Consider the following 49266-nt stretch of genomic DNA (forward strand, 5'->3'; position numbering starts at 1 on the left):
TTGTAGCAGCAAGTTGTAAAGCAAAGCTTGCTGGTATTCAAACTGCTTGGTAACGGTCGCATCTTGCTGCACCAGCGAGTCGTATTTTTTGTGAAATGCAGCGCTGAGTAGATTCATCGGTTCCAAGACATTTTCGTAGCCTTTCACCCAACTCAAATCGTTAGTCCAAGAAGCACCATCCATGTGAAAATTGTGGTCTGTTTGCTTGAGTTGGGCGATCGCACTTTCCACTTTTTCCGGCGTCGCACTATCAGGATCGACTAGCTGCCAGATTTTGTGCTGGTTAATCCCCTGACAAACAGGATAATCTTCAGGATTAACACCCGCCGCCTCAATTATCTCCAAATACTCAGTGCCGTTTAAACCGACAACACCGGATTTTCCCCCACCTTGTTCGCGGTTTTCGTGCCAAGCTTTGACAAAGGCACTGGGAAATTCATTCATCATGACGCCGCCATTTTCGCCGTCGGCAATTTGAGTAACTAAAGAAGGAACTGTGACATTGCCAATTTGCTGTTTATTGCGTCCTTTTGCTTCGTAATAAGGCTGCATTTGACCGACCAACTTTGTATCGGAACCTTGAGTTTTAATCAAAGCAGTGATGCTGATTGTTTCGCCGTGAGAATTGCGGGCAACTAAACGGTTGGGAATATATTTTTGGTCTTGCGACAATCCCGAACCGTCGGGATTTTCTACAGAATGTTCCTGCACCATCAGCCAGCGGTAGCCACATTGTTTTAAAGCTTTGATGTATTCGTACAGTGTATCTGGGTGATTGGGAAAGTGCATTTCTGGGGGCGAAAAACCTTTAACGCGCTTTAGGGCATCCAAGCCAAAAATGGCTGCAAAATGATGTTGCCATGCTTGAATTTGGAGTTTAATATCGGGAATGGGAGTTGAGGGAATGACGGCGTGACTCCACATTGTCCCCAGCCATTCTACATGAGGTTGATATTGAGGCTCGCACGTAATCCGCTTGAGATTATCAAAGATATCGTCGCGTCCCATTTGGCGCAATCCCCACAATAAGTTGCCCGAATAGTCGAGCATAATGCGCGGGTTGCAGCCTTCGGCAATCAGTTGGGGAATAAATTCTCCCATGCGGGAATAGCACCAAGCAAAGACTCCGGCATTGTGGTTATCTCCTTGGTTGGGATGTTCAAACATATGCTGGAGATTGCAGATCAGTTCGCCGTTTGCACCGGCAGGAATTGTGGGTTGGTGCATATGCAGGGCGCAGGCGAATCCGGCTTGAATATTTTCCAGGCGCAGATTTGTGGTAGGTAGAAAAATTGGTTCGTTGCTATTGGCTGCGACATTAATTTCTGCTTCGGAGCCGCAAATATTGGGCAATCCTGAGTTGATTTCTTGTAAAATCGGTAAATTGGGAGATTGTGCGATCGCAGGCATAAATTTTTCTCAACAATTGTGGAGGGGCGCTGTCTGCTATTGCTAAAATAGCTAGATACTTTAACAGTAGCAGAGGAAGTCTGCAAAAGATAAATTTCACAGGATAAGTCCGGAATCGCTGAATCTCCAAATCACGGGTCAAATGTTTAACACATTTCACGTAAATAGGCGAGGTAAATTATGAAATACGAAATCAAGGTTTTGGAACCAACGGATTTGTGGTACATCCAAAATAACATCAATCCTGAAACCAATAAGTTTTACCATCCTACTAAGAATATTCCGTTGGTTCAGCAAGTAGAAATTAACTTGAACAATTCGGGAGTTATCATTCAAAAAGGTGCGCTGCATTGGTGTATGGGGAAATTAACTTCCGGTGTTTATAAAACGGATAACCGTTTGAAAGATATGTGGGTATCTTTGACAACGGAAATGGACTACAACGCTCCCGTATATCAAGGTACTGGTACTGTGAAACTGGAACCGAGACAAAAAGGGCATTTTCTGCATTATACGCCGATCGAGCTTTCGGATGCAGAGCAGTGGGAGTTTGATGACGGTATATTTCAGTTTTGTTCGGACAATGTAGTTATCGGTGCTAAAAAACTGAAATTCCGACAAGTGGCTGCTTCTAATGACGGTAGGTGGAGAATTGCTGTTACAGCTTTACGCGAGCAAAAAGCTACTGTTGTAGCAGCTACCAATTCACCTGCTAAGATTGTCGAACTAAAACAAGGTGAAATTTTGATAGCTGATTGCGATTTGGTTAAAGGATTTACCAAGGGGATTGAAGAAGATTATCGAAAATTAGGTCATTTTGGCAAAGGCGGTGGAGAGGGTTATGTTTGGTATTATCAGGGGAAAGGTAAATTATTAGTATGTGAAAATGATGCTATGGGTTTGGGTTGAGTTGTTTCATTTTTAAAGTAGAGGTTGCTGGAGCATAGATCGCGGAATTTTATTAGACAAATATACTAAAAAAAATCCGCGAAACTATAGACGCTAGCATAAAAAATCTGGCAAGATTATTTTCAGGGTGCAGTTGGAGAGAACTGAGATTTTACACCTCTACTTGGCGGATATTTTATGAATGTAACAAAACTGCTCCTACAGCAGGCGATGCTTAATGTGCTTGTTGCTTTAACAATGGTTCAACCTGGATTGGCAGCGATGCTCGCTGATTCATCATCGGGGGAACCGAATTTGCTGCCACAGCTACTAGCCTACGATCCGCCCGCGCGCGGAGCACCGGGCGATCGCAAAGACGCAGGCAGCCGCGATCCTCACAACTTTTTAGCTTTGATTCCCGCTACAAATATAGGGTTGACAGCGATCGCACATCCGACTTTTTGGCTGTACTTGCCGGCTTCATTGCCTGATGACATTCCCTTTGAGTTTGTGCTGCGGGACGAACAGCAAGAGGTAGTTTTCCGAACACTTTTTGAGCTAGAAAAAGCAGCGGGAATTGCGAGTTTTTCCTTGCCGGAAAATTCACCTCCTCTGGAAATTGGCAAGAAGTATCAGTGGTGCTTTTTCTGCGGAAAAATCTCCCGCCACGGGTGGGTTGAGCGGGTGGCAATGAAACCAGAAATTTTGGCTCAGCTAGAAACAGCATCTCTAAGGGAGCGGGTTTTTCTGCTTGCTAAACACGGTTTGTGGTACGAAACTCTCACAGAATTAGTTGCACTGCGCGGCAAACTGTTGAGCCAATTACAGGCAGCTACTTCTTTAGAGGAGCGGCTGCTAATTTATGCTGAAAATGATTTGCGGTATGAAGCGCTAGCAGAGCTATCTGGATTTGAGAAAATATCTTCTCTGGCGACTTTGGATGCTGACTGGGAGGCTTTATTGCAGCATCCGTTTGTGCGCTTGCACGGGATAGTTTCAGGACCGTAAGAGGCTTTCCGGCCTGTTCCACAAAGAGTAAGTTTTTTTGTGGGTGGGCATCCTGCCCGCCCATCAGGAACAGGCTTTCCGGCCTGTTCCACAAAAATTAAGTCAGCTAAGCGATGAAAGACCCGATATTAAGCGTCTACAATACTTTCAATACAGAGCCGATCGCCCGTTGGTCATTTGATGAAGCAGGCAACATAGCGAGCTATCGCCCGGAACTTCCTCCGGCACGCCTAATTGACAGTGTTTCCCGTGCTGTTGAACCATTAGAAACAGGGTCGCATGAAAGCCTGCTGCTAACTGGAGGTTGCCTTACTTTCCCAGTTACTCCTTTACTGGAGATAGGCAAAGAAGACTTTTCTATTTGTGCGTGGATTCGCACGGAAGATTTTGGTATTGCCAAGATTATCGATCAGCGTATTCAAGAAGCTTCTGGCCGTTTACGGGGCTGGTCTTTCTTTATTTATAAAGGCAAAATTAACCTTCAAATAGCGGATGGCAGCAGTTGGGTAAACTATTATTACAACCGCCGAGAAAAAGATATTCCATCTTTGCCCGTTGTCAGCAACAACCAATGGCATCACGTTGCAGTTGTTGTGGATCGGGATCGAGCGGATGGAGGGCACTGGTATGTCGATGGCAAGGAAGTAGGTTTGCGGTTCAACCCAACATATCAACAGGGCTCCCTCAGCCATAGTATTCCCTTAACAATTGGCAGGAGATCGGACGATTTAGGGGGCATTTTTCTGGGCAACATAGGAGATATTCGGCTCTACAAACAGGCGCTGTCGGCAGCAGATCTGCTGTTGATTTACCGATCGATTCAGTTTTCTATTCGTGATAAAAGTAGTGTTAAAATTATTAACAGAGTAGCAAGAGTACGCCGCCAGAAAGATTCCTTCTGGAACAGTGCTAAGAGTTTCCGGGAAATATACTCGCAGGCGATCACATACTATCAGCAGGCGCTAAATATTCATAGAGATACTGGCAACCGCTACGCAGAAGCAAATTCTCTCAACAGTCTAGGCAGTATTTACGATGTCCTGGGGGAACACTCGCAAGCAATTGATTATCATCAGCAGTGCCTAAATATTCAGCGAGACATTGGGAATCGCGATGGGGAAGCTGCTTCATTACACGCTTTGGGCAATATTTACGATGTCCTAGGGGAATACTTGCAAGCAATTGATTGCCACCAGCAGTGCTTAAATATTCAGCGAGAAACCGGGAACTCTCATGAAGAAGCTAGTTCCTGGCGCGATTTGGGGAGGGCATATCATTCCCTGGGCGAATACCAGCGGGCGAACGAGTGCCAGCAGCAGTCTCTAGATATAGTCCTAAAACTTAACTCTGGGTATAGAGAAGCGGAATCCTTGAACGCTTTGGGCCGTACATATGTTTCCCTAGGGCAACATCAACGGGCGATCGAATACTCTCAGAAATCCCTGAATCTTGACAAGAAAATCAATAACCGTTATGGGGAAGCTAATTCCTTAGTGACTCTGGGCAATGCTTACAGTGATTTGGGGAATTACTTGCGGGCGATCGAATTCTACAAAAAGTCCTTAGATATTCAGCAGGAAATCGGTGATCGCTCTGGGCAAGCGGCTTCCTGGCGAAATCTGGGCAATGCTTACCGCTGTTTGGGGCAGTGCCAGCGGGCGATCGAATACAGTCAGAAGAGTTTAGAAATCGCGCGCGAAATCGGCGAAAGGGCGTCAGAAGGGGCAATTCTCAACAATTTAGGACTGGCTTTCTTTGACTCGGGACAGTTTACAGAAGCTGAAACAGCCCTCCGCAATGCGATTCAAATTTGGGAATCGCTTCGAGGAAGATTGGGCAACCACGATAACTTTAAAGTATCTATTTTTGAAACCCAAGCCGCAACTTACCGCCACCTGGAAAAAGCCCTGATCGCCCAGTCAAAAACAGAACAGGCGCTGGAAATTTCTGAGCGGGGGCGGGCGCGGGCTTTTGTGGAGTTACTGACTGCTCGGTTATCTGCTAATTCAGATGCGATACCCAATATTAAGCCACCTACGATCGAGCAAATTAAACAAATCGCTCAAGCACAAAATGCAACTTTTGTCGAATATTCTATTTCTTTTTTAGAAGAACTTTTTATTTGGGTAATTCAGCCGACGGGCGAAATTGCATTTCGCCAAGTTGATCTCAACTATCAACATACTCCGCTCAAAGGCTTGGTTTCCGACTCTCGCGAGGCGATCGGCATCAGGAATCGCGACTTCAATCCCACTCTAAAAATTAGCCCAGGCGATTTAGTTAAACTCCACGACGATGCCCCTAACTGGGAACCTTGGCAAGTCATATCTGTTGATGAAACACACAGCATTCTCTCGCTGTGGCAATCCTCTTGGCCCGCAGGATTGACTATTCCCCGACCTGTAACTGATGTAACAGCAAAAGTGCAATCAAGCCTCACCAATCACCCGCGCTTGCAAAAACTCCATCAACTGCTAATCGAACCGATTGCAGATTTGTTGCCGACAGATCCACAAGCCAGGATTATCTTTATTCCTCAAGGTGAACTGTTTTTCGTTCCCTTTCCGGCATTGCAAGATGGTGCGGGGAAATTCTTAATTAAAAAACATACTATTCTGACTGCTCCTTCGATTCAAATTCTGGAATTAACCCGCCAAAAACGGCAAGAGATTTCCGATTTAGCTTGGGACATTCTAATAGTAGGAAATCCGACTATGCCCGAAGTTGCTCTGGTAAGGGGAAAACCTCCGCAGCAGTTATCTGCTTTGCCACATTCAGAAACCGAAGCTAACGCGATCGCCCAATTGTTCCAAACTCAAGCCCTGACTGGCAAATCCGCTACCAAAGCTGCCGTACTTCAGCGCTTGCCAAACGCCCGCATCGTCCATTTTGCCACCCACGGATTGCTCGATAACATTCGCGGGCTCGGCAGCGCGATCGCCCTTGCACCCGATCGCACCGATAGCGGTTTGCTGACTGCTGAGGAAATTTTGAACCTGCACCTCAACGCGGATTTAGTAGTTTTGAGCGCCTGCAATACCGGCATGGGGCGGATTACCGGCGACGGCGTTATCGGTTTGTCTCGCGCTTTAATTTCGGCTGGTACGCCCAGTGTCATTGTGTCTTTGTGGGCGGTGCCGGATGCTCCTACAGCCGATTTGATGGTGAAATTTTATCAAAATCTCGATCGAACGGGCAACAAAGCTCAAGCCCTGCGAAACGCCATGCTGGAGACAATGCAGCAGCATCCAAATCCCAGAGATTGGGCGGCTTTCACACTGATCGGCGAAACATAATTGATTAAATTTTGTAAAAAATTGCCAAAACAGCGAAAAAATTAGTTTTTTCGCTGAAAGCTCCACAGAAACTCGATCGCGCCAGGAGCGATAAGTCATGTGTCGATTTAATTTCTTTATAAAAGTCATGCTTGCGATTGAAATCCGGGCAACCACGGGGGGATTGCCCCTACTGCACAAACTTTAGTCCACTGCTAGCGGACTAAACAATAAAGGCTGTTTTCATACACCTGCTCGCTTTCCTAACTTTGCACCCTTAACAATAAAGTCAAAAATTATGACAATATCTGCCGATCAAAAAGCAAAAATTCTAGTTGTAGAGGATGACGATTCTATCCGCACTCTCATCTACCGCTTTCTCAACCAGACATATCAAGTACAATTTGCCGCCGACGGTCAAACTGCTCTCGAAATTTTTGAAGAATTTAACCCAGTCCTGGCGATTTTGGATTGGAATTTACCCGATATTAGCGGCTATAAACTTTGCCAAGAAATGCAGAAGCGGACTAATGTTTTAGTCGCGATTCTCAGCAGCCGCACCTCCCAAGAAGATCGAATTAAAATCATGAAAGCAGGTGCCGATGATTTTATGTGCAAACCGTTCTCTCTTGAAGAATTAGCAGTTAGAGTAGAAGTCTTGTTGAGGCGGTCGAGATCCGTCAACCCGCCCAACCTTGTCTTCGGCCAATTAGCGATCAATTTAGTGAGTAGGGAGGTGAGATTCAAGGAGCAAATTCTAACGCTAACAGCTTTAGAATTTGAAATATTGTGTTTTTTGGCAACTCATTCAGGTAAAGCTTGCAGCCGCCAACAGCTAATCGAAAAAGTTTGGGGGTGGAAATCCAATTATGGATCAGAAGAGCGAGTGGTGGACGTGCATATCGGGCAAATTCGCAGGAAAATGGCTAAAGTCGATGCCGCTGTTCCGAGTTTTATTCAAACTGTTCGAGGATACGGTTACACTTTCGCTCCGATCGCTCGCAGGGACAGGGTAGTTGGTAATTGAACAATCATCATAATTATGACTGGTTCCTAGGTAGAGCGCGCGAACCAGTTAATTCGCTATTGTCCCACCCCTAATCCCCTTTTTAAAGGGAGTAGGGGTTGAGTAGGGCAAGCTAAGGGGGCATCTACGAGTAAAGAAAACACGCCTTATAGAGAATCGAGAGTCTAATTAAAAGACAGCATACTTACTCGATTTTCTAAAGTGTGAACCATTAACAATAGAGCCAAAAATTATGACGATATCTACCGATCCACATTCCAAAATTCTGGTTGTAGACAATGACGCCCCCGTCCGTAATTGCATCGGCGGCTATCTGAATGAGACATATCAAGTACAATCTGCTGCAGACGCAAAAACAGCTTTAGAAATCTTTGAGGAATTCAACCCAATCCTCGTAATTTTGGATGGGAATTTGCCCGATAATATCGGCGTTAAACTTTGCGAAGAAATGCAGAAACGGAAGAATGTTTTTTTACTCGTGATTTTCAGCAGTACAGGCGAAGAAGCTCGAATTAAAATCATAAAAGCAGGTATTGATGATTTTATCTGCCAACCATTCATTCTTGAGGACTTGGCACTTAAAATAGAAATTTTGTTGAGTGAGATGAAAACCGTTAGTCCGCGCAATCTTGTCTTCGGTGAACTAGCGATAGATTTAATGAGTAGGGAGGTGAGATTGAAAGAGAAAACTTTAGCTTTGACGGCCTTAGAATTTCAACTCTTGTATTTTTTGGCAACTTATCCAGGTAAAGCTTGGAGCCGCCAACAGCTAATCGAAAAAGTTTGGGGATGGAAATGCAATGACGCACGAGACGAGCAAGTGGTTGACGTGTATATCCGTCTGATTCGCAGGAAACTGGCTAAAGTCGATTCGGCTGTTCCGAATTTTATTCAAACTACTCAGGGATACGGTTACACTTTCGCTCCGATCGATCGCAATAACAAGGTAAGTAGGTAAGCGGGATTAAACACAGCTATGTAACTGTATGTAAACAGGGCTAACTTAGCCACGCTTACGGCATTTGGATACTTTACAATCGTTTACATAATTGTGTTTTATAGCGCCTACCTACTTAGCCTCATTTTTGGAATAAAAGGATGAGATAAATGAAAATAATCCAGCAAACAGCAAGTGAATTAATAATTCAGACTCAAAGCATATTTGATTTTTGGCTCCCTAGTTGTTTATTCATGGCAGTTGGACTGATATCGCTGACTTTTGACTATCATGCAGCAACCCTGAGCTGCCAGCGATTGCAAGCAAAACAAGGAAATTGCCAGATTGTGCGATCGAATTTACTGGGGTCGAACATCAAAGAAATTGAGCTTGCTTCTTTGCAGGGAGCTAAAGTTGAAAGATGCGGCTATAAAACCAGAGTTGTACTTTTGACTTCTGTTGGCAATGTTCCTTTCACTGCTAACTCCACTAATTGGGGAACCCAAGACGCTGTGGCTTCTGACATCAATTTTTTTGTTAAAAATGCCAAAGATCGCTTGCTGCGCTTAAGCCAAGACGATCGCTGGTTGGGATGGACAGGAGGCATATTTTTGCTCGCAGGAATCGCAGCGATCGTCTTGAGAAATAATGAAACTTACAGCTTCGATGAAACTTTAAACACCTTGACTGTTAAACAGCGGGGTTTGTTGGCACGTAAAGTAACGGAATACTCTCTGGGCGAAATTTATGGCGTGGAAGTCGATCGAACAAAAGATCGGGATCGTGACATTTGGTACGAAGTTAGACTGTTAGTTTGTGGAGGCTCTCGCATCTCCCTACCCCGCACGATGAACCTATACCAGCAAGCAAAAATCGCTAAAGCGATTAACAACTATCTGCACCAGCACAAATAACCAAAAATAGCCGCTCGCGATCGGGAGTATCTCACTTTTGCCACCAAGCTAGAAATTGGATTTGGGAGCCAGGAGCTAGGAGGAAAGAGTCAGAAGGAAGGAGCCAGAAGAAGTGTTTTTACAAATATGAGATGCTCCCTCGCGATCGACCCGATTTCTCAAGGTTGCGGATTTACGCAGAAACCGGGTTTTTCACCAAAATCTCTTGTAAGTAAGTCGGTGCCAAAAAACGCCCCTATGTAAACGAGGGCAAAGTCTCCAAATGCTTTCTACTGGCTAACTTAAACCTGTTTACATAGTGTTATATTATTCGGTTTAATCTTGCCTACCTACTTAGTTTATAATTGAATAGCCTGGGGAGCGTCAAGCATTTGGGCATAAAATAATATCCTTTCCGGTTACACCGGAATGATGTTGACTGTTGACGCCGTGAACAGTCAACAGTCAACACTGAACTCGAATTTACTATTCCGATGCTAACTGATTTGATTTGATATGATATTGTCATTTCGGCCGAAAAGTAAAAACGATCGCAATTAAACCCCCTGCTACCATTGCCAAAGCTGAGGGTACCAAAGGCACCCACCAGCCCTCGATTAGCAAAAACCAGCAAACCCCGCACAAAATCCCCCCAGATGCGATCGCCCCCGACACCGCGTGCAGCCTGCGTCGGCTGACAATCGCGATCGCGCTACCAACTCCTGCCCAACCCACAATCCACAGCATTTGGGCCCATTCAGGTGCAATTTGCAGCAGCGGGCGCGCATCCAAAGCAGCGCTGATAATTTGACTCGACATTTGCGCTTGAATTAACACCCCCGGCATTTTCTCCGAAGGCGATTCTCCCGCACTGTAAGGCGTCAAAAAATAATCAGGATTGGAAATCGGTGCCGTCACGCCAATAAAGATAATTCTGTCTTTTATCAAATTGGGATTGACTTTTTCTTCTAATAGTTCGGCTAGCATGACTCGGCGAACGAAATTGCGAGGCGCTCGGTAATTGAGCATCATTTGAAAACCGCGATCGTCCAAGTTTTGATAAGCGCCTGTACTGCCGTGAATCGGTGCAAAAACTGCATTGCCCAGCCTTATCTTATCTCTGGGAAGAGTTTCCGGTTGGATGCCTTTTGCTGCTAGGTAATGAAGGGCAGCCCTCGCACTCAAAGAGTGCTCTGTAGTACAAGGATCGCTGCTGTGCGGCTGCATAAACAGCAAGTGGCGGCGGAGAATGCCGTCGGCATCTGCCACCACATCGCTGAACCCGAGGCGCTCTTTTGGCAGTGCGGGCGGCGGTTTGATGCCGCATTTGTTGGGTTTGCCGGTTTCTTTGACGCTGCACAAACCAATCAAACTCCGATCGCCCTGAAAGCGAGCCGCTAATGCTGTATAACCGGGCCCTAAAGGGCGATCGCGGAAGATATCCAGGGCGATCGTTTGCGCCCCATACTGTGCCAATTTTCCCACTGCTTTTGCGATCGTCGCATCCGGTAGCGGAAAGCCGTATTTGTTGATGTCCGTTTCCGTCGCTTCCACCACCAGCAAACGAGAGTCTGAGCTTTCAGCAGGACGCAGCCGCATCACTTGGTCAAAAGCTTGCAATTCCCATATCTGGAGCAAGCCCAGCGATCGCGCTCCCATGACAGAAACAGCAGCAGTTGCGATCGCCAACAGCCCGATCTGAAAGCGGCGCAGCCGAGATAAAGGTGGCGGATTGCTGACAGTTTCCGGATCGGGTTTGTGCAGCAACTCTTGCCAAGTTGGCGGCTTGGCAGTTGGATTTTGACAAATGATCGGCAGCCAATCCGCACCGGGAATTTCTGACCCTAATTCTGCCAATCTTTGCCTCGCGAGGCGCACTGCCACATACAAAGATTCCCCGCTGCAAAAAGCTTGGAGAAAATACTTTAAAAAATCTTGGGCAGTTCGATCGCACACCGGTTCCCGCATTACGATCGTTTGCGGGATGCCCAAATCTTCAAGCTGTCGTCCTATTCCCAATCCATTGCAGGAATTCAAAATCGCCAACTGCAAGCCGCTGCTAACCGCTAGCTTGAAACCGTGTGTCAGTTCTTCTACTGTTAAACTCTCGGTTTGATTGATATAAAATTTACCCGATCGGCCGTCGCTGCGGGTGGAACTGTGTCCGGCAAAAAATAAGATATCCCAGCTTTTTTCCCAAAGATGCTCGCCTATTTGGCGGCGACTTGGTTCTACTAAAAAAGTAACTTCTGCGGAGGGCAATCCTGCAAGTATAATTCGATCTTGCTCAATATCAATTTTTTGACTGTTCCCCAAAATTGCTAAAATTTTTACACTGCCTTTAGCGGGATTTCTGTTGGCGATCGCAGGTTTTTTAGAAGTTGGGGGACTCAAAGCAATTTCGGCTTTCGGGTAGCGCTCCAAAATATCCCAACAGTACCAAGGCAGCAGCCGCAAATCGATGTCGTCAGTTTTAATTAAAAATCGAATCGTGTCCGACGGCATTAATTGTTCGAGCAATGTTTCTTTGATTTTGCGAAACGGTTCGGAGTTGAGCCAGCTATTGATTTGCTGGCTTAACTGTTCCCGCAACAAGCGGCATTTGGACAACTGTTCTGCACGAGAGCCCATAATGCTAATTTCGATCGGCTTAATGCGGAAATCTCCCAAACTGCGGTAGGTTGACTGCCAGCGACCGTAGTGTTCCGCTATTTCTGGTTTTGGAGGCAGGAAGCCTTGGATTTCCACTGCGGGCAGATCTCCTTCCGCGCCGATTGCCAGAGAAACTCGCACCCCTTTTATCAAGTTATCATCTAGCTTCAAAACAACTAATTTCGGCATGGCTAACAACTGATAAGCCCAGGCGCATCTAAATTTTACAGTCACGGCGCGATTAAATTCTTGTGGGCTGGGCATCCTGCCCGCCTGAAAGTTTCAATTTCCATGCTGAACAACTTATGGCAAGCGAGCCGCTTTAGGCGACAAAATTCTCTACAATACAGAGTTCTTTCAGTTTTACCACAACGCTGAAACATTCTCCGCAATCGGCGGCAAATTCTAGAGTCATGTAGCCGTTACCGCTGCCGGCGCAAGCTTCCATGACAGTTTTTCCCTCGCCGTCGGTGACTTTCAGAGTCAGATTGAGCGGCAAACTGTCTGCCCCGCCGGCGGGATGCACCTGTACTTTAATATTAGTTTCAGTATCGGTTTTTGCTTCGATCGCCACCAGCAAAGCTACCGATCGGGCTGCTTCTCTCACACCCCTCCATAAATTAGGTTTTTCTTGAAAACCATCGATGGTTGCGGATGCTTTTTCCGAGATATCTGCTGTCAGATTGATTATCTTGCCCCGCACGACTGCGCTGCTGTAACGACGAAAAGCTAAATGAGGTTCTTGTGGCACTAAAATATCTTCTACAGACTGCCAGCCAGCCTCAAAAATATTGTGCAGCCACTGGCGCAGTGCTACCTTTTTTTGGCGGTGTTGCAGACAATCCAAATGTTGGAGAATTTTGTCGAAACTTTGCAATTTATCAATAGCTAAATCGCCAGCGCTTGCAGTTTTCATAAATCCCAGCAAAGTAGCTTGTTGTCGCTTTGTATCGATCTCAACTGCTACTAAACCAATGCGATCGTCCGGTATTTCTAACGGAATGTAACAAAATTTCCCAGACTTCAGAGGCCGGCATTCCAAATGACCTAGGTTAGTTAATTTCAAGTCTGCAGCATCGGTGTAAAGGCGCATAGCTGCGTTCCAACTGTCGCTGGCATTCAAGTCTGTGGGAATGTCCATCATTTCCATGTAATCTTTCACTGCACATACAGCTAAAGTGTTGAAATAAACTTGCTCTTTTTTTTCCGGGGAACTCACTCCGTCAAGATTTGAAAACTTCTGTGCCAGCCGCAGGGCGGCGGCTGTAATGGGCAGGGTAATAGATTTTTCTCTGATATTTTCGGTGCTGTTATTCATCACGGTTTTCCTGTTTGACAGATTTTTTTTAGGACAGGATTTGTCTTGCCTTTATTCCAGATATCCTTGATTTTTGGCAAAATTTCGCAAGCGGGGCAGACATTCTCTTTTATAAAAGTTGGGGGCGGTTGACGGCGGTAAGTTAAATTCAAGAGCAATGTTTTTCCAGGGAGTCTCCGGGGGAAGACGCCTCAAAATTAAGATTTGGCAAGTGACATCGGGGCGTTCTTTGATGTGAACGCTTCTCAATTCCCCCTCCGGATCTGCCCGCACCCATTTTTTTGTCTCTTCTAGGATGGCTAGCGGACTGTCAGAATAAGTCGGCGGGTTTTCGATATTATCGATCGGGTTAATTTCTGCTGAGTCTTCTGAAATCAACGGTAAATCACGTCTAACTTTTTCCTGCGTTTGTTCGATAGTGAAGTCTTTCAGCCGCATCTTGAGATATTTGTCCAGCCAAGTAATGAGGCTGCCCAGATTGCGATCGTAAGGTTTGTTTGCGGTGTTCGCTTCGCAAACATTGCGACAAAAATACACCCAAGTTTGCTGTAAAGCATCGTTGTAATGAGGCGTGTCTTCTTGCCAAAGTTTGCCGGATTTTACAATCAGCCTCACTATCTCGCTGAGTTTTTCCCGCCGCATCAAGCTTTTAGGCGGATGCGAACAGGCTTCAGCAACTAGCTGTTGTAGTTGTTGGTTTAAATTGTTGTCCTTACCGTTGGTGTCGGGCATCGGCGAGCGCCTCCTTAAGAGTCTCTGGATGAATGCTGCACACGGCATTTGCTGGTTTAAATTCCAAGAGAGAATTCCTGATTTGATTAGTCCTGGAGGCATTTCCAGGTAATTGTGTCATTGGCAAGTGAAACGAAGAATCTCAAACCCTTGTAACACTGCCCTTAAATGCGTAAGTCCTGTTGATGTTTGGCAGTTGAACAGGTGCTCTGTGCCAATCAGTTATCAGCATCGTGCGAGAAAATTTCGCGCAAATTAGGCAAAAATTTTAAAAATATTTAGTTGACAAATGCCAGCAAATGGGTTAATAAATCGATTTTAGATTGAACTCACGGATACGTTCTCTGCCTTCTCTGCGGTTTAAATAATTTAGATCTGAGCGGAAACGATATCACCGATCGCCCGAATCTGCCCTAACATCCCCTAGCTGTGGGTATTTCCCTGTATTCCCAATGGCCGACTTGCTTATCTGCCTAGAAATCATATACTTTGTCAAGTTAAGAAAATATTTTTTTGATTCATCCAGGAGCGAGAAAAAAAATGTACATAGTACAAATTGCCTCGGAGTGCGCCCCCGTCATTAAAGCAGGGGGTTTGGGCGACGTAGTTTACGGTTTGAGTCGGGAGTTGCAGAATTCCGGTCACTGCGTTGAGATTATTCTACCCAAGTACGACTGCATGAGGTACGACCACATTTGGGGACTTCACGAGGCCTACCGGGATTTGGCTGTGCCCTGGTACGGCGGCGAAATCCTCTGTGATGTCTTGTGCGGCTGGGTGCACGGGCAGTTGTGTTTTTTCATCGAACCTCGCTCTCAAGATAACTTTTTTAATCGCGGCTGTTATTACGGGTGCAATGACGACAATATGCGGTTTGCATTTTTCAGCAAAGCCGCTTTGGAATTTTTGCTCAGAAGCAACAAGCGTCCCGATGTGATTCACTGTCACGATTGGCAAACTGGTTTGGTTCCAGTCCTGCTGTTTGAAATATACAAATACAATTGGATGGAATATCAGCGAGTCTGCTATACCATTCACAATTTTAAACATCAAGGCATGGGAGGTAGCGATATTTTGCAAGCAACGGGTTTGCACAGACCGGATTATTATTTTGATTACGATCGCCTCCGAGATAACTTTAACCATTTTGCTATCAACTTTATGAAAGGTGGTATTGTTTACTCGAACTTTGTCACCACCGTTTCGCCACACCACGCTTGGGAAGCTCACCTCGGCGAGTTTGGCTACGGTTTGGGGCACACTTTGCACTTGTATCAAGAGAAGTTTCGCGGGGTGCTCAACGGGATTGATTATGATGTGTGGAATCCCGAAAGCGATAGCTACATTCCGCACCACTACACTAAGGATGATTTGGCAGGAAAAGCCAAAACTAAAAAAGCTTTGCGCGATCGGCTGTTACTGCGCGATGCTGACAAGCCTATTATTACCTTTATCGGTCGTTTGGACGACCAAAAAGGCGTTCATCTCGTCCACCATGCAATTTATTACTCTCTGAGTAAGGGAGCGCAATTCGTGCTTTTGGGTTCCGCGACGGAAGCGGGAATTAACGCTCATTTCCAGCACGAAAAATACTTTTTAAATGACAATCCAGACTGCCATTTAGAACTAGGTTTTAATGAGGAACTGTCGCACTTAATTTATGCGGGTGGGGATATAATTGTGGTTCCCAGTAATTACGAACCCTGCGGGCTGACTCAGATGATTGGGTTGAGGTACGGTACTGTTCCTGTGGTGCGGGGAGTTGGCGGTTTGGTGAATACTGTGTTCGATCGAGATTACGACACCCGCCACCTCCCAGAAGAACGCAACGGTTACGTGTTTTATCAAACCGACTACGCCGCTTTGGAGTCGGCGCTCGATCGGGCGATCGGATTGTGGTATGACTATCATGATGAATTTGAAAAACTCATGCTTCAAGGCATGAATTGTGACAATTCGTGGAAATATCCAGCTAAAGACTATGTGGAAATTTACGAGCTAATTCGACATAAATAATCAGTAGGGCTAGCAGTGTAGAAGTTACTAACTGTAGGGTGTGTACAGCTAGCCCGCGTCTTGGTGGCCGTTGAATCTGGTCGAGAATTCCGGCAGTTGATACATGGTGTTGACGCGAATCGCTTGGGAGATGGCTGTTGCTTTTTTTTGAGTGCGAGGTTGTTTAAGGAATGTTTTTAAATTTACCGATCGGCTAAATTTAATAAAACTTCTGGAGGTTGTTGTCACTGGCAATTAGTAAAAGCTACTGTCTGTCCTAAAAAGGCAGACAGTCAGAAAACTATGGGGGAGAGGGCTTGGGAGTTTTTGGAGATGTCTGTTGCCAACAAGTGTTGTGATACCTAATCTGCAAAAATCTTTGTCATAAATACAGTTCTGGACGAATCAAAACATTCATAAGCAAATTTTTTGATGTTGCACAATAGCGGCATAATTTTGATTTTTTTGTGGGATGGGCCCAAGAACCCGAAGGCGTGTATTTTCACAGGAGGCGGGACACCCTGTAATAATCATCCTCAAATTGTGCAAAGCCCATTTTTTACCTAATCTGCGGGCTACCACAAAGTCTTTTCGGGAAAAAACTGCCGGTTGAGCGAAATCGAGACCGGATTTCTGACCACGGGTGCGTCAGCCCTAAAATACTTACGCTTTTGATAATCAAATAAGAATTACTTGCATTAATATAGTAAAACAATGACTGTAGATGGCTGTAGATGTACCATCGTGTCAATTACCAGATGAAAAAATCTATCATTATAGAACAATGAGCATTTCTCGGCGTATTTTTCTTGCCAGCGGTACAGCAATGGCTGTCGTGGCACTGGGGGAACTAAGCAAAAAAGCCCCTGTCGCAGCCCAAACCGGCACTCTCAACCTTTATTCAGCACGTCACTACGACACTGATAATGAGTTGTACCAAAGCTTCACCAAAAAAACTGGGCTCAAGGTTAACCTCGTTGAAGCCGATGCTGACCAACTCATTGAACGGATTAAAAGTGAAGGTGCAAATAGCCCCGCTGATGTTTTCATCACGGTGGATGGTGGGCGTTTGTGGCGGGCAAAACAAGCAGGTATTCTGCAACCCGTGTCTTCAACAGTCCTGACATCGGCAATTCCAGCAAGTTTGCGAGATCCTCAAGGTTTCTGGTTTGGTCTATCGCGCCGGGCACGGGTGATTGTTTATAACAAAAGCAAGGTGAACCCTGCCCAATTGTCAACCTATGAAGCGCTGACAGAACCTCGGTGGAAAGGCAAAATTTTAGTGCGATCGTCCACTAATATCTATAATCAGTCTCTTGTTGGGGCCATGCTAGCGGTTCATGGACCTCAAAAAACAGAAGCTTGGGCGCGAGGATTGGTGGCTAATTTTGCACGTCCTCCAGAAGGAAATGATACGGCGCAAATCAAGGCTGTTGCTGATGGGGTAGGCGATATTGCCCTTGTTAATACCTATTATGTAGCTCGCTTAATGAAATCGAAAGATCCAAAAGAACAGGCGATCGCTGCGAAAGTAGGTGTATTTTTCCCCAACCAGCGCGATCGAGGTACTCACGTCAATATTTGTGGTGCCGGTGTAGTCAAAACCTCGCGTAACAAAGCAGGCGCGATCAAATTCTTGGAACACTTAGCCAGTCGCGAAGCGCAACAAATTTTTGCTAGGGGTAATTATGAATACCCTGTGATTTCAGGTGTGGGGATCGATCCTGTGGTTGCCAGTTTTGGTACATTCAAATCTGACCCTCTCAACCCTGATGTGTTTGGGAAAAATAACCCCGAAGCTTTAAAGATTGCCGATCGGGCAGGATGGAAATAGAGGCTTTTTGAAAAAGAAGCTACTCTTTGTTATTCGGCGGTTTCAACCGCCGAATCGAATCAACTTTAATTTTTAATTTTACCATCCGGCATTATAGCCCCTGTCAGGTTTGCCCCTGTCAGGTTTGCCCCTGTCAAATCAGCACTATTTAAGTCAGTTTCACTTAAATCGGCATTACTAAGATTGGCATTATTCAGTTTTGCCCCTCGCAAAAAAGCCCCCTTAAGATTTGCCTTACTCAAATCAGCATTTGTGAGATCAGCAGAAAATAAACCTGCTTTTTCCAGAGAAGCACCTTTTAAATTTGCACCTTTGAGATTGACACTATCGAGTAAGGCTTCATTAAGTTTGACCTTTTCTAGCACAGCACCTTCCAATTTAGCACCATTGAGATTAGCGCTGGTTAAATCAATGTCACTTAACTTGGTATCAGTCAGGTCACATCCTGGACATTGCTTAGTTTTTTGTAATGTTTCGAGGGGGCTTGCCACCTGTTTTTGACATCCCAAGGTGACAAAAAAAGTAAGTAGTAAGAAGGAGATTGTGCCAGTAGTACGGGTAAAGATTGGTGAATTTTTATTAATCATCTTGATTTGTAAAGGGATAATTTAACCTTTAACTGTTAACCGTTAACTCATTTGAACACTTGCGCGATCGGGCAATTTTCCAACTCAATAAAATTACCGGTAACATCCCCACTAAAACAATAGCCAATGCTGGGCCCGAAGCTTCGGCCAATCGCTCATCTGAGGCAAGTTGATAAGTTCGCACCGCCAAAGTATCAAAGTTAAAAGGTCTAATAATTATAGTAGCAGGTAACTCTTTCATCACATCAACGAATACTAACATCATGGCAGTTAGTAAACCTCCAGTCATCATTGGTGTATGAACTGTAACCAAAGTTTGCATCGGACTATAACCCAAACTTCTTGCCGCATCATCTAAATTAGGCTTGATTTTGCTCAAACTTGACTCCACCGCATTTAAAGAAACAGCTAGGAAGCGAACTATATAGGCAAATACCAAAGCTGCGATCGTACCGCTTAACAACAAGCCTGTAGAAATCCCGAATTGCTGGCGCATCCAACTATCAAATAGATTGTCAAATTTTCCAATGGGAACCATAATCCCTACTGCAATCACGGAACCAGGTACAGCATAGCCCATTGCCGCAACTCTCGTTCCTAACTGCACTCCTAAATTAGGATATAACCGTAAACCATAAGCCATAATCAAGGCAATAATAACGGCCAAAATTGCTGTCAGGGTGGCCAAAATTAAACTATGACGGGCAAAGATCCAAAAACGTTCATCTAAAGTGAGTTGCCAGTTAGCTAATGTCAACTGGACTAAAAGACCTGCGGGCAATAAAAAACCAAAAAATAGCGGCATCAAACAAGCAATTACGGCTAAGATTTCCCTAATTCCTTTAAGTTGATAAGTTTGTAGTTGGCGATAGCGGCTGCTAGCTTGATAATATTTAGTCCGACTGCGGGACCAGCGTTCTAGTAAAATTAGACCTAGAACAAATAATAATAACAGGGCAGCTAATTGATTGGCTGCAATTCGTTCTCCCATACCAAACCAAGTCCGATAAATACCTGTGGTGAATGTATCAATTCCAAAATACTGAACAGTCCCATAATCGTTGAGAGTTTCCATCAAAGCCAGTGCTAAACCTGCTACAATTGCAGGTCTTGCCATTGGTAATGCAACTGTAATAAAACTCCGCCAAGGACTACAGCCCAGTATTCTACTAGCTTCTAGGGTACAAGTGGATTGCTCCAAAAATGCGACTCTTGTTAATAGGTAGACGTAGGGATATAAAACTAATATTAGCATTAAGATTGCTCCAGGGAGCGAGCGCACGTTAGGAAACCAATAGTCTCCATAACTCCAGCCAAAAATATAACGCAAAGCAGTTTGAACTGGGCCGGAAAATTCTAAAAAGTCTGTATAAGTATAAGCTAGGACATAAGCTGGGGCAGCTAAGGGTAAGAGTAATGCCCATTCAAATACGCGACTCGCCCGAAAGCGACACATTGTTACTAGCCACGCACATCCTACGCCAATCGCGACAACACCAAAGCCTACGCCGATCATTAACAATAAAGAGTTGACTATATAACGGGTTAAAACTGTATCGGTTAAATGTTGCCATGTATCTTTAGCTTCAAAAAAGATACTGGATAAGACACTGATGACTGGTATGGCGATCGGCAATGCTAAAGCGATAACTGCAAGTGTCCACCCACTAGCCGATAGACCGCGTAAGGTCGATAGCCATTGGATTGTCCTGATTCCTGTTTGGTGTAGTGATTTTTGGGAATTTTTCATTGCTAGTAAAAAGTCTAGCCTGCTACTTTATCAGTAGGTGTAAACATTTGTCAAGGCTTTATGATAATTAATCTCACTAAACTGGTATATTGTAGAATTGTAAGTTGTTGATTATTTATAGCAATAATGGCTCGACCGATAATTCTGCATTTGGATGGTGTAACAAAACAGTATTCCCAAGCAGCATCACCTGCGGTGGCATCTGTCACCCTGACCTTACATCAAGGAGATATACTGGGGTTGTTGGGGCCATCGGGTTGTGGGAAAACAACGTTGCTGCGGTTAATTGCTGGTTTTGAACAGCTACAAGCAGGGACGATCGCTTTAGCAGGAAAAACTGTAGCGAGTGTTAATATGTCAGTCCCGCCGGAACAGCGAGACATTGGTATGGTGTTTCAAGACTATGCACTATTCCCCCATTTGACAGTCGCGAAAAATGTAGCTTTTGGGTTGACGCATCAAGGAAAAGAGTCAAAGCATAATATTCACAAAGGTGTCACAGAAGCATTAGCGCTGGTGGGATTAGAAGGATTGGAAAACCGTTATCCCCATGAATTATCCGGGGGTCAGCAACAGCGAGTGGCGCTGGCCCGTGCTTTAGCCCCTCGACCTGCGATTATTTTACTAGATGAACCGTTGAGTAATTTAGATGTACAAGTACGGTTGAGATTGCGTCAGGAAGTCCGCGAGATTCTCAAAGCAACGGGAACCTCTGGTGTATTTGTCACTCACGATCGCGAAGAAGCACTTTCGATTTCAGATTGGGTAGCGGTGATGCGTCAAGGCCAATTAGAACAGTTTGGCACTCCAGAGGAAGTTTATCAAGAACCAGCATCTCGATTTGTGGCTGAGTTTGTGACGCAAGCTAATTTTGTTTCTGCATCGCTGAAGCAGGATTTTTGGGAAACAGAAGTAGGTTGTTTTGCTGTTAAAGGAGATTCATCTTCACAAGTTCCCTGTGATGTTTCTACTGAAGGAGAATTGATGATCCGGCAGGAAGATTTAAGTTTATACTTAGATGAAGATTCGGCTGTTGTGATTTGCGATCGCCAATTTTTAGGTAGAGAAAATCGTTATTGTTTAAAAACACCTTCGGGCGAAAAGTTATATGCACTTACAACCCCAGGAAATGTTTTTCCCATTGGTTCTAAAGTTCGATTATCTTGTGATAATTCTCCCTTAGCTTTCTTTGTCGGTAAGTCTAAGCCATAGCTAATTGCTAATTGCTAATTGGGAAACAATCCTCCCCCTCTTCCTTCTTCCTTATACTGTCTGATAGGTTTTCTGTCTATCGCTGTTGTCAGGGAAGGGGCTAGTCACGATATCCTCTGCTTTTATACCCGCTGCAATCAGCGCTTGACTTAGACCTTCCTCGAAGTTATCTTCTTCAATTACAACTTGATTATCGACTAAACGAGCATGAAACAGAATTGTGTCAATCCAGCGCTGTTTATCCCAGCCTGTAGCCAAAATCAGAAAGTGACCAGAATCGACATCACAGACGGGGTAAAGCTGGATCGCCTGTAAGCGGGGTTGGGCGCGAGTTGCTTCTTGCAGGGTTTTTTTGAGGATGTCTGCATAGCTTAGTGAGTTATCCATTGAAGAATCACCTCTTGACTTGGTTCGTAAACTAATAAGTTAATTTTATTTCGCTGGACGGCTAACTGAAAAATCGGTTTTTGAAAGTGTTTAATGTAGATGGCTTGGCTCACAGCTAAAAACAACTGACGCTCCGGCTCTTGCCCTTCCAATGCCCATTGGTAAAGCTGAAGCTGTCCCATCGTTTTTTCCAGTTCACTGATGACTGAGGGTGAATCGAAGTCTTTGATTTCAACAGCGATTTTATGCCCTTCTTTTTCCGCAGTAAAAAACTTTTCTGCTCCTAAGTCGGCTTTCAAAAGTGTCTGTTCTAACACTAAGACTAAAGGATCGTCCGTAATTGTCTACCCGTCTTTTTCGAGGGTGCGACGTAGGGAGAAGTGTAAATTATCGCGTCTAGACATTCGACATTCGAGAATTGAGGTTAGGAAAGATAAGCAGGGACTTTTTGAACTCCTATGTCTTGCAGATATCGCTTATTATGATATAGGGTAACACATCTGCGATACAATTTAAGTTATACCTCATATAAAACTGGTAGGGAGTTTAAATGGCAAGGCAACCAATTGTTCTCAATGGAATAGAGTTCAAATTCCAGAAAGATGCTATTGAACACTTCAGAAATATGTTGGAGCGCTATCGAAATGGTCAAAGCATAGCAGGTGATGATCACGATATGTTACTAGCTCTTCTGGAGCGCCATCCTGAAGCAGATAAAAAGATTGGATGTGGTATAAAACGTTTGTACAAATATAGAACCGATATGCCGACAAGTTGCTTTTGGATAGAAAGAACAGATGGATCTAAAACAGATTTTTCTTATCGCACAGCGATTTCTGCTAAAGGAAAGTCTCTTTATCAAGATTTTTTAGAAGCCTGCCGTGCCGCTGTTCAAAATGATCTTCGGCTAACTAAAAAAATATTCTTTGAAAACTTTGCCGATCAGGATGGAAGAGTTGAATGCGATATTACTGGTGATAAAGTAGCTATTTATGAGAGCCATCTTGACCATAAAAAGCCCTTGACATTTCAGGTTCTTGTGAACACTTTTATTGGCGCTAATGATATTGAAATAAAACCTGAAATGTTGTTAATGTCCCAGGATGCCCAGTTTCAAACAACTATGATTGATCAAGAGTTAAAGGATAAGTTTCGACGATATCATCATAAAATGGCGCAGCTTAGGGTTATTAAAGCGGAACAAAATCTTAGTCTTGGCGGCTCGGAGAGAATTCGGAAGAGCCGTAATCCTGTATTGATTCCTAATGAACTTGTAGGTGACTGACGTATCACATCTCTGTGGGAGTGGATTGACTCAGATTTCTGGTGCATCGCGAATTTTTCTGGCAGCCACTCAACAGGAAGGTTACATTTTTTACCGACAGGTGAAATTCGATCGCCTGCAACTCCTTCCCCTCGCCCGCCTTATTTCCCTAAACTCCTCAAAAAATACAGCCACCACCAAGGTTCAATTCAGATGCGGATCGATCGCCTGCGATCGCCAATATGCCACCAACCCCCTCAGCAAGCAATCCCCTCGCTATCCCACCAGTCTCACCATTGCTGAGTCTGATTTTGATAACTGCCTTCCCATAGGATCGATTGTACTCCGATAAGTTCTATCGGCTGCTGAAGGAAAGGATCTTACAAAATAAAAGCCTTTCATCTCCGGACCAAAGTCACCGGGATGAAAGGCTTTGGCAGGTTTTGACCAGCCTTAAATCTTGTTGGTTTTGACAGATTTAAGCTAATTTTCTTCAAATGAAAGTCTGTTAATTTTCGGACTTTTGTCCTTGAGATTCTCGCACAGCAAGTTCTGAATCCGGCTGATTGAGAGCCATTTCTAGAGATTTTGCAATCTCCGCTGGCTCTAGAGTGCGCTTAGAAAATCCCCACACAAACATCAAGACGATACTGGAAACTAGCAGCCATTGGGGAGGAACTAAATCTGGATTAATTACTTTCACCAACAACCGCAGTCCCACGAACCCAACTGTGATGTAACCAGCACTTTCTAGGTGAACGAACTCATCCAGCCAGCGGATGAACAACCCGGCCATGAATCGCAGGGCAATAATTCCAATAGTAGCGCCTGTTACGACGATAAAAGTGTTATCAGAAACAGCTATGGCAGTAGTAACGCTATCCAAGGAAAACGCTAAATCCGTAAAAGCAATCATGGGAATTGCTTGCCACACAGTCGCAAATCTGGGCCCGTGATGTTCTCCTTCAGAATCTGTATCTGAAGTAAAATGTTGGAAAACCAGCCACAGCAGGTAGAGAGCGCCAAGCAGTTCAAACTGCCAGTATTGAATCACCCAAGTAGCCGTTAAAATTAGTAAGATCCGCAGGACAAAAGCAATTATCAAACCCAAGTTGAGAGCATTTTGCTGTTGCTTGGCATCTTCTAAACCTTTAGAAATAGACGCCAGGGCGATCGCGTTGTCAGCCGAAAGTACAGCTTCCAAAGCCACCAAAACCAACAATAATAAAAAGCCGTCAACTCCAAAATTGGGTGAAGCGTCGAGAAATTGATCTAGCATTAACTATTTTGTGAACCTAAGATTGGCAAGGGTCGAGCGCAGCGCAAATTACCCGCTCTGTCTAAAATTAGTGTCACCTTCATTTAAATCTTAACCTAACGCGGTAATTCTGTGGGAGGCGATCGTCCGAACAACTTCCCAAGCAAGCAGTCCCAGGCAACAAGGAAAAATTATCCCCCTCCAAGACTCAAAAACTGCGCCACTGGGTCACTGGACCACTGGGGCACTCCCCCCGGACGCACCATTTGTGTTGCAAGTTGTAACAAATGATTCCCAAAAGTGCCAATTTGTCTCAAATTGGTGAAAGCTCGTGCCCGCGAAAAGGAGTTTTGCGAATATGTCTTTAACAGATACCCAAGTCTACGTAGCGCTCGTAATTGCTTTGATTCCCGGAATCTTGGCTTTCCGGCTGTCAACTGAACTGTACAAATAGTTTCCAGACACCAGTTGCGAACCGCAAAACGCCTGCCTGACCAGTTAAATCTCTCGCATTACAGATACAGACAATTACTGCCGCAGTGCAGTAGATTGTTTGTGTTCAGCAAGACGAGACTGCAAGGGCAGGCATTTTTATGGGGAAATTCTGTCTTCACACGTCACCTTTGTCTCAACAATTTTGGCTGTCAGCACCCTGACAAACAGCGGCGAGTGTGCGTTAAGCTCAGAATTTGCTCTTTTGAACTCTAAAACGTCAGTCTCAGGTATTTGAAAAAACATTATGCAAGCGATTCAACCCACCGTTACCCCACTGCGTCCTGTAAAAAAATCCCCTCGGGTTACTCCTCGTCGCAGTAGCAGCCGTCAGCGTTCTTACCCTCACCAAACCCTCGCGGCCGAAACAGGCGTCAAGTTGGCAGTCAACATGGTACTTTCAGTCTGTGCCACTTCTGCTTTGGTTCAGCTTTGGCCTCACTACCGGGCGGTGCAAGAAAAATTGCACGAAATCCAAGCTGAAGTCAATCTTACCCAAGGGCGAGTAAATCAGTCGCGAGCCGACTTTAACCGCTACTTTGACCCTAGTCTTGCTAAAACTGTGATGCAAGAGCAAAGCAACCAAGCTGACCCGCAGCAGCGTCCGGTGATTTTGCAAGAAGCCGACGTACCCGACGCCGAGGAATCAACCCCCCAACCTTAAGGGAAGGGCTGTTTTGGGTTTTGATATCACGTCCGATGTGCATCATTCTTGTATGTCATTGGTTCGCACAGCGAACAATGACAGATGAATCTGTCGGACGTGATATCACTTTTGAGTAAAAGAGTTTTTAGGATGATTCTTGTCTGTCCCGGCGAACGAAACGCAGAGACAGACAGACCTGCGTATTGTCACCTGTTGCAATCTCAAAACTTCAAACTCAGGCTTATACTGACTTTGCCAGCACGGTTTTTTCTTTCAGTAGTTGCAGTGCAGCTTGATATTGCAAGTCTGCTTCGGTGCCAATCTGATCGCGCGCAATGGGTTCCAAAGGCACTACGCGATCGGGCGAAATCCCCAGCTTGTTAATATCTTTATGGTTAGGTGTTTCGTACTTAGCAACAGTCACGGCCAACCCGGAACCGTCAGACAAATCAAACAGCGACTGAATCAGTCCTTTGCCAAAAGTCTTTTCTCCTACCAGTTGAGCTCTGCCGTTATCTTGCAGCGCACCAGCCAAAATTTCGCTAGCACTGGCACTTCCCTTGTTCACCAAAACAATCAGCGGATCGTGAGTTAGGGCTTGTCCAGAGGCTTCAAAACTGCCGAGAATGCCTTGTCTGTTCACCGTGTAGACGATCGTCCCGGAATCGAGCCACAGGCGGGCAATTTCAATTCCTGCTTGCAACAGTCCGCCCGGGTTGTTTCGCAGGTCGAGAATGTAGGCGGCGGCTCCTTGTTTTTCCAAGCGGTCGATAGCGTGAGCGACTTCCTCAGTGGCGTTAGCGCTGAATTGACTCAAGCGAATGTAGCCCACCGGCAAATTTTCCGACCCCGACTGCAATTCGGCGTAAACCGGATTCAGCGCTATGCGATCGCGCACTAGCTCAATTTCCTCAGCAACGTCCCTTCCCTCGCGCCCCAAGGTCAAGGTAACGGCAGTGCCGATGCGGCCGCGCATTCGAGTTGCTGCTTCGTCTAGGGTCAATTCTGAGGTAGGAGTGCCATCAATTTTCAGAATGCGATCGAGGGGTTGGATACCAGCTTTATCCGCCGGTGAGCCGGCCAAAGGAGCCACCACTGTCAGGGCATTTGTCTGGGGGTCGATCGCAATTTGCAGCCCCACTCCCGTCAATTCTCCCGAAGTGTTGACCTGCAAGCTGCGGTACTGTTCGGGTTTCAGCAGTCGAGTGAAGGGGTCGTCGAGTTTCGCCAGCATCCCCTGAATAGCCGTGTAAGTCTGCTGTCTGTCGTTAAGCGGTTCCTTGACAGCTTTTTGGCGAATCGACCACCAGTTTTGAGAGTTGAAGCTGTCGTCCACATAAGAGCGATTGACAATTCGCCAAGCTTCGCTCAATAGCTGCTGTTCAGGAGTCAGCGCCGCCGCAGGCTGCGTCCACCCGCCTAGAACTAGGGCGACTTGGAGGAAAAGTACAATAGCAATCTGGAAAACTCGTCTGTGCATGATTTTTCTGTAAAAGATAGGCAAGTATTGCATCTCGTGTATTTTAAGTTTGTAGGCTTTTAAGGTTTTGGGCATTTAACTCTCCCCAAGGCATTCGGGATTAGTCAAAAGTCCGCCAACAAAAAATTAGTTAAATGTAACATTTAATCGCAAAATGAGTGAAGTTTTATCATTAATATTAAAATTAATGCCCCAGCGACCCGCAGGCAGGCTCGGACTTTAGTCTGTAGCTCGGCTCTTGGCTGTATGCCTGGTAGGGGCGGATGTTGAGCTTGCAGAACATGGTGTTTGAGACTCGGCAAAAGCTTCGCTCGTGTGAAAATTGCACGGCAATTATGTTACATTTTTTATCACAGTCTGGAATTCGATCGGGCAACGCCAGCGAGTAGGGACAAGCCACCGCTTAGTTTCCCAGGGCTTGCAGGCGATCGCACAATAGAGTTCCTTTCGTCAGCTCCAAATTTAAAAAATAGCCTCAGGCATTTGCTAATAAAAGCAAGCTGCTCGGCGCGGGGCGACAAAAAACCTTGTGGCTGCTGCCCTGAACCTCAACCACAGCAATATTCTTTTAGGAATTCTGGCTCCATGTTTTCTAAACAAATCACCGACTCAAAAACCTACCAGTGGTTTGAGGAACGCCTGGAAATTCAGGCGCTCGCCGATGACATCACTACGAAGTACGTACCCCCGCACGTCAATATTTTCTACTGCTTGGGCGGAATTACTTTAGTTTGCTTTCTGATCCAGTTTGCCACTGGCTTCGCCATGACTTTCTATTACCGTCCCACGGTAGCAGAAGCTTTTTCTTCAGTGCAATACCTGATGACTGAAGTCAACTTCGGCTGGCTGATCCGCTCCATCCACCGCTGGTCTGCCAGCATGATGGTGCTGATGATGATTTTGCACATCTTCCGGGTTTATCTGACAGGCGGCTTCAAAAAGCCCCGCGAATTAACCTGGGTGACAGGAGTAATCTTGGCAGTCATCACTGTTTCTTTCGGCGTGACAGGCTATTCCCTGCCTTGGGATCAAATCGGTTACTGGGCAGTTAAAATCGTTTCCGGCGTCCCCGAAGCTATCCCGTTTGTCGGTTCTTTGATGGTTGAGCTGCTGCGCGGCGGTGTCAGCGTCGGTCAAGGCACTTTGACTCGCTACTACAGCTTGCACACTTTTGTGTTGCCTTGGCTGATTGTAGTCTTCATGCTGGCTCACTTCTTGATGATTCGCAAGCAAGGTATCTCTGGCCCGTTGTAAGTTTTGAGTTGGGGGGGCGGTACTTTTTTTGCCCCCCCGCTGAATTGTGAGTTGAAAATTCAGAATTCATCGCTCATGATATTTATTTACGGCTAATACTTCCTGCGATCGCGCCGCTGATTCAAACTAACGAATACAGCGGAATGGCAGGCCCGGGTAAAACTAAAAGGAGAACACTCTCACTATGTCTATTATCAAAAAACCAGATTTGAGCGATCCCGCGCTCCGCGCTAAGCTCGCTAAGGGCATGGGTCACAACTATTACGGCGAACCAGCTTGGCCTAATGACTTGCTCTACGTTTTCCCTATAGTGATCATGGGAACGATTTCTCTGTGCGTGGGTTTGGCCGTACTAGACCCGGCTTTGGTTGGCGAACCTGCTAATCCTTTTGCTACTCCGCTGGAAATTCTGCCGGAATGGTATTTGTGGCCTGTGTTCCAAATCCTGCGCGTTTTGCCTAACAAATTGTTGGGTATTGCTTGCATGGCTGGTGTTCCCCTTGGCTTGATTTTGATTCCGTTCATCGAAAATGTTAATAAGTTCCAAAATCCGTTCCGCCGCCCTGTTGCTACTACTGTTTTCCTGTTGGGAACTGCGGTAACTCTGTGGTTGGGTATTGGTGCTATCTTCCCGATCGACAAATCTTTCACACTGGGTCTTTTCTAAGATTTAAGTTTGCTTGATTATGACGCCTGCGGGTTTCCTGTAAAGTGCTTTTGTACTGGTGGGAAACTTTAGCGGGCGTCATTTTATTTTAGATTTTAGATTTTAGATTTTAGAGTTGGGATTGGGGATTTTTTATTTAGGGCTTGCTGGATAAGTGCACAAAGGTTAGACGGCCTGGTTATGGACTCGTGCGATCGACAAAAGTGTGCAAGATAAACAGGTAAAATACTACAAAACCCTTGCATCACCCAGTGCGAGCGCCTACAGAAAAGCTGAGCTTGCCTCAAGTCTCCCATCCGAGTTTGAACTGCCCTTTGAAGGAAGGTTGTCATCAGACAACCGTTGAATAAAAATGGCCGAACTAATTCCTTGGTCAGAGTTTGAAGCAGAGTATGCTGAAAACTTCCCCACAGAAAAGGGCTTAAGGGCCAAATCATTTCGGATGGCATTGGGAGCATTAATCATCAAAGAAAAACTGGGAATTAGCGATCGCCTCACAGTAGAACAAATACGGGAAAACCCCTATTTACAATACTTTATCGGTCAATCAAGCTACAGTAACGAGCTACCCTTTGACCCATCTTTATTAGTTAATTTTCAACAAATAATTAGGGCTTGCTGAATATATTGATCGCACTTGACGTGGCTTGGGTTATGCGAGATCGAGATCGAGGGTAAAGTGCAAAATAAACAGGTAAAATAGATCAAAACCCGTGCATCACCACCTGCGCTCGTGTACAGAAAAGCTGAGTTTGCTCCCCTCCCAGCCTTAGACTTTGAACTAGCCAACGGGTCTAAATTGTCAGCGGACAACCATTGGGTAAAAATGGCCCAAATAATCCCGTGGTTTGAATTTGAATCAGAATATGCGGCCAATTTCCCTACAGCGCATGGTGCACCAGCCAAATCGTTTAGGATGGCATTGGGGGCATTAATTATTAAAGAAAAATTAGGAATTAGCGATCGCGAAACAGTCGAACAGATCCGCGAAAACCCCTATCTGCAATACTTCATCGGTCAATCAAGTTACAGCAATAAACTACCATTTGACCCATCCCTATTAGTACATTTTCGGCAAAGAATTAGTCCCAACCTAATTAATAAAGTGAACGAACGCATGGTTGAAAAAATGCGAGAAATCACCGAGCGTCAAACCCGAAAAAAAAAGGATTCGGACGCCCAAAATGAGTCACCCAATCGCGGAAAATTAATCATAGATGCAACGTGCGCCCCAGCCGATATTAGTTATCCGACCGACTTAGGATTATTAAACCGAGCGCGAGTTCATACAGAAAAAATTATAGACATCCTGTATAAACAAATCAAAGAAAAAACCCATAAAAAACCAAGAACCTACCGTAATCTAGCGAGAAAAGACTACTTAGCAGTAGCGAAACAAAGACGACCCACACGCAACAAAAGAATACAGGCAATTAAAAAACAACTTCAATACATCAAAAGAAACCAGGCTCATATTGAACAGCTAATTGATGCGGGTGCGAGCCTAGAAGGTCTGAATAAAAAGCAATATAAAACCTTGCTAGTCCTCACAGAAGTCGCTCGCCAACAACAGTGGTTATTTGACAACAATAAACAGAGTATTGAGGATAGAATAGTAAGTTTAAGTCAACCCCATATTCGTCCTATAGTCAGAGGAAAAGCCGGGAAAAGCGTAGAGTTTGGAGCAAAACTATCAGCAAGTTGTTTTGAAGGATATGTATTTTTAGACCGGATGAGCTGGGATAACTTTAACGAATCAGGGGACTTAAAAGCACAAGTAGAAGCATATCATAGGTTCACCGGATATTATCCCGAGTCCGTTCATGCCGATCGCATTTACCGTACAAGATAAAACCGAGCATGGTGTAAAGAAAGAGGCATTATAATTAGTGGGCCACCTCTAGGAAGACCCCCAGCAAATGTGAGTAAAGCAAAAAAGAAGCAAGCCGCATATGATGAAAGAATGAGAAATTCGATTGAGGGCAAATTTGGGCAAGGAAAACGAAGATTCGGTCTGAATCGAGTGATGGCTAAACTCGATAATACATCTGGTACAGTTATTGCAATTACTTTTTTAGTCATGAACCTTGCTACCTGGTGGCGCCTGGTTTTGTGTGTGTTTTTCTGTCTATTTGGAAACAGAACACCTGTTTTTAGGTTGAAGATAATCCCCAATTATAATTGGGGGGACTCGATACAGAAAAAACTTATATTTAACTCTGCTTGAATATATCGATCGCACCTGTTCTTGGCTGGCGATCAATTATTCAGCAAGCCCTAATTAGTCCGAACTTGATTAATAAAGTCAACGAAAGAATGGTTGAAAAAATCCGCCCCTCACCCCAATTAAACCAGAAAAAAAAGGATTCGGACGCCAAGAATGACTCACTTAATCGCGGAAACTTGCTCGTAGATGCTACCTGTGCCCCAGCCGACATGAGTTTTCCAACCGACTTAGGAATATTAAATGGGGCTAGAGTTCATACAGAAAAAATCATAGACATCCTGTATAAACAAATCACAGAAAAAACCAATAATTTACCGTAATCTAGTAAGAAAAGACTATTTAGCAGTAGCCAAACAAAAACGACCCACCTGAAACAAAAGAAGAGAGGCAATTATAGCAACCGCCAAGGCGGTTAGGATGCAAGGCGTAGGACATCTTCGATCGCATCACGTAAAAAGTCAAACCGCTTTAATTGTTTGCGGATTCGACTTTTGAGCCAAGACTCTTCTTTGTTCAATCCTGTTCAAATCAGGGGAGTACGACGGTAAATACAACAATCTACACCCTAGACTTTGAATCAATTCCTCAATTCGACCACCTTTATGAAACGTGGCATTGTCCATCACCACCACCTGTCCTGTCACAAGTGTTGGCAGTAAACAAGTTTCTAGCCACATTTCAAAAACTGTTCGATTACACGCTCCAACGACGGTAAAAGGGGCGAGCAATTTTTGGTTACATAGAGCAGCAATCATATTTACCCTACCCTCACCTCGGCCCGATTGCCCCTGTTCGTTCCAATCATAATCATACTGGTCTCTATTATCCATGCCAGATTCATCAACATAGACAATCTGAGCCGAGGGAATGGTGGACAATTCGGTTACAAAAGCCTGACGCTTGACTTCATCCCGCGGACGGTAGCCGTAGGTTTTTTTTTTCGAGTAAAACCAATTTTTCTCAAAGCCCGCGAGATTATGCGTGAGCTAATTTCTCTATCCCAAAGTGAGGCCATTTCAACTTGAGTTTTATCCCCATGAGTCTTGGCTTGCCTCACGAAATTTCTCCCAATCACTAATTTTATGACCGTTACCGTTTGGCTTATTAGGTAATGCTAAAAAGTCTCCTGTTTCGGTTTGTCGCTTCAACCATAAGCCGATTGTGTTGCAACTGATATTAAACAGTATACTCGCTTCACTAATCTTTAATCCATCTAGTTTGATAGCTTGAATGACTTTCTGACGTAGGTCGTAAATGTAGGGTTTTGGCAAGGGTCGGGCGATCCGGGCAGCATCAGATACTACTTCCAGTTTACACCGTAACCGCCTTGGCGGTTGCTATAAAAGAAAATCAGCGCTTGCGGGAGTCAGAAGCCCGCGCTAGAGAAGAAGCTCAGCATTTACACAACTATATGCAAGACTTACAAAAGACCCAAGCTCAACTGATTGAGACCGCAAAAATGTCTTCTTTGGGTCAAGTGGTTGCGGGGATTGCCCATGAAATTAACAACCCCATCAATTTTATCTACGGCAATATCAGCCACGTCAGTGATTATATTCAAGACCTACTGCATCTGCTGCATCTTTATCAGCAGTACACCCCTCCCAGTTCTGAGATTCAAGCTGAAACCGAAGCCATAGATTTGGAATTTATGATAGCAGATTTACCCCAAATTTTGGTTCCGATGAAAGGAGGTGTTAACCGCATTCAGAAGATTGTTTGGTCTTTGCGTAACTTCTCAAGGCTACAGGAAGCTAACATAAAGTCGGTTGACATTCACGACGGGATAAAAAGCAGCCTGCTGATTTTGCATAATCAATTTCAAGCAAGGGCCGCGCGTCCAGAGATTCAAGCGATCGAGGAGTACAGCAATCTGCCTTTAGTGGAATGCTATGCCGGAGAACTCAACCAGGTGTTTATCAACATCCTTTCTAATGCGATTGATGCTTTGAATGAGTACAACAAACAACGCATCCTCCCTTGCCCGCTGGCCATTACTATTCGCACTTTTCTGCTAGAGGAAAAATCCCCTGTCGTCATTCAAATTCGGGACAATGGGCCTGGAATAACGGCCGAGGTGAAAGACCGCATTTTTGAACCATTTTTTACTACTAAGCCTGTAGGTGAAGGTACCGATTCGGGTCTCTATATAAGCTACCAAATTGTACAGGAGAAGCATGGGGGCGCATTGAACTGTTTTTCCGAGGTGGGGCAGGGAACAGAGTTATGGATTGAAATTCCAATCAGACAAACTACGGCGGCACTCGACCTTAGCTAATCAATCGACTTCTATCAAACTCAGAGCCTATTCCAGCCATCCGGTTTGCCATTGTACAAATCAGCCTTTTCATTACTTCTGAAATAATCTATAATAAAACGTAAAGTAGATAAATATTACTCGTCGGATAATTTAATGAAACCCAGGAGTTCAAAAAATGTCGCCTACGACCGAAATAGCTCGCAATCTGCCAGCTAAAATATTATTTGTGGATGACGAGCCAGATTTAGAATCTTTAATTTGCCAGAAATTTAGACAAAAGATCCGCACTGGAGAATACCAAGTTTTTTTTGCACACAATGGCGTAGAAGCGCTTTCAACGTTGCGAGAGCAGCCTGATATAGATATTATACTGACAGACATTAATATGCCAGTCATGGATGGCATGGCTTTGCTCGCGAAACTTAACGAGCTAGTTACTATGGTCAAAACAGTAGTTATATCTGCCTATGGCGACTTGGGAAATATCAGAAAGGCAATGAACGGCGGGGCATTTGACTTTTTAATTAAGCCTCTAAATTTTCAGGATTTAGAAATTACAATTAACAAAACTTTATGCCATGTGCAACAGCTAAAGGAAAACGAGCGCTCCCGCCAAGAAAGAGAGGATAAATTGCGGCAATCGGAAGCGCGAGAGCGAGAAAAAGCCATCCAATTAGAACTGGCATTGCAAAATTTACAGCGCACCCAGTCTCAGCTTATTCAGACTGAGAAAATGTCAATCTTAGGACAACTAATTGCAGGTATTGCCCACGAAATTAATAATCCAGTTAACTTCATCTATGGCAACTTAACTTATGTAAATGATTACACTCATCAGCTATTGAGTTTAATCACGCTTTACCAGCAGCACGATGCCCATAAATACCCTGAAATCGATGCTTTAATTGAGAAAATAGAGCTGGAATATATCCAAGAGGATATGCCTAAAATGCTGTCTTCGATGAAATTGGGGGCAGAACGTATCCGTCAGATTGTGCTGACGTTGCGGAACTTCTCGCGCCTAGACGAAGCTGAGATGAAACCCGTTAATATTCACGAGGGAATCGATAGCACTCTAGTGCTTTTGCAGAGTCAGCTCAAGGCTAAGCCGAATTCTTCGTCTATTAAAGTTATTAAAGAATACGGAGATTTGCCACAAATAGAATGTTATGCCTGTCAGTTGAATCAGGTATTTATGAATCTCTTGAGCAATGCCATTTATGCCTTGAATCACTATGATAAAAAAGGCAGCCCGGAGCAAATTAAAAACGAGCCTAGGACGATTACGATTGCTACTTCTATGCTGAATCGCGAATGGGTAAGAATCTGTTTTAAAGATAATGGATCGGGGATGACAAGCGATGTAATAAATCGGTTGTTTAATCCTTTCTTCACCACTAAACCTCTGGGTGATGGCACTGGCTTGGGATTATCGATCAGCTATCAGATTGTTGTCGAGAAGCACGGCGGAGATTTGAAGTGTTTTTCGCAGCCAGATCAAGGTGCAGAATTTGTGATTGAGATTCCCATTAACCAGAGGGATCGGGTACAGATGAAGGCGAGTTAAGGGGAATTAAATAAAAATCAGGGTAAACTCTGGTAAAATCTCATATCACGATCGCACTTCCCCAATTTTTCTGTAATTTCTGAAGTCTCCCAAACACCGAACACCGAACGACCTAGCTGAAGCCGTCAATAGTAGATTTTGAGTGATTTGTCAACTTATCAGTGTCCCGGACTGGTTAAGGTGAGGCGTGAGGGCGCAAGCACGCCTTCACCATGTGCCAGTTGCGTCAGTTTTGAACTAATGACTAATGACTAATGACTAATGATTACCTTCCTCCGACTACAACATTTTTAATCCGGAGATGGGGGCCGCCGACACTGACGGGCAAACCACTTTGGCCATTTTTACCGCAACCGCCGTAGGCATAAACCGAGTCGTTTCCTATAGACTCAATATCTTTTAAAGTCTGAAATACATTGCCACTTAAAGTGACATCGCTCACGGGTTCGGCTAATTTGCCGTCACGAATCATGAACCCTTGAGCCGCCGCAAAGGTAAACATTTCGCCGTTGGTTTGTCCTCCCAACATCCGCACTGCATAAACTCCTTCGTCAATGTCGGCAACCATTTCGTCAAAAGAATGTTCGCCAGACTCGATCGCAGTATTAGTCATCCGCACCAAAGGCATAAAAGTAGCACTCAGAGCCCGGGCATTTCCCGTCGGACTTTCGCCCATTTTGCCCGCAGTCTCGCGATTGTGCATCCGAGCGGCTAAAACTCCATTTTTAATTAAATGCTTGCACTGAGCCGGCACGCCTTCGTCGTCATATTTCAAAGTTCCCGGCAATCCCGGCACAGTTGCGTCGTCAATTACATTCAATTGTTCGATCGCCACAGGCTTGCCCAAAGTCAACAATTCCTGCATTTTCGGGTTTTCGTAAATGCCGTCTGCTTCCGACAAATGCCCGAAAGCTTCGTGAATAAAAACCCCCGACAAATAAGGGTCTAAAATCACCGGATACTGACCGCCTTTCACTGATTTCGCCTCTAGTTGGCCTACAGCTCGAACGGCAGCACTCTTAACACGATCTTCAATATTTGTCAAGACATCGTAATCCGATCGCGAGTGAATCGACTCAAACCCTTGGCGGACGACACCGCCCTCGCCGCGGGCGATCGCCCCGAAACGCCCGGTCACGTCCAAGCGCTCTTGAGCGATGCAAGTACCTTGAGAATTCACAAAATAAGTAATGCCGAATCTGTCGCTGTAACCTGCCATTGTCGTCTGAATTCGCGGGTCGTAATCTAACAGCAACTGATTGTAAGATTCGAGCAATTTCCGCTTTTCGGCTAGAGTAATAGAGCGCGGGTCGCGGCCCAATTCCACCGCGACATAATCTTGAATCGGGGTGGCATCTGCTAGTAGAGTTTTTTCGCTGCCAACCAAACGAGACTGGACTACAGCTTCTTCAATTCGGTCTTTTAACTCAGCTAAACCGTTAAAAGTTACAAAACTCCAGCCGCCTTTATGACAGGCGCGGATGCCGCCGGCAAGACTAAAACTGCGGTTGACAGCATCTAACTGAGGGCCGCGAAAACTAATCGCAGTTGACTCGCTTTGTTCGAGGCGAACTTCCAGATAATCCACGCGATCGCGGTAAGGTGCGATCGCTTCCATCAACTGTTCTTGCATCAAATTGCCCCTATGAATGATTGGCCGTAGCGCTGAAAAAAATTATTGCTAAACCTATTTTAGCTAATAACTCCAGTCTTTCGGGTGCGCGCTCCCCCACCGCTCTGGTGCTGGCGCGGCGCACCCTAACCGATAAATGCCGAGTCAACCAATTTTAGATTTTAGATTTTAGATTTTAGATTTTAGATTGATCCGTCCTGAGCCTGCGCCTTGGAATGAATCCGGGGGCTTATGACCACATTACTTTCGGTCAGTCAATTTGAGATTTAAAACTTTGTTCACAGAATAGATGATTAGAGGCAAGCCGATCGCCCACGTTCAGCGGGCGTCCTAGAAGACCCAAAACTCGTGCTAGCTTGCGAAAAGCCCGGTATCCCCGAAAGCTTGCCTTTGTTTATAGAAATCAAACTAAACTAAATCTATCTAAAGACGTAAAAAAATACCTTAACCCCCGGCAGATGGAATACTTTAAGGTTAAAAAATTCCAAATTTCACCGTATTTAGCAGCTATTTCGGCATCAATAGCAATTTTGGTCGGAGTTGGCATTTTAGATCGATCGGAACAGCGACGGTTTTTGCAGTACAACCGCGCTAGCACCCTCGATCGCCTCAGCACAGTCCGTTCTAAGCTCGAAGGCGCTTTGAATTCCCGCGTGTTTTTGACGCGGGGTTTGGGGGCTTACCTTTCCAATAACCCAAACATCACCGAAGCCGAGTTTGCAGCGACGGCGAGAATTCTGGTGGCAGAGCAAGCCGGCATTCGCGCCATAACTTTAGTTAAAGGCACGAGGGTCGCTTACATTTATCCACGGGAGGGAAATGAAGCGGTGATCGGGGTTGACTTGACGGCGCTACCCGCACAGCGACAAATGGTCAAAGAGGTTATCTACACCAGAAAAACTTTGCTAGCCGGGCCCGTGAAATTACTGGAGGGGGACGAGACGTTTATCAGCCGATCGCCGATTTTTCTCACACCTTCGGGCGCCGAGCCTGAAACAGGAATTTACTGGGGCTTGACAGGTTTGATCATCGACAAAAATTCCCTGATTGAAGAAGCAGGACTCAACGACTCCTCAGCGAAGCTCCAATACGCTCTGCGGGGCAAAGACGGGAAGGGAGCATCCGGCCCTGTGTTTTTCGGTGATGGGTCAATTTTTCAGCACAATCCCGTGCTGCTGGAAGTGACTTTACCCAACGGTTCCTGGCAGTTGGCAGCAATTCCGGCGGGAGGATGGCCTGCGAATTCGCCGTTTAGGGGGTGGCTGCTCTTCGGAGGCGACTCGCTGGCACTTCTGACCGGGGTCGCAGTTTTTAGCTGGGTGTACGGCCGTGCGAAACTGCGTTCGAGCGAAGTTAAGTACCGGCAATTAGTTGAAAATGCTAACAGCATGATTGTGCAGTTAGACAGTGAAGGCAAGATTACTTTTTTTAACGAGTTTGCTGAAACTTTTTTCGGGTATTCAGAAGCAGAAATCATCGGCAAAAGTGCGATCGGCACAATTATACCGAAAACAGATTTATCCGAAAGTGACCTGGCGGCAATGATTCGAGACTGTTTGACACAGCCGGAAAAATACTTCCAAAACGAAAATGAAAGCATCCGCAGCAAAGGGGAAAAGGTGTGGATAGCGTGGACAAATAAACCTTTACTAGATGCGAAAGGAAATTTGGCAGGACTGCTTTGTATCGGGACGGATATTAGCGATCGCAAACAAGCTGAAATCGCCCTCCAAGCTTCAGAATCCGAACTTCGAGCTTTGTTCGCTGCCATGAACGACGTAATTTTCGAGCTCGATATTGAGGGACGGTTCCTGAAAGTTGCCCCGACAAATCCCCAATTATTGTACAAGGACACGGCGGAATTTGCAGGTAAAAAAATTAACGATTTATTCGATCCAGAAAAAGGAAAATTTTTTCTGGAGCAAATTCGCACCGCCCTAGCTAAAAATCAAACCTTTACTTTTGAATATAACCTGGAAATTGCCAGCATACAAAAGTGGTTTGCCGCTACAATTTCGCCGATGAAAGAAAAAACGGTTCTGTGGGTGGCTCGCGACATTACGGAGCGAAAACAAGCTGAAAATTGGTTAACCGGTCAGAAACAAATTTTAGAAAAGATTGCTAAGGGCGCAACTCTTGGCGAGACTTTAAATACTTTAGTTAAAATTATCGAGCAGCAATCTAGAGATGTCATGGGTTCGATATTGCTTCTAGCTCCAGATGGCGAACATTTACTTCACGGAGCCGCGCCCAGTTTGCCCGACAGCTACAATGCTGCTATTCATGGCATCGCCATCGGCCCGGATGTCGGTTCCTGCGGCACTGCTGCCTTTAGTCGCCAACAGGTAATCGTTACAGATATTGCCAGCGATCCTTTGTGGAAAAATTTTCGAGATTTAGCCTTGAGTTTTGGACTGAGAGCTTGCTTTTCTACTCCTATTTTCTCATCTCAGGGTCAAGTTTTGGGAACTTTTGGAATGTATTATCCCCAACCCCGCTACCCCCAAAAATTTGAGTTGCAATTGATAGAAGCGATTATTAATTTAGCAGGAATTGCGATCGAACGCAACCATGCCGAAGAAAGTCTCAAAAAGCTAAATCAAGAACTAGAAAATAGAGTCAAAGATAGAACTGCTCAATTGATGCAAACTGAAGAACGCTGGCAGTTAGCACTCAAAGGCAACAATGACGGCATTTGGGATTGGAACTTGCAAACAGGGGAACTATTCCTGTCCGATCGATTTAAAGAAATAACTGGATACGAACACAGCCAAACTCTCGATTACTTTGGCGAATTGAACAGGGGTACGCATCCCGACGATTTAACCTTAGTAATGCAAGCTCTCCAAGACCACTTAAACAAGAAAACGCCGCATTACATCACCGAGTACCGATTGTGGTGCTACAACAGCACCTACAAATGGATATTGAGTCGGGGACAAGCTTTGTGGGACGCATCTGGAAAAGCAGGCCGCATGGTGGGTTCAATTACTGACATTACGGAGCGCAAACAAGCAGAAGAAGCACTGCGGGAAAGTGAGGCAAGATTCCAAAAGCTATCTGCTAATTTGCCGGGAATCATTTATCAATGTTTGTTGCGTGCAGATGGCTCTGTTAGCTTCCCTTACATGAGTCCTGGTTCCCTAGAAATGTTTGAGTTAGAACCAGAAGCTGTTCTGCAAAATTCGGCTTTGCTAACAGATTTGGTTCATCCCGACGACCGCCAAAATTACTGCGAATCTGTTGCTATTTCAGCGCAAACTTTGCAGCCTTGGCAGTGGGAAGGACGGCTGGTGCTGCCTTCGGGCAAGGTTCGCTGGTTTCAGACAAACTCGCGTCCTGAAGCTAAAGAAAATGGCGATATTCTTTGGGACGGCATCACCGTTGATGTTACCGATCGCAAACAAGCTGAGTTAGCTTTGCAAGAAAGCCAGCAGTTCATTAAAAAAGTAGCCGATGCTACTCCCGGTATTTTGTATCTCTACGATTTGGAAGAACAGCGAAATATCTACACTAATACTTCAATGAAGCAGCTTTTGGGCTATAGCAGCGATGACATTACAGCGATGGATTCGTCACTAATGCCTCAGCTAATACACCCGGAAGATTTGCCTAAAATTGGGAAACATCACGCCAGCTTTACAGGAGTTGAAGATGGCGAAACTAGGGAAATTGAGTACCGGGTGCTGGCAGCAGACGGTCAATTGTTGTGGCTGCAAAGTCGGGATACTATTTTTAGCAGGAGTGCGGACGGTAAGGCTAAAGTAATAATTGGAGTTTCCCAGGATATTACGACTCGCAAGCAAGCAGAGGAAGCACTGCGGCAAAGCGAGGCGCGAGAAAGAGAAAAAGCTCGAGATTTAGAGTCAGCGCTGCTGGAATTGCGCTCTACTCAAACTCAGCTCATTCAAACTGAAAAGATGTCTTCTTTGGGGCAATTAGTCGCAGGGATCGCTCACGAGATCAATAATCCCGTTAACTTCATTCACGCTAACATTGATTATCTCAACCAGTATACAAAACAGTTACTCGATCTGGTGACTATTTACGAGCATGAGTATCCCGAACCTAATTCAAAAATTCTCGCTCGCATAGAAGAGATTGATTTGGGTTTCATGGCTGAGGATTTAAGAAAAATTATGGGTTCAATGCAGGTAGGAACCGAGCGTATCCGGCAAATTGTGTTGTCCCTCAGAAATTTCTCGCGACTCGACGAATCGGCAATGAAGCCGGTTGATATTCACGCGGGAATTGAGAGTACATTGTTAATTTTGCAGCACCGCTTGAAGAGTCGAGACAGCCGCCCGGAAATTGAAGTAATTAAGGATTTTGGAAAACTGCCACTTGTGGAGTGCTATGCGAGCCAACTGAATCAGGTATTTATGAATATTATTGCTAATGGAGTTGATGCTATTGAAGAACGATATCACCAGTTATCGGTTCCAGAATCAGAGACAAAGAGTGGACGGATTGCTATTTCCACGGGTGTAACTCCCCAGAAAACTATTAGGGTAGAAATTTCGGACAACGGTACGGGCATTCGCGATGAAATAGTTGATAGAATTTTTAACCCGTTTTTTACTACGAAAGCTGTGGGAAAAGGTACGGGGCTGGGAATGTCTATCGCGCACTCGATTGTGGTGGAAAAGCACAAGGGTAAGATTGACTGTATTTCATCCATAGGATGCGGAACGACTTTTAAGATTGAGATTCCGTTTGACTAAGTGCATGAATAGTAGGGTGCGTCAGTCGATTTTAGATTTTAGATTTTAGATTTTAGATTTTAGATTTTAGAATTCACTCCACAGTGGTAGAGGGCGTCAGTCGATTTTAGATTTTCAGGCGCGGGCGTCGAGTCATAAGCTGAGGCACCCTACAACTATTAGCAGTTCCTGATTTTCAGGCGTGGCATTTGGGGTCATAAGGTGACGGACCCTACAAGTTAACGACTAAAATAGATTGAAGCTGCTAAGGAAGCGGTGCTGCATCAAACCTTTAATTGTATAAAAATTGACATGATGGGATTTATCCTGGAAGCGCTGCAAGCAATGGGACACAATGTCCGGTGGATGTCTTGGAATTTGTTTTTGGCTTTAGTACCACTGGGCCTGAGTTTTTGGCTGTTCCGCAAACCTCGATCGCCCTGGCTGCTGTGGGGTACGGCCTTTCTCCTGGGCGCTACTTTTTTGCCCAGTACGCGCCATGTTTTGGCTTATCTGAAGCACATTGTGCAAGATGTGGGCAAAACTTACGTTTTGGGCGCGATCGCCATTACACTCGCATTGATGGCTGTAGACATTTGGGTACTCCGGCAGCGCGGAGTTCGCTCTCTCCGGTGGTGGGGCGGTTTTTTCTGGTTTATCGCATTTTTGCCTAATGCGCCCTACGTTTTAACTGATATCATTCACCTCATACGTCAGATTAAAGAGGGGAACTCGGTGTGGATTGTGACTCTAGCTTTGATCCCGCAGTATCTGGCGTTTATGCTGGTTGGGTTTGGGGCTTACGTGCTGTCGGTAATGAATTTGGGTTACTATTTGAAGCAACAGGGTTGGAGTAAATTTATCCTGGCAACGGAGATAACTATACACGCACTTTCGGCGATCGGCATTTACTTAGGGCGATTTATCCGCTTCAACAGTTGGGACATTCTGACTAACCCCGATGCGCTAGTTAACACCGTAATGAACGATTTGATAGGCAAGCGTCCGGTCTTAGTCATGGCGGTAACTTTTGTAGTAATTGCTGTTTTGTACTGGCTAATGAAACAAGTAATTTTAGGAATTAGCCAACGATTTTACAGCAGTAAATTGCAGTCCGACTTGGCCGGCGATAGCGCAACTTCTTCCAGCTAGAGCAATTTGAGATTTGAGATTAAATAATTGATTCAACAGATGAATCTAAAAGCTTGAAGTAAGTTCCTAAGCTTTTTCTGTCAACCAGTTAACTCGGAAAACAAGTTTCCGTCTGTGGGTGAGACAAAATTTTCGCGAAAGTCCGAAATAAATTACTGCTGCATTTTGTCACCAGGCTTGATATGTTAGAAAAGTCAAAGTAGTTTTGTAAACAGCAAAGATGAATCGATTTGACCGTCAGTTGTGGCAGAGATTTATTGCGATCGCTCAACCTTACTTTTATCCTTTAGAGCCGGGAGGTGGCAGAATCTTTTTAGGATTAGTAGTGCTGTTGTTGATATTTCTGTTCGCTGCGATGTTTGTGGCTGTCAGTGTTATTAGTTTGGTTGCTCAAGTCTTATTTCCAGAGGCTTTTAACGGGGTTGCGGCTGGCTTAGCTACTTTAATCAAAGAAATTATCTACTCACCGACAATTGCGATCGTTGGTTTAATGCTAATCCTCCCGCTGGCTGCTTTTGTCTTTTTTAGAAGCAAGCTGATACCGCGCTGGAAGCAGTGGATAATGTTAGCTCTGCTGCTATTTTTGTCGCTGTCTGTTAGCGGAATTAACGTAGTCATTAGCTATATTAGTAATTTTTTCACGACAGCGCTGGCTGAAAAAGATCAAATTACTTTTTGGCGGTTTATGTGGGTTTATGCTGGAGTTTTTATTATCGGTACCCCGATAGTTGTTATTTACGGGTATACTCAAGATAAACTGGGATTGTACTGGCGAGAGTGGATGACTGATAGTTTCCTAGGTAGTTATTTGCAAAACCGCGCTTATTACGAAATCAATTCTCAGAAGGAAATCGACAATCCCGACCAGCGGATTGCGGAAGATATCAAATCTTTCACTAGCACAAGTTTAGAGTTTTTGCTGCTGATATTGGGAGCAGTTATCGATATTATTTCTTTTACAGGGATTCTCTGGTCTATTTCCAAAGCTCTTTCGCTCGGACTAATTATTTATGCTGTCTTTGGCACGACAGTCATGGTAATTTTTGGCAAAAGGTTGATATTTTTGTACTTCAACCAGCTCTCCAAAGAGGCTGACTTTCGCTATGGATTGGTTCACATTCGGGACAATGCAGAATCAATTGCTTTTTACCGGGGAGAAGCACAGGAATCTATTCAGGTAAAACACCGCTTTTTACAAGCTGTTCGGAACTTTAATTTGCTAATTGGTTGGCAGCGAAATCTGGGATATTTTAGAGTGGGCTATAGATATGCAACTTATATTATTCCTTCTTTATTCCTGGCTTCTATCTACTTTGCAGGTGAGATCCGATACGGTGATATTACTCAAGCTGAATTTGCTTTTCGTCAGGTTTCCGATGCCTTTTCTTTGGTTGTATATAGGATTGAAAGCTTGAGTTTGTTTGCAGCGGGAATTAATCGTTTAGCCACGTTTAATGACTCTATAAAAAATCAAAAAACTGCTGTACAACTAGACTTCAGAACAATCGATACAGTTATAAGTTCGCAATTGACACTGGAACACGTTACTTTAGATACTCCCAAGCATCAAAAGACTTTGATTAGCGATTTGTCGGTAGCAGTGCAGCCCGGTGAAGGACTGTTAATTGTCGGCCAAAGCGGTGCTGGGAAGAGTTCTTTGCTGCGGGCAATTGCGGGTTTGTGGGAATCGGGAACGGGCCGTTTGGCGCGGCCGGAATTGGGGGAGATGCTGTTTTTGCCGCAGCGTCCTTATATGATTTTGGGTAGTTTGCGATCGCAACTTCTGTATCCCAACACCAGCAGCGAGGTTGATGAGGAAAAATTGCGTCGCGTTTTGGCATCAGTAAACTTAGCAGATTTGCCGGAAAGATTGGGCGGCTTTGATGCGGATTTAGATTGGGGTGAGATTTTGTCGCTGGGAGAACAACAGCGTTTAGCTTTTGCTAGATTGTTATTGACGGAACCGCGATATACTATTTTGGATGAGGCGACAAGTGCTTTGGATTTGAAGAACGAGCAACATTTATACGAGCAGTTGCAAGCCACTAAAACTACTTTTGTGAGTGTCGGTCACAGAATGAGTTTGTTGCAATATCACCAGCAAGTTTTGGAACTTTTGGGCGATGGGGGTTGGCGACTGGTTTCGACGGAAGAATACCGCGCTAGTACGAAGGTTTTTAGCTGAGACAGCACTGCTTTCAGGGATTGTACATTTACCCGGTTGTGGGTGCGCGGTGGGTGGAGGCGCGGTTGAAGATTTATAGTTGGGTTCTACAGAGGAATCGCCGCGGCTCCACCAACCCTATAATAGGTTCTACTAAAGTTGTATTCTTTTTTTGAAGTGGTATCACGATCGATAATTGGTATAAATATCTAAAACTGCCCAAACAAAAAGCAAGCTGAACTTTGGCGGATTCGATTTAATTGCTCGCCCGCGAGAACTCACAGAATATAATGGAAGATAGATTTTTAGTATAGGCGAGATTCTTACCTTGACTACTCCGATTCCTCAAAGCTTTGTGCAAACGATCGCTAAGGAGCGCGGCGTCACAGATGCCGAGTTAGAAACAGTCTTTATGGCTCTCGACGGTCAATCTACGGCGACAATTGCAACCAAGCTTGGCATTAGCGACATCGCGGTTCGCAAAAGACTCGGCGAAGTTTACAAAAAGTTTCATATCGGGGGGAACGGCCCTGGAAAGCTTTCGGAATTGAGGCATCAGTTGCTGTTTTCATACCACACCGATCAGGGAACGAGCGATTTTAGTCGAGGTAAAGGCTCTCTATTGAAAATGGCGATTGGACACCGACAGGAAGATTGGGGCCAAGCACCGGATGTTTCGGTTTTTTACGGACGGACTGAAGAATTAACTACTTTAAAGCAGTGGATTGTATCAGATAATTGTCGGCTGGTAGCGCTGCTGGGTTTGGCTGGTAGCGGCAAAACAACTCTTTCAGTGCAGTTGGCAAAACAGGTACAGAATGAGTTTGATTTTGTGATTTGGCGATCCCTGCGATCGACACCAGCACCATCCGATTTCCTAGGAAGCTTAATTCAACTTTTTTCTAACCAACAAAAACCCGATGTGCCGTTAGCCGAGCCCTCGAAGAGGATCGACCTCAACAGCAAAATTTCGCGATTGGTCGAGTATCTGCGGAAACACCGCTGTCTGGTAATTTTAGACGATTTTGAAGCGGTTCTCAGACCCGAAGAATTAGCGGGACACTACCGGGAAGGCTACGAAGGATATCGAGATCTAATCGTGCGGCTGTGTGAGGTCAATCACAATAGCTGTTTACTGCTAGTTAGTTCGGAAGAACCTACAGAACTGGCTTTGCTGGCGGGAGAAAAAGTGCGGTCTTTAAAACCTGCTATTTCCTCGGAAATAGCCCGGGAAATTTTCCAAGAAAAAGGTTTGTTGCCTCAAGATCGAGAGTTGGAAATCTTGTTATCTCGGTACGGAGGCAATCTGTTAGCATTAAAGATTGTAGCGACAACAATTAATGAGTTTTTCGAGGGGAATGTTTTCAAGCTTTTGGAAGCAACGGCTTTATTTATTGAAGAACATATCAGCAATTTGTTGGCGCAGCAGTTCGATAGAATATCGAGCTCAGAACAAGATATTGCCTACTGGATTGCTATTGCTCAAACCCCGATTTCCCTGCCAACTTTACGAGAGCAGATGTTCGTCAATTCATCGTTTTCAGATTTGCTGAAAAATCTCGATTCTCTGGGTCGTCGCTCGCTGATTGACAAAATCAGTGAGGGCGGGGAAACTTTTTTTATGCTTCAGCCTTTGATAGTGCAATATGTTACCGACAGATTAGTGGAGCAGATTCGAGCAGAGGTTTTGGAGACAGTTAAGACGCAAGGAAGAGAAAGAATGCGGCTGTTGAAAACTCACAACTTGAGCATCAACATTGCTAAACGGAAAGGCGATAAAGGCAAACCAAGTAGCTCTATTTTAGCATTAGTAAAAAATCGGTTGCAAGTTTTGTTTGTGAAGACGACAGGCTCTGAAGAACCGCTAAAGATCTTGAATAAAGTTGTCTCGGATCTGGAGGATGAATCGATTCTTGAGGTGGGATATGCTAGGCAGAATCTGGCACAGATTATTTCAGAAATTCAGCGATAAGAAAAAAGCGATCGCCCTTTGACAAAAGCGATCGCCCAATTTTTAACAAAAACAGAATTCGATAAAATTATTTGACAATGCCAAAAACCGATGCAGATTCAGACCGTGTAATTTTGTCCAAAGCAGGCGATTTTTGAGCTTGGGCAATCTTGGGAACCAAAAGTTGATTCGCATAAATCCGAGGATTTTGTTGAGCGATTTGGATGTAAGATTGGCGGACTTCTGCGTTGACTGCGACAGTCTTGGCATCGTAGACTTGCATCGCCATGTTGGGATAAAAACCAATGCCGACAATCGGTATCAAAAAGCAAAAGGCGATCGCCACTTCCCGAGGTTTAGCATCAATAAACGGTGCATCACCCGGCAAAACGCAACTATTACCAAAACAAACCGCTTCATCCAGATTTTTTCTCTGATTCTGCAAATTTAGATCCTCAAGGTCGCAAGCCGCTAGTGTCCCACAGTTATAAAATAACTGTCGCAGCATTGAGAGCAAATAAATAGGCGTCAAAATCAGTCCTACGGCAGCCAGGAACACTGTCACCGCGCGGAAAGAACTGCTGTACATATCGCTAGTTGCGACGCCCACAAACACTGAGAGTTCGCTAGCAAAACCGCTCATGCCGGGGAGTGCCAAGGATGCCATCGCGCCTGCGGTAAACAAGGCAAACACTTTCGGCATGACTTTTCCAATCTCGCCCATCTCGTCCATGATCATTGTATGGGTGCGATCGTAAGTAACGCCAGCCAGGAAAAACAATACTGAGGCGATTAAACCGTGGGAAATCATTTGCAACAGCGCCCCGTTGATTCCCAAATCCGTGAAGGAAGCAATACCCAACAACACGAATCCCATGTGAGAAATCGACGAATTCGCTAAGCGGCGCTTCATGTTCGATTGGCCGAAGGAATTCAGCGCCCCGTAGATAATGTTGACCACGCCGAGCACCGCCATAATCGGTGCAAAGTAAACGTGTGCTTGGGGAAGAAGTTCCAAGTTCAGCCGAATCAGCCCGTATCCGCCCATTTTCAGCAATACGCCGGCCAGAATCATCGACACGGGAGAAGATGCTTCACCGTGGGCATCAGGTAGCCAAGTGTGGAAGGGGAAAATCGCCAGTTTCACACCGAAGGCAATCAGCAATCCCGCATAAAGCAGTAATTCTAAACCCAGTGGATAGTCCTTCAAGCCAAGTTCTACCATGTCGAAGGTGGGGGTGCCTCCGCCGTAGAATGCCATTGCTAAGGCAGCTATTAAAATAAAGATGGAAGCGCCTGCGGTATAAATCAAGAATTTTGTAGCTGCGTAGCGGCGGTTTTGTCCGCCCCAAATCGAGATGAGGAGGTACACCGGAATTAGTTCTAGTTCCCAGACAATGAACAGCAGCATGATGTCTTGGGCGACGAACACTCCTATTTGTGCCGAGTACATCACCAGCATCAGGAAATAGAAGAGTCTCGGCTTGCGATCGACTTCCCAGGCTGCAAAGATTGATAGTGTCGTCACCAATCCCGCCAACAATACCAACGGAACTGACAGTCCGTCAACCGACACAGACCAGTTGAGGCCTAAAGAAGGTATCCAGGAATATTGCTCTACGATTTGGAAAGTAGAGATGCTTGGATCGTAATGAGTCCAAAACACCCAGCACATTAATACAAAATCTGCAATACCTACGCCTAGGGCATACCAGCGAATGGTTTTGCCGTCTGTATCCGGCAGGAAAGGGATGGCGAGGGAAGCTAGGAGGGGTAGGATGACAATTGCGGTCAGCCAAGGAAATTGATCCGCTACCATAGTGAGAATAAATACTTAGTTGGAAGTTACCAAAATTATAATACTAAATTTAATTAAAACTTAAGATTTATTCATAAATATTTTTTATATCGAGACAAATGCGGAGAATAATATCACGAATTGCTACAAACGTCAATTGATTTTCGATTTTTAATTTTTGATTTTCGATTCAGGACTTAGGGACAAAAAAATATAGCGTTTTGTAGGCACAATCTGCCTGTGGTTGCGCCTATTCTGGTAGAGGGTTGGATCAGTTCTGTGTATTAAGGGCGATCGCAAATTAGCTTTCCATCAGCGTGCAATCTGGATCGACTCCCAATTCGCGCAACTTAGCCGCCAATCGTTCAGCCCTTTGGCTTTCCTGGTCAGCCCTTTGCCTTTCTTGCTCAGCTTGTTCTGAACTCCACAGCAACAAATTACCTAAATTATCCCACCAGCGCAGCCAGTTCATAGTTTGTCCCAACCTTTCCCCGGACCAAATCCCCAGATATAGTTCCAGTTGTGGAATGCACACCCGCCCCTGCTCATTGGCTGAATGTAAAACATACCGCCGATCTTACAAATAGCGCACTTCTAAAATACCTTCGTATGGATCGTAAGTGACATAAGTAGATACTTGAAGAATCTCTTCGTAAAAGTGGAGTTTGCCATAGGGCGGAGTTGCTCTGACCCATAATTCTCCTCCCTCTGCTTCCGAGAGAAACTCCATCACATCGCCACATTAGCACCTTCAGTATTAGGAGTATAGGCTCTCCTGAAGTTGCGGTGATATTTTTATCTAATTAGAAAAGCAAGCTAATACGCGTTCTCGAAAATTATCAAAG

Annotated in this window: 36 protein-coding genes and 4 pseudogenes; 24 read left to right on the top strand and 16 right to left on the bottom strand. The window is 45.0% G+C overall.

Annotated features, from left to right (window positions below; genetic code table 11):
• The coding region (locus tag QUA45_RS13815) for a glycosyl hydrolase family 57 (RefSeq protein ID WP_333221124.1) at positions 1–1410 on the bottom strand (1410 nt) is incomplete at its 3' end.
• A 180-nt stretch (positions 1411–1590) separates the two neighbouring features.
• On the opposite strand from QUA45_RS13815, the gene QUA45_RS13820 reads away from it, so the two are divergent.
• From QUA45_RS13820 to QUA45_RS13845, 6 genes are all read left to right on the top strand, one after another.
• Entirely contained in the window at positions 1591–2319 is a 729-nt protein-coding gene (locus QUA45_RS13820; protein ID WP_333221126.1) for an AIM24 family protein, read from the top strand.
• A gap of 177 nt (positions 2320–2496) precedes the next feature.
• Positions 2497–3306, top strand: a complete 810-nt coding sequence (locus tag QUA45_RS13825) for a DUF928 domain-containing protein (RefSeq protein ID WP_333221128.1) — start codon at positions 2497–2499, stop codon at positions 3304–3306.
• Between the two features lie 113 nt (positions 3307–3419).
• Positions 3420–6602, top strand: coding sequence for a CHAT domain-containing protein (locus QUA45_RS13830; protein ID WP_333221130.1), 3183 nt, complete (start codon positions 3420–3422; stop codon positions 6600–6602).
• Positions 6603–6879: 277 nt separating this feature from the next.
• Entirely contained in the window at positions 6880–7608 is a 729-nt protein-coding gene (locus QUA45_RS13835; protein WP_333221132.1) for a response regulator transcription factor, read from the top strand.
• Positions 7609–7840: 232 nt separating this feature from the next.
• Positions 7841–8566 (top strand): response regulator transcription factor, encoded by a 726-nt coding sequence (locus tag QUA45_RS13840; RefSeq protein WP_333221134.1) that lies wholly within the window; start codon positions 7841–7843, stop codon positions 8564–8566.
• 149 nt (positions 8567–8715) lie between these two features.
• On the top strand, positions 8716–9459 hold the full coding sequence (locus QUA45_RS13845; RefSeq protein WP_333095914.1) for a hypothetical protein: 744 nt from the start codon (positions 8716–8718) through the stop codon (positions 9457–9459).
• A gap of 504 nt (positions 9460–9963) precedes the next feature.
• Here QUA45_RS13845 and QUA45_RS13850 read toward each other — a convergent pair.
• The 3 genes from QUA45_RS13850 to QUA45_RS13860 are packed head-to-tail and all read right to left on the bottom strand — an operon-like array spanning position 9964 to position 14242.
• Entirely contained in the window at positions 9964–12354 is a 2391-nt protein-coding gene (locus tag QUA45_RS13850) for a CHASE2 domain-containing protein (protein WP_333221135.1), read from the bottom strand.
• A 58-nt stretch (positions 12355–12412) separates the two neighbouring features.
• Positions 12413–13408 carry a DUF1822 family protein gene (locus QUA45_RS13855; RefSeq protein ID WP_333095916.1) on the bottom strand — a complete coding sequence of 332 codons (996 nt, stop codon included), beginning with the start codon at positions 13406–13408 and terminating at the stop codon, positions 12413–12415.
• 51 nt (positions 13409–13459) lie between these two features.
• The gene (locus tag QUA45_RS13860; RefSeq protein WP_333221136.1) at positions 13460–14242 is read right to left on the bottom strand and encodes a sigma-70 family RNA polymerase sigma factor; all 783 of its coding nucleotides are present in this window, start codon (positions 14240–14242) and stop codon (positions 13460–13462) included.
• A gap of 438 nt (positions 14243–14680) precedes the next feature.
• Here QUA45_RS13860 and glgA point away from each other — a divergent pair, with 438 nt between their 5' ends.
• Positions 14681–16156, top strand: a complete 1476-nt coding sequence (gene glgA / locus QUA45_RS13865; protein WP_333221138.1) for a glycogen synthase GlgA — start codon at positions 14681–14683, stop codon at positions 16154–16156.
• A 48-nt stretch (positions 16157–16204) separates the two neighbouring features.
• On the opposite strand, the gene QUA45_RS13870 is transcribed toward glgA, so the two are convergent.
• Positions 16205–16384 (bottom strand): hypothetical protein, encoded by a 180-nt coding sequence (locus tag QUA45_RS13870; protein WP_333095919.1) that lies wholly within the window; start codon positions 16382–16384, stop codon positions 16205–16207.
• A gap of 535 nt (positions 16385–16919) precedes the next feature.
• On the opposite strand from QUA45_RS13870, the gene QUA45_RS13875 reads away from it, so the two are divergent.
• Positions 16920–17969, top strand: coding sequence for a Fe(3+) ABC transporter substrate-binding protein (locus QUA45_RS13875; RefSeq protein WP_333095920.1), 1050 nt, complete (start codon positions 16920–16922; stop codon positions 17967–17969).
• 65 nt (positions 17970–18034) lie between these two features.
• On the opposite strand, the gene QUA45_RS13880 is transcribed toward QUA45_RS13875, so the two are convergent.
• Positions 18035–18556 (bottom strand): pentapeptide repeat-containing protein, encoded by a 522-nt coding sequence (locus tag QUA45_RS13880; RefSeq protein WP_333221139.1) that lies wholly within the window; start codon positions 18554–18556, stop codon positions 18035–18037.
• Between the two features lie 28 nt (positions 18557–18584).
• Positions 18585–20306: an iron ABC transporter permease gene (locus QUA45_RS13885; protein WP_333221141.1), complete on the bottom strand. Its 1722-nt coding sequence runs from the start codon at positions 20304–20306 to the stop codon at positions 18585–18587.
• Between the two features lie 126 nt (positions 20307–20432).
• On the opposite strand from QUA45_RS13885, the gene QUA45_RS13890 reads away from it, so the two are divergent.
• Complete coding sequence (locus tag QUA45_RS13890; protein WP_333095923.1) at positions 20433–21518, top strand: ABC transporter ATP-binding protein; 1086 nt, start codon at positions 20433–20435, stop codon at positions 21516–21518.
• A 51-nt stretch (positions 21519–21569) separates the two neighbouring features.
• Here QUA45_RS13890 and QUA45_RS13895 read toward each other — a convergent pair whose 3' ends face one another.
• Entirely contained in the window at positions 21570–21905 is a 336-nt protein-coding gene (locus QUA45_RS13895; RefSeq protein ID WP_333095924.1) for an element excision factor XisI family protein, read from the bottom strand.
• The gene (locus tag QUA45_RS13900; protein WP_333221153.1) at positions 21890–22246 is read right to left on the bottom strand and encodes an element excision factor XisH family protein; all 357 of its coding nucleotides are present in this window, start codon (positions 22244–22246) and stop codon (positions 21890–21892) included. Before QUA45_RS13900 ends, QUA45_RS13895 begins: the two co-directional genes overlap by 16 nt.
• A gap of 209 nt (positions 22247–22455) precedes the next feature.
• Between QUA45_RS13900 and QUA45_RS13905 the strand changes: the two genes are divergently transcribed.
• Positions 22456–23190, top strand: a complete 735-nt coding sequence (locus tag QUA45_RS13905) for a DCL family protein (RefSeq protein ID WP_333221143.1) — start codon at positions 22456–22458, stop codon at positions 23188–23190.
• Between the two features lie 25 nt (positions 23191–23215).
• Positions 23216–23521, top strand: a complete 306-nt coding sequence (locus QUA45_RS13910) for a hypothetical protein (protein ID WP_333095926.1) — start codon at positions 23216–23218, stop codon at positions 23519–23521.
• A gap of 156 nt (positions 23522–23677) precedes the next feature.
• On the opposite strand, the gene QUA45_RS13915 is transcribed toward QUA45_RS13910, so the two are convergent.
• The gene (locus QUA45_RS13915; RefSeq protein WP_333095927.1) at positions 23678–24448 is read right to left on the bottom strand and encodes a TerC family protein; all 771 of its coding nucleotides are present in this window, start codon (positions 24446–24448) and stop codon (positions 23678–23680) included.
• Between the two features lie 337 nt (positions 24449–24785).
• Here QUA45_RS13915 and psaM point away from each other — a divergent pair, with 337 nt between their 5' ends.
• Both psaM and QUA45_RS13925 read left to right on the top strand, forming a co-directional pair.
• A complete protein-coding gene (gene psaM, locus QUA45_RS13920; protein WP_015174804.1) occupies positions 24786–24881 on the top strand; it encodes a photosystem I reaction center subunit XII in 96 nt (31 codons plus the stop codon).
• Positions 24882–25166: 285 nt separating this feature from the next.
• Positions 25167–25583: a slr1601 family putative cell division protein gene (locus tag QUA45_RS13925; RefSeq protein WP_333095928.1), complete on the top strand. Its 417-nt coding sequence runs from the start codon at positions 25167–25169 to the stop codon at positions 25581–25583.
• A 223-nt stretch (positions 25584–25806) separates the two neighbouring features.
• Here QUA45_RS13925 and ctpA read toward each other — a convergent pair whose 3' ends face one another.
• On the bottom strand, positions 25807–27045 hold the full coding sequence (gene ctpA / locus QUA45_RS13930; RefSeq protein ID WP_333095929.1) for a carboxyl-terminal processing protease CtpA: 1239 nt from the start codon (positions 27043–27045) through the stop codon (positions 25807–25809).
• A 585-nt stretch (positions 27046–27630) separates the two neighbouring features.
• Between ctpA and petB the strand changes: the two genes are divergently transcribed.
• The 5 genes and pseudogenes from petB to QUA45_RS13955 all read left to right on the top strand — a co-directional run.
• Positions 27631–28299 carry a cytochrome b6 gene (petB, locus tag QUA45_RS13935; protein WP_015174799.1) on the top strand — a complete coding sequence of 223 codons (669 nt, stop codon included), beginning with the start codon at positions 27631–27633 and terminating at the stop codon, positions 28297–28299.
• A 184-nt stretch (positions 28300–28483) separates the two neighbouring features.
• The gene (gene petD, locus QUA45_RS13940) at positions 28484–28966 is read left to right on the top strand and encodes a cytochrome b6-f complex subunit IV (RefSeq protein ID WP_333095930.1); all 483 of its coding nucleotides are present in this window, start codon (positions 28484–28486) and stop codon (positions 28964–28966) included.
• A gap of 307 nt (positions 28967–29273) precedes the next feature.
• Positions 29274–29576: pseudogene (locus QUA45_RS13945) on the top strand (transposase); the annotation flags it as partial.
• 123 nt (positions 29577–29699) lie between these two features.
• Positions 29700–31193 (top strand): annotated as a pseudogene (locus QUA45_RS13950) (IS5 family transposase).
• 53 nt (positions 31194–31246) lie between these two features.
• Positions 31247–31562: pseudogene (locus QUA45_RS13955) on the top strand (IS5/IS1182 family transposase); the annotation flags it as partial.
• 43 nt (positions 31563–31605) lie between these two features.
• Here QUA45_RS13955 and QUA45_RS13960 read toward each other — a convergent pair.
• Positions 31606–32464 (bottom strand): annotated as a pseudogene (locus tag QUA45_RS13960) (IS630 family transposase).
• Positions 32465–32520: 56 nt separating this feature from the next.
• On the opposite strand from QUA45_RS13960, the gene QUA45_RS13965 reads away from it, so the two are divergent.
• Both QUA45_RS13965 and QUA45_RS13970 read left to right on the top strand, forming a co-directional pair.
• Positions 32521–33471: an ATP-binding protein gene (locus tag QUA45_RS13965; RefSeq protein ID WP_333095931.1), complete on the top strand. Its 951-nt coding sequence runs from the start codon at positions 32521–32523 to the stop codon at positions 33469–33471.
• A 157-nt stretch (positions 33472–33628) separates the two neighbouring features.
• Positions 33629–35020: an ATP-binding protein gene (locus tag QUA45_RS13970; RefSeq protein ID WP_333221145.1), complete on the top strand. Its 1392-nt coding sequence runs from the start codon at positions 33629–33631 to the stop codon at positions 35018–35020.
• 265 nt (positions 35021–35285) lie between these two features.
• Here the strand turns inward: QUA45_RS13970 and QUA45_RS13975 are convergent, their stop codons facing one another.
• Complete coding sequence (locus QUA45_RS13975) at positions 35286–36653, bottom strand: TldD/PmbA family protein (RefSeq protein WP_333151144.1); 1368 nt, start codon at positions 36651–36653, stop codon at positions 35286–35288.
• A 458-nt stretch (positions 36654–37111) separates the two neighbouring features.
• Here QUA45_RS13975 and QUA45_RS13980 point away from each other — a divergent pair, with 458 nt between their 5' ends.
• From QUA45_RS13980 to QUA45_RS13995, 4 genes are all read left to right on the top strand, one after another.
• Positions 37112–41377: a PAS domain S-box protein gene (locus tag QUA45_RS13980; RefSeq protein WP_333221147.1), complete on the top strand. Its 4266-nt coding sequence runs from the start codon at positions 37112–37114 to the stop codon at positions 41375–41377.
• 291 nt (positions 41378–41668) lie between these two features.
• Positions 41669–42508: a DUF1361 domain-containing protein gene (locus QUA45_RS13985; protein WP_333095935.1), complete on the top strand. Its 840-nt coding sequence runs from the start codon at positions 41669–41671 to the stop codon at positions 42506–42508.
• Between the two features lie 220 nt (positions 42509–42728).
• A complete protein-coding gene (locus tag QUA45_RS13990) occupies positions 42729–44693 on the top strand; it encodes an ABC transporter ATP-binding protein/permease (protein ID WP_333095936.1) in 1965 nt (654 codons plus the stop codon).
• A 307-nt stretch (positions 44694–45000) separates the two neighbouring features.
• Positions 45001–46644, top strand: a complete 1644-nt coding sequence (locus tag QUA45_RS13995) for an NB-ARC domain-containing protein (RefSeq protein ID WP_333221149.1) — start codon at positions 45001–45003, stop codon at positions 46642–46644.
• Positions 46645–46711: 67 nt separating this feature from the next.
• On the opposite strand, the gene QUA45_RS14000 is transcribed toward QUA45_RS13995, so the two are convergent.
• From QUA45_RS14000 to QUA45_RS14010, 3 genes are all read right to left on the bottom strand, one after another.
• The gene (locus QUA45_RS14000; protein WP_333095938.1) at positions 46712–48442 is read right to left on the bottom strand and encodes an NAD(P)H-quinone oxidoreductase subunit 4; all 1731 of its coding nucleotides are present in this window, start codon (positions 48440–48442) and stop codon (positions 46712–46714) included.
• Positions 48443–48722: 280 nt separating this feature from the next.
• The gene (locus QUA45_RS14005; RefSeq protein ID WP_333095939.1) at positions 48723–48956 is read right to left on the bottom strand and encodes a hypothetical protein; all 234 of its coding nucleotides are present in this window, start codon (positions 48954–48956) and stop codon (positions 48723–48725) included.
• Between the two features lie 42 nt (positions 48957–48998).
• Positions 48999–49151, bottom strand: coding sequence for a hypothetical protein (locus tag QUA45_RS14010; protein ID WP_333221151.1), 153 nt, complete (start codon positions 49149–49151; stop codon positions 48999–49001).
• Positions 49152–49266 lie beyond the last annotated feature (115 nt).

This window comes from Microcoleus sp. Pol12A5 (assembly GCF_036701435.1).
Lineage (GTDB): Bacteria > Cyanobacteriota > Cyanobacteriia > Cyanobacteriales > Microcoleaceae > Microcoleus.

Bases quoted from the DNA above. Each gene is read 5' to 3' on its own strand.
- QUA45_RS13820 (WP_333221126.1), top strand. From the start codon at position 1,591: ATGAAATACGAAATCAAGGTTTTGGAACCAACGGATTTGTGGTACATC.
- QUA45_RS13825 (WP_333221128.1), top strand. From the start codon at position 2,497: ATGAATGTAACAAAACTGCTCCTACAGCAGGCGATGCTTAATGTGCTT.
- QUA45_RS13830 (WP_333221130.1), top strand. From the start codon at position 3,420: ATGAAAGACCCGATATTAAGCGTCTACAATACTTTCAATACAGAGCCG.
- QUA45_RS13835 (WP_333221132.1), top strand. From the start codon at position 6,880: ATGACAATATCTGCCGATCAAAAAGCAAAAATTCTAGTTGTAGAGGAT.
- QUA45_RS13840 (WP_333221134.1), top strand. From the start codon at position 7,841: ATGACGATATCTACCGATCCACATTCCAAAATTCTGGTTGTAGACAAT.
- QUA45_RS13845 (WP_333095914.1), top strand. From the start codon at position 8,716: ATGAAAATAATCCAGCAAACAGCAAGTGAATTAATAATTCAGACTCAA.
- QUA45_RS13850 (WP_333221135.1), bottom strand. From the start codon at position 12,354: ATGCCCAGCCCACAAGAATTTAATCGCGCCGTGACTGTAAAATTTAGA.
- QUA45_RS13855 (WP_333095916.1), bottom strand. From the start codon at position 13,408: ATGAATAACAGCACCGAAAATATCAGAGAAAAATCTATTACCCTGCCC.
- QUA45_RS13860 (WP_333221136.1), bottom strand. From the start codon at position 14,242: ATGCCTCCAGGACTAATCAAATCAGGAATTCTCTCTTGGAATTTAAAC.
- glgA (WP_333221138.1), top strand. From the start codon at position 14,681: ATGTACATAGTACAAATTGCCTCGGAGTGCGCCCCCGTCATTAAAGCA.
- QUA45_RS13875 (WP_333095920.1), top strand. From the start codon at position 16,920: ATGAGCATTTCTCGGCGTATTTTTCTTGCCAGCGGTACAGCAATGGCT.
- QUA45_RS13880 (WP_333221139.1), bottom strand. From the start codon at position 18,556: ATGATTAATAAAAATTCACCAATCTTTACCCGTACTACTGGCACAATC.
- QUA45_RS13885 (WP_333221141.1), bottom strand. From the start codon at position 20,306: ATGAAAAATTCCCAAAAATCACTACACCAAACAGGAATCAGGACAATC.
- QUA45_RS13890 (WP_333095923.1), top strand. From the start codon at position 20,433: ATGGCTCGACCGATAATTCTGCATTTGGATGGTGTAACAAAACAGTAT.
- QUA45_RS13895 (WP_333095924.1), bottom strand. From the start codon at position 21,905: ATGGATAACTCACTAAGCTATGCAGACATCCTCAAAAAAACCCTGCAA.
- QUA45_RS13905 (WP_333221143.1), top strand. From the start codon at position 22,456: ATGGCAAGGCAACCAATTGTTCTCAATGGAATAGAGTTCAAATTCCAG.
- QUA45_RS13915 (WP_333095927.1), bottom strand. From the start codon at position 24,448: ATGCTAGATCAATTTCTCGACGCTTCACCCAATTTTGGAGTTGACGGC.
- psaM (WP_015174804.1), top strand. From the start codon at position 24,786: ATGTCTTTAACAGATACCCAAGTCTACGTAGCGCTCGTAATTGCTTTG.
- QUA45_RS13925 (WP_333095928.1), top strand. From the start codon at position 25,167: ATGCAAGCGATTCAACCCACCGTTACCCCACTGCGTCCTGTAAAAAAA.
- ctpA (WP_333095929.1), bottom strand. From the start codon at position 27,045: ATGCACAGACGAGTTTTCCAGATTGCTATTGTACTTTTCCTCCAAGTC.
- petB (WP_015174799.1), top strand. From the start codon at position 27,631: ATGTTTTCTAAACAAATCACCGACTCAAAAACCTACCAGTGGTTTGAG.
- petD (WP_333095930.1), top strand. From the start codon at position 28,484: ATGTCTATTATCAAAAAACCAGATTTGAGCGATCCCGCGCTCCGCGCT.
- QUA45_RS13970 (WP_333221145.1), top strand. From the start codon at position 33,629: ATGTCGCCTACGACCGAAATAGCTCGCAATCTGCCAGCTAAAATATTA.
- QUA45_RS13975 (WP_333151144.1), bottom strand. From the start codon at position 36,653: ATGCAAGAACAGTTGATGGAAGCGATCGCACCTTACCGCGATCGCGTG.
- QUA45_RS13980 (WP_333221147.1), top strand. From the start codon at position 37,112: ATGGAATACTTTAAGGTTAAAAAATTCCAAATTTCACCGTATTTAGCA.
- QUA45_RS13985 (WP_333095935.1), top strand. From the start codon at position 41,669: ATGATGGGATTTATCCTGGAAGCGCTGCAAGCAATGGGACACAATGTC.
- QUA45_RS13990 (WP_333095936.1), top strand. From the start codon at position 42,729: ATGAATCGATTTGACCGTCAGTTGTGGCAGAGATTTATTGCGATCGCT.
- QUA45_RS14000 (WP_333095938.1), bottom strand. From the start codon at position 48,442: ATGGTAGCGGATCAATTTCCTTGGCTGACCGCAATTGTCATCCTACCC.
- QUA45_RS14010 (WP_333221151.1), bottom strand. From the start codon at position 49,151: ATGGAGTTTCTCTCGGAAGCAGAGGGAGGAGAATTATGGGTCAGAGCA.